At 69.8% G+C, this 56920-nt stretch carries 44 protein-coding genes and 1 pseudogene (1 of these 45 cut by a window edge); 23 read left to right on the plus strand and 22 right to left on the minus strand.

Going from position 1 to position 56920, the window contains the following annotated elements:
* Positions 1–340 precede the first annotated feature (340 nt).
* Positions 341–3070 carry a preprotein translocase subunit SecA gene (secA, locus tag GSE44_RS12780; RefSeq protein WP_159349222.1) on the minus strand — a complete coding sequence of 910 codons (2730 nt, stop codon included), beginning with the start codon at positions 3068–3070 and terminating at the stop codon, positions 341–343.
* Between the two features lie 296 nt (positions 3071–3366).
* On the opposite strand from secA, the gene GSE44_RS12785 reads away from it, so the two are divergent.
* From GSE44_RS12785 to GSE44_RS12795, 3 genes are all read left to right on the plus strand, one after another.
* Entirely contained in the window at positions 3367–4380 is a 1014-nt protein-coding gene (locus tag GSE44_RS12785; RefSeq protein ID WP_159349223.1) for a peptidylprolyl isomerase, read from the plus strand.
* Between the two features lie 11 nt (positions 4381–4391).
* Positions 4392–5627, plus strand: coding sequence for a bifunctional glutamate N-acetyltransferase/amino-acid acetyltransferase ArgJ (gene argJ / locus GSE44_RS12790; protein ID WP_159349224.1), 1236 nt, complete (start codon positions 4392–4394; stop codon positions 5625–5627).
* Positions 5628–5810: 183 nt separating this feature from the next.
* Positions 5811–7628: a sensor histidine kinase gene (locus tag GSE44_RS12795; protein WP_159349225.1), complete on the plus strand. Its 1818-nt coding sequence runs from the start codon at positions 5811–5813 to the stop codon at positions 7626–7628.
* Between the two features lie 142 nt (positions 7629–7770).
* On the opposite strand, the gene GSE44_RS12800 is transcribed toward GSE44_RS12795, so the two are convergent.
* Together GSE44_RS12800 and GSE44_RS12805 are read right to left on the minus strand one after the other, a co-directional pair.
* Positions 7771–8889: a pyridoxal phosphate-dependent aminotransferase gene (locus GSE44_RS12800; RefSeq protein ID WP_159349304.1), complete on the minus strand. Its 1119-nt coding sequence runs from the start codon at positions 8887–8889 to the stop codon at positions 7771–7773.
* 52 nt (positions 8890–8941) lie between these two features.
* Positions 8942–10246, minus strand: a complete 1305-nt coding sequence (locus GSE44_RS12805; protein WP_159349226.1) for a gamma-glutamyltransferase — start codon at positions 10244–10246, stop codon at positions 8942–8944.
* A gap of 52 nt (positions 10247–10298) precedes the next feature.
* On the opposite strand from GSE44_RS12805, the gene GSE44_RS12810 reads away from it, so the two are divergent.
* The 5 genes from GSE44_RS12810 (at position 10299) to GSE44_RS12830 (ending at position 15738) form a co-directional block, all read left to right on the plus strand.
* A complete protein-coding gene (locus GSE44_RS12810; protein WP_159349227.1) occupies positions 10299–11726 on the plus strand; it encodes a M48 family metalloprotease in 1428 nt (475 codons plus the stop codon).
* Entirely contained in the window at positions 11723–12469 is a 747-nt protein-coding gene (locus tag GSE44_RS12815) for a DsbA family protein (protein ID WP_159349228.1), read from the plus strand. The genes GSE44_RS12810 and GSE44_RS12815 overlap by 4 nt, the downstream gene beginning before the upstream one ends.
* A complete protein-coding gene (gene kynA / locus GSE44_RS12820; protein WP_235924776.1) occupies positions 12462–13319 on the plus strand; it encodes a tryptophan 2,3-dioxygenase in 858 nt (285 codons plus the stop codon). Before GSE44_RS12815 ends, kynA begins: the two co-directional genes overlap by 8 nt.
* 44 nt (positions 13320–13363) lie before the next feature.
* Positions 13364–14614: a D-amino acid dehydrogenase gene (locus GSE44_RS12825; protein ID WP_159349229.1), complete on the plus strand. Its 1251-nt coding sequence runs from the start codon at positions 13364–13366 to the stop codon at positions 14612–14614.
* Between the two features lie 68 nt (positions 14615–14682).
* The gene (locus GSE44_RS12830) at positions 14683–15738 is read left to right on the plus strand and encodes an amino acid ABC transporter substrate-binding protein (protein ID WP_159349230.1); all 1056 of its coding nucleotides are present in this window, start codon (positions 14683–14685) and stop codon (positions 15736–15738) included.
* Positions 15739–15799: 61 nt separating this feature from the next.
* Here the strand turns inward: GSE44_RS12830 and GSE44_RS12835 are convergent, their stop codons facing one another.
* On the minus strand, positions 15800–16936 hold the full coding sequence (locus tag GSE44_RS12835; RefSeq protein ID WP_159349231.1) for an aminotransferase class V-fold PLP-dependent enzyme: 1137 nt from the start codon (positions 16934–16936) through the stop codon (positions 15800–15802).
* 167 nt (positions 16937–17103) lie between these two features.
* Here GSE44_RS12835 and GSE44_RS12840 point away from each other — a divergent pair, with 167 nt between their 5' ends.
* Positions 17104–18069, plus strand: a complete 966-nt coding sequence (locus GSE44_RS12840) for a M14 family metallopeptidase (RefSeq protein WP_235924778.1) — start codon at positions 17104–17106, stop codon at positions 18067–18069.
* A gap of 20 nt (positions 18070–18089) precedes the next feature.
* Here GSE44_RS12840 and GSE44_RS12845 read toward each other — a convergent pair whose 3' ends face one another.
* The 3 genes from GSE44_RS12845 to GSE44_RS12855 form a co-directional block, all read right to left on the minus strand.
* Positions 18090–18860: a competence/damage-inducible protein A gene (locus GSE44_RS12845; RefSeq protein ID WP_159349233.1), complete on the minus strand. Its 771-nt coding sequence runs from the start codon at positions 18858–18860 to the stop codon at positions 18090–18092.
* Between the two features lie 93 nt (positions 18861–18953).
* Positions 18954–19970 carry a bifunctional GNAT family N-acetyltransferase/(deoxy)nucleoside triphosphate pyrophosphohydrolase gene (locus tag GSE44_RS12850; RefSeq protein ID WP_159349234.1) on the minus strand — a complete coding sequence of 339 codons (1017 nt, stop codon included), beginning with the start codon at positions 19968–19970 and terminating at the stop codon, positions 18954–18956.
* Positions 19971–19997: 27 nt separating this feature from the next.
* Positions 19998–23021: an Rne/Rng family ribonuclease gene (locus GSE44_RS12855; protein WP_159349235.1), complete on the minus strand. Its 3024-nt coding sequence runs from the start codon at positions 23019–23021 to the stop codon at positions 19998–20000.
* 687 nt (positions 23022–23708) lie between these two features.
* Here GSE44_RS12855 and GSE44_RS12860 point away from each other — a divergent pair.
* From GSE44_RS12860 to GSE44_RS12875, 4 genes are all read left to right on the plus strand, one after another.
* A complete protein-coding gene (locus tag GSE44_RS12860) occupies positions 23709–24839 on the plus strand; it encodes an N-acetylmuramoyl-L-alanine amidase family protein (RefSeq protein ID WP_159349236.1) in 1131 nt (376 codons plus the stop codon).
* A gap of 384 nt (positions 24840–25223) precedes the next feature.
* Positions 25224–27743, plus strand: coding sequence for a penicillin-binding protein 1A (locus GSE44_RS12865; protein ID WP_159349237.1), 2520 nt, complete (start codon positions 25224–25226; stop codon positions 27741–27743).
* Between the two features lie 102 nt (positions 27744–27845).
* Positions 27846–28976 (plus strand): peptide chain release factor 2, encoded by a 1131-nt coding sequence (gene prfB, locus GSE44_RS12870; RefSeq protein ID WP_159349238.1) that lies wholly within the window; start codon positions 27846–27848, stop codon positions 28974–28976.
* Entirely contained in the window at positions 28976–29569 is a 594-nt protein-coding gene (locus GSE44_RS12875) for a DUF1643 domain-containing protein (RefSeq protein WP_159349239.1), read from the plus strand. Before prfB ends, GSE44_RS12875 begins: the two co-directional genes overlap by 1 nt.
* 3 nt (positions 29570–29572) lie before the next feature.
* On the opposite strand, the gene GSE44_RS12880 is transcribed toward GSE44_RS12875, so the two are convergent.
* From GSE44_RS12880 to GSE44_RS12935, 12 genes are all read right to left on the minus strand, one after another.
* Positions 29573–31132 (minus strand): ABC transporter substrate-binding protein, encoded by a 1560-nt coding sequence (locus tag GSE44_RS12880; RefSeq protein ID WP_408015106.1) that lies wholly within the window; start codon positions 31130–31132, stop codon positions 29573–29575.
* 184 nt (positions 31133–31316) lie between these two features.
* Positions 31317–32378 (minus strand): ROK family protein, encoded by a 1062-nt coding sequence (locus tag GSE44_RS12885; RefSeq protein ID WP_159349241.1) that lies wholly within the window; start codon positions 32376–32378, stop codon positions 31317–31319.
* Between the two features lie 67 nt (positions 32379–32445).
* Complete coding sequence (locus GSE44_RS12890; RefSeq protein ID WP_159349242.1) at positions 32446–33570, minus strand: MFS transporter; 1125 nt, start codon at positions 33568–33570, stop codon at positions 32446–32448.
* Positions 33567–34103, minus strand: coding sequence for a GNAT family N-acetyltransferase (locus GSE44_RS12895; RefSeq protein WP_159349243.1), 537 nt, complete (start codon positions 34101–34103; stop codon positions 33567–33569). Before GSE44_RS12895 ends, GSE44_RS12890 begins: the two co-directional genes overlap by 4 nt.
* 78 nt (positions 34104–34181) lie before the next feature.
* Complete coding sequence (locus GSE44_RS12900) at positions 34182–35825, minus strand: AMP-binding protein (RefSeq protein ID WP_201306057.1); 1644 nt, start codon at positions 35823–35825, stop codon at positions 34182–34184.
* A complete protein-coding gene (locus tag GSE44_RS12905) occupies positions 35825–36640 on the minus strand; it encodes an enoyl-CoA hydratase (RefSeq protein WP_159349244.1) in 816 nt (271 codons plus the stop codon). The genes GSE44_RS12900 and GSE44_RS12905 overlap by 1 nt, the downstream gene beginning before the upstream one ends.
* A 123-nt stretch (positions 36641–36763) precedes the next feature.
* Positions 36764–38497 carry an MFS transporter gene (locus GSE44_RS12910; RefSeq protein WP_235924781.1) on the minus strand — a complete coding sequence of 578 codons (1734 nt, stop codon included), beginning with the start codon at positions 38495–38497 and terminating at the stop codon, positions 36764–36766.
* A 203-nt stretch (positions 38498–38700) separates the two neighbouring features.
* Entirely contained in the window at positions 38701–39363 is a 663-nt protein-coding gene (locus GSE44_RS12915) for a hypothetical protein (RefSeq protein WP_159349245.1), read from the minus strand.
* Entirely contained in the window at positions 39360–40760 is a 1401-nt protein-coding gene (locus GSE44_RS12920) for a TRAP transporter large permease (RefSeq protein ID WP_159349246.1), read from the minus strand. The genes GSE44_RS12915 and GSE44_RS12920 overlap by 4 nt, the downstream gene beginning before the upstream one ends.
* 34 nt (positions 40761–40794) lie before the next feature.
* The gene (locus GSE44_RS12925) at positions 40795–41466 is read right to left on the minus strand and encodes a TRAP transporter small permease subunit (RefSeq protein WP_159349247.1); all 672 of its coding nucleotides are present in this window, start codon (positions 41464–41466) and stop codon (positions 40795–40797) included.
* A gap of 54 nt (positions 41467–41520) precedes the next feature.
* Entirely contained in the window at positions 41521–42657 is a 1137-nt protein-coding gene (locus GSE44_RS12930; protein WP_159349248.1) for a TRAP transporter substrate-binding protein, read from the minus strand.
* 96 nt (positions 42658–42753) lie between these two features.
* Positions 42754–43557, minus strand: a complete 804-nt coding sequence (locus tag GSE44_RS12935; protein ID WP_328799076.1) for a ferredoxin--NADP reductase — start codon at positions 43555–43557, stop codon at positions 42754–42756.
* A 99-nt stretch (positions 43558–43656) separates the two neighbouring features.
* Here GSE44_RS12935 and GSE44_RS12940 point away from each other — a divergent pair, with 99 nt between their 5' ends.
* From GSE44_RS12940 to GSE44_RS12960, 5 genes are all read left to right on the plus strand, one after another.
* Positions 43657–44376: a GNAT family N-acetyltransferase gene (locus GSE44_RS12940; RefSeq protein WP_159349249.1), complete on the plus strand. Its 720-nt coding sequence runs from the start codon at positions 43657–43659 to the stop codon at positions 44374–44376.
* 83 nt (positions 44377–44459) lie between these two features.
* The gene (locus GSE44_RS12945) at positions 44460–45833 is read left to right on the plus strand and encodes an esterase-like activity of phytase family protein (RefSeq protein ID WP_159349250.1); all 1374 of its coding nucleotides are present in this window, start codon (positions 44460–44462) and stop codon (positions 45831–45833) included.
* A gap of 83 nt (positions 45834–45916) precedes the next feature.
* Positions 45917–47107 (plus strand): amidase, encoded by a 1191-nt coding sequence (locus tag GSE44_RS12950; protein ID WP_159349251.1) that lies wholly within the window; start codon positions 45917–45919, stop codon positions 47105–47107.
* 66 nt (positions 47108–47173) lie between these two features.
* A complete protein-coding gene (locus tag GSE44_RS12955; protein ID WP_159349252.1) occupies positions 47174–47692 on the plus strand; it encodes a GNAT family N-acetyltransferase in 519 nt (172 codons plus the stop codon).
* Between the two features lie 108 nt (positions 47693–47800).
* Positions 47801–48136: an NIPSNAP family protein gene (locus tag GSE44_RS12960; RefSeq protein ID WP_159349253.1), complete on the plus strand. Its 336-nt coding sequence runs from the start codon at positions 47801–47803 to the stop codon at positions 48134–48136.
* A 124-nt stretch (positions 48137–48260) separates the two neighbouring features.
* On the opposite strand, the gene GSE44_RS12965 is transcribed toward GSE44_RS12960, so the two are convergent.
* Together GSE44_RS12965 and GSE44_RS12970 are read right to left on the minus strand one after the other, a co-directional pair.
* Complete coding sequence (locus tag GSE44_RS12965) at positions 48261–49235, minus strand: Bug family tripartite tricarboxylate transporter substrate binding protein (protein WP_159349254.1); 975 nt, start codon at positions 49233–49235, stop codon at positions 48261–48263.
* Between the two features lie 89 nt (positions 49236–49324).
* Entirely contained in the window at positions 49325–49714 is a 390-nt protein-coding gene (locus GSE44_RS12970; RefSeq protein WP_159349255.1) for a hypothetical protein, read from the minus strand.
* A gap of 57 nt (positions 49715–49771) precedes the next feature.
* On the opposite strand from GSE44_RS12970, the gene GSE44_RS12975 reads away from it, so the two are divergent.
* From GSE44_RS12975 to GSE44_RS12995, 5 genes are all read left to right on the plus strand, one after another.
* Positions 49772–50704 carry an ArsR/SmtB family transcription factor gene (locus GSE44_RS12975; RefSeq protein ID WP_159349256.1) on the plus strand — a complete coding sequence of 311 codons (933 nt, stop codon included), beginning with the start codon at positions 49772–49774 and terminating at the stop codon, positions 50702–50704.
* Between the two features lie 14 nt (positions 50705–50718).
* Complete coding sequence (metH, locus tag GSE44_RS12980) at positions 50719–54219, plus strand: methionine synthase (RefSeq protein ID WP_159349257.1); 3501 nt, start codon at positions 50719–50721, stop codon at positions 54217–54219.
* A gap of 24 nt (positions 54220–54243) precedes the next feature.
* Positions 54244–55131, plus strand: a complete 888-nt coding sequence (locus tag GSE44_RS12985; RefSeq protein WP_159349258.1) for a cation diffusion facilitator family transporter — start codon at positions 54244–54246, stop codon at positions 55129–55131.
* A gap of 580 nt (positions 55132–55711) precedes the next feature.
* Positions 55712–56062, plus strand: coding sequence for an energy transducer TonB (locus GSE44_RS12990; RefSeq protein ID WP_159349259.1), 351 nt, complete (start codon positions 55712–55714; stop codon positions 56060–56062).
* An 8-nt stretch (positions 56063–56070) separates the two neighbouring features.
* A complete protein-coding gene (locus GSE44_RS12995; protein ID WP_159349260.1) occupies positions 56071–56616 on the plus strand; it encodes a cob(I)yrinic acid a,c-diamide adenosyltransferase in 546 nt (181 codons plus the stop codon).
* 213 nt (positions 56617–56829) lie between these two features.
* Here GSE44_RS12995 and GSE44_RS26775 read toward each other — a convergent pair.
* Positions 56830–56920, minus strand: a pseudogene (locus GSE44_RS26775) (anion permease); its annotated part runs 362 nt beyond the window's last position; the annotation flags it as partial.

Genomic DNA, 56920 nt, shown 5'->3' on the forward strand with positions numbered 1-56920 from the left:
GGAAAGCTACGACGACATCGTCGATGCATGCTGCCACGCCTGGTCCGCCCTGATGAGCACGCCAAAGCAGATCGCCTCTATCACGCGTCGCTCCTGGGCACAGGTCAAACTCTGAGGCGGTTGGTATAAGCTGCGATCCCGCGGGACCGAGGCTTGCCTGAATCTCGGCCTTGCTCTGGTTCATGGCAGTCCGAATGCGATGCCGGAAGGGAATGGCCGTTCTGGCCGGGCCGGAGTCAGGCGTCGGCAGGCCGGGCGATTCCTCCGGTAACTTGAACGCGGAAGGGCAGGCCGCTGCAAGACCGCAGCGGCCCGGCCCGCAGGCGGGAAGGGCGTGCCCTCACACCCGCCCGTGGCAGTGCTTGTACTTCTTGCCCGAGCCGCAGGGGCAGGGGGCGTTGCGCGGGGTCCGATCCCAGGTGGAGGGATCGTTCGGATCCACCCCTTCCGCCACGCGTGCCGTCGCCAGAGGGGCGGCCGAGCCGTAGTCGCTCACGGTGTCGTAGCCGAGCAGCGGGTCACCTGTCTCCGGCCCGGGATGCCGGGCATCGGTGAAGGAGACCGGCTCCGGGCTCGGCAGCGGCTGGTCCGGCGTCAGGCTCACCTGCATGAGCCAGCGCGTCGTCTCCTCGCGCATCTCGCCGAGCATGGCGTTGAACAGCGCGAAGGCTTCGGACTTGTACTCGTTCAGCGGGTCGCGCTGGCCATAGGCGCGCAACCCGATGCCCTGGCGCAGATGGTCGAGCGAGAGGAGATGGTCCTTCCACACCTTGTCGAAGACCATCAGCAGGATGGACTTCTCCACCTCCCGCATGCGCTCCACGCCGATATTGGCGACACGGGCGGCATAGGAGGTGTCGGCGGCCTCGTGCAGGCGCTCGCGGATCTGGGTCTCGTCGATGCCTTCCTCGCGGCTCCACTCCACGATCGGCAGGTCGAGGCCGAGAAGCTCGAGCACGCGGGACTGCAGCCCTTCCACATCCCATTGCTCGGGATAGGCGTTCTCGGGAATGGCGGCGGCGACCATGTCGTCAATCACCTCGCGCCGCATCTCCGCGACGGTCTCCTGAACGTCCTGCGCCTGCATGAAGGACTTGCGCTGGGCATAGACCTCCTTGCGCTGGTCGTTCATCACGTCGTCGTATTTCAGCAGGTTCTTGCGCGTGTCGAAGTTACGCGCCTCGACCTTCTTCTGCGCCTTCTCCAGGGCCTTGTTGATCCAGGGGTGGATGATCGCCTCCCCCTCCTTCAGGCCCAGCTTCTCCAGCATCCCGCCCATGCGGTCGCTGCCGAAGATGCGCATCAGGTCGTCTTCCAGGCTCAGGAAGAAGCGGGACGCGCCCGGATCGCCCTGGCGGCCCGAGCGGCCGCGCAGCTGGTTGTCGATGCGGCGGCTCTCATGCCGCTCCGTGCCGATGACGAAGAGGCCACCGGCCGCCTTCACCTTGGCCGCGCTCTCCTCCACCTCACGCCGGATCTCGGCCAGGCGTGCCTCGAATTCCGGCCCAGCAGGCTCGCCGGGGAAGGTGGCGCGGGCCAGCATCTCGGCATTGCCGCCGAGTTTGATGTCGGTGCCGCGGCCGGCCATGTTGGTCGCGATGGTCACCGCGCCCGGCCGGCCGGCCTGGGAGATGATGGCCGCTTCCTGCTCGTGGTAGCGGGCGTTCAGCACCTGGTGCGGCACGCCCTTCTTCTGCAGCAGGGAGGAGATCAGCTCCGACTTCTCGATGCTGGTGGTGCCCACCAGGCAGGGCTGGCCGCGTTCCCGCGCTTCCTGCACCAGATTTGCCACCGCCTCGTACTTCTCCGCAGCGGAGCGGTAGACCTCGTCATCGGAATCGATGCGCGTGACCGGGAGGTTGGTCGGGATCTCCACCACCTCGAGCTTGTAGATCTCGGCGAACTCGTCGGCCTCGGTCGCGGCCGTGCCGGTCATGCCGGACAGCTTCGGGTAGAGGCGGAAGTAGTTCTGGAAGGTAATCGAGGCCAGCGTCTGGTTCTCGGGCTGGACCGTCACGCCTTCCTTGGCCTCAAGCGCCTGGTGCAGTCCGTCCGAGTAGCGCCGGCCCTCCATCATGCGGCCGGTGAACTCGTCGATGATCACCACCTTGTCGTCGCGCACGATGTAGTCGACGTCACGCGTGAACAGGGTGTGGGCCCGCAGGGACTGGTTCACGTGATGGACCAGGGTGACGTTGTGGAAGTCGTAGAGATCGCCTTCCTCCAGCAGCCCCACCTCGGTGAGCACCGCCGAGACCGCTTCGTTCCCCGCCTCGGTCAGCGAGACGGTCTTGTTCTTCTCGTCCTTGTCATAGTTCGCCGCATCCTTCGCGATGTCGACGACCACGGCATTGACGCGGTTGTAGAGGTCGGAGGTGTCGTCGGTCGGGCCGGAGATGATGAGGGGCGTGCGCGCCTCGTCCACCAGGATGCTGTCCACCTCGTCCACGATCGCATAGGCGAAGGGGCGCTGGACCATCTCGTCCAGCCGGTACTTCATGTTGTCGCGCAGGTAGTCGAAGCCGAACTCGTTGTTCGTGCCGTAGGTGATGTCGCAGGCATAGGCCTCGCGGCGCTGGGTGTCGGTCTTGCCGTAGACGATGGTGTCCACCGTCAGGCCCAGCCAGTTGTAGAGGCGGCCCATCTCCTCGGCGTCGCGGCTGGCCAGGTAGTCGTTCACCGTCACCACATGCACGCCCTGGCCGGTCAGGCCGTTCAGGTACACGGGCAGGGTGGCGACCAGGGTCTTGCCCTCGCCGGTCTTCATCTCGGCGATGCGGCCGTCATGCAGCACCATGCCGCCGATCAGCTGCACGTCGAAGTGGCGCATGCCGAGGACGCGCTTGGAGGCCTCCCGGCACACCGCGAAGGCCTCGGGCAGCAGGCTGTCCAGCGTCTCGCCCTTGGCGAGGCGTTCGCGGAACTCCGGCGTCTTGGCCTTGAGTGCCTCGTCGGAGAGGGCGGCAACGCTGGGTTCCAGCGCGTTGATGGCCGGCACCCTCGCCCGGTACGCCTTCAGGGCGCGGTCGTTCGAGGTGCCGAGGATGGCGCGGGCGAGGCGGGCGAACATCGGGTCGGGTGGTCTCCGGGGCATCGCCGGGTGGGCATTGCCTGCGGCCGCCACCAAGGGACCGCGGCGCGGCCAGCAGGAAGGGGGCCGGACAGGGCCCAGCGTGCAGGGGGAGAGATAGGCAAGGGGGGGCGGCGGGTCAACGAAAGCCGGTGCTGCCCGCCGGCCCGCCCCCGCGATGGCCGCCATGCGGTCGGCTTTGTGATGGCCCTGGCAGTGCCAGGAGCGGTGCCCGCCTTGTGAGGGAGCCACCGCTCGGCCATCTTGCGACCCCTTCCGCCGAGGCTTCCCCCAAGATGCGCCGCCTTCTGCTCTCCACCGCTTCCGTTCCGGCCCTGCTGCTCTCGGCCGGCCTCGCCTTCGCTCAGGCTCCGGCGCGCCCCCCCGCCGCCCCGTCCCCTGCAAGCCCGGCCCCTGCAAGCCCGTCCCCTGCAAGCCCGGCGCCTGCGAGCCCAGCCCCGGCTGCCCCTGCCCAGGCCGCGAATCCCCAGCCGGCAGACCCGGTGGTGGCGCGGGTGGATGGCCAGGAGATTCGCCTGTCGGACGTGCGGGAGGCCGCCGGCCAGCTGCCCGACGAGTTGAAGAACGCCCCGCCGGCCATGCTCTACCCGCTGATCGTCGACCAGCTGGTGGCCCAGAAGGCCCTGGTCGCCAAGGCCCGCGCCGAGGGGCTGGAGCGTGACCCGGAGGTGCAGCGCCGCATCGCTCGCGCCACCGACCAGGAGCTGCAGCAGGCGCTGCTCCGCCGTGAGGTAGCCCCGGCCCTGACCGAGCAGGCCCTGCGCCAGCGCTATGAGAGTGGCGCCTCCACCCGTCAGGGCGAGGAGGAGATCCACGCCCGCCACATCCTGGTGCCCACCGAGACCGCGGCCCGCGAGGCGCTGGAGGAGGTCCGCAAGCCCGGCGCTGACTTCGCCGAGGTGGCCAAGCGCCGCTCCACCGGCCCCGGCGCCCAACAGGGCGGCGATCTCGGCTTCTTCAAGAAGTCCGACATGATCCCCGAATTCGCTGAGGCCGCCTTCGCCCTTCAGCCGGGCCAGATCATCGCGGAACCGGTGCAGACCCCCTTCGGCTGGCATGTCATCAAGGTGGAAGCCCGCCGCACCGCACCCCCCGCCAGCTTCGAGGACAGCCAGGAGGCGCTGCGCCAGGCCGCCTTCGAGGAGAGCGTGAATGCCGCCGTGGAGCGCATCCGCGGCGCGGCGACGGTGGAGCGCTTCAACATGGATGGTTCGCCGCAGCGCAGTCCCAGCCTGATGGACGGCGCCTCCCCGCCCGCGGCCGCGCCGGCCCCGGCGCAGCGGCGCTGAGGGAGGCAGCCATGGCCAAGGACATCCCCGTCTCCCCGCTCAAGGTCGAGCTTCCGCCGCTGCCGCCGCTGAAGGGCGTGCGCCTCGGGGTGGCGGCGGCCGGGCTGCGCTACCAGGGGCGGCCGGACGTGATGATGATGGAATTCGCCCCCGGTACGACCGTCGCGGGCGTCTTCACCAGCAACAAATGCCCGGGCGCCCCGGTGGACTGGTGCCGCGCCGCCCTGAAGGGCGAGGCGGCGCGGGCCCTGGTGGTGAACGCCGGCAATGCGAATGTCTTCACCGGCCGCGCCGGGGTGGAGACGGTGGAGGCCACTGCCGCCGCGGCCGCGGCCCTGGTGGGCTCCAAGCCCTCCGAGGTGTTCCTGGCCAGCACGGGCGTGATCGGCCAGGTGATGCCGCATGACAAGCTGACGGCGGCACTGCCGGCGCTGCATGCCAGCCTGAAGGAGAATGGCTGGGCCGATGCCGCGCGCGGCATCATGACCACCGACACCTTCCCCAAGGCCTGCGCCCGCACTGCCACCATCCACGGTACGAAGGTGATCATCGCCGGTATCGCGAAGGGCAGCGGCATGGTCGCGCCCGATATGGCGACCATGCTGTGCTTCGTGGCGACGGATGCCGCCATTCCTGCCGCCGCGCTGCAGTCCGCGCTGCGCAAGGGTGTGGAGGCCAGCTTCAACCGTACCACTGTCGACAGTGACACCTCCACCAGCGACACCGTCCTGCTCTTCGCCACCGGCCAGGCGCAGCATGATCGCGTCTCCCCCCTCTCGGCCTCGGCCCTGGGAGATTTCCAGACCCAGCTGAACGCGCTGCTGCTCGACCTCGCGCTGCAGGTGGTGCGGGACGGGGAGGGAGCGCAGAAGCTCATCAAGGTGGAGGTGAAGGGCGCCGTCTCCGACAGCTCGGCCAAGCGCATCGGCATGGCCATCGCCAACTCGCCGCTGGTGAAGACGGCCATCGCCGGCGAGGACGCCAACTGGGGCCGCATCGTCATGGCGGTGGGCAAGGCGGGCGAGCCGGCCGACCGGGACCGTCTCTCGGTTGCCGTGGGCGGCACCTGGATGGCGAAGGATGGCGGCGTGGTCGATGGCTATGACGAGGCGCCGGTCGTCGAGCACATGAAGGGCCGCGAGATCGACATCGCGGTTGATCTCGGCCTCGGCAAGGGTGAGTCCACGGTTTGGACCTGCGACCTGACCCATGGCTACATCGATATCAACGGCTCCTACAGGTCCTGACCAGCGGCCCTGCGCGGTGAGGGCTGGCTGATGCCCCCCCCCCCGGCCCGGCTTGGCCGGCGGGGCACACGCCATAGGGGCATGGACGGTAGATGGCTCTCGTGTGAGTAGGCATGGGCGGCCGCCACCCCTAGAATGGATCTTCCCATTTGCCGGAAGGTCAGGTCCCCAGGACGTGTCCTCGTGAGTGCTTCCCGTGGGAATCGCCCCGCCGTCGAACCAGGGCAGTCCGGCCTGCGCAGGCTGCTCCGGCATCACCTGGCGCGGGCAGGCCGCTCCCTGCGGGGGCTCACGAGCGACGAGCCCTCCATCCGCACCAGGCTGGTCGTGCTGGTGCTTTCGGTGGTCAGCCCAGCGGTCCTGGTCCTGGCCCTCACCACGCTCCAGGCATGGCACAGCGGGCGCGGTGCCACGGAGCGCGCCCTGCTCGCTCGCGCCCAGGCGGTGGCGGCCGCAGTCGCGAGGGAGATCGACCTCGCGCGCGTCACGCTGCAGGTGCTCGCGACCTCACCCTTCCTTGCCAGCGGCGATTTCGGGGGCTTCCACCGCCAGATCGCCACCCTTCCCCCTCCGGCGAGCGCCCGCATCCTGCTGACGGATGCCAGTGGACAGACCCTGGTCAACTCCCGCCTGCCCTATGGCACGGTACTGCCGCCCCGGGCCAATTTCGAAAGGGTCGCCCGGGTCTTCCAGACCGGCGAGGCGCAGGTATCGGACTTGTACACGGGGCGCGCCACGCGCGAACCGCTCGTGGCGATCGACGTGCCTGCCCGGGACGCGGCGGGGCGGATCACCCATGCCCTGTCGATGATCCTCGGGGCGCAGGTGGTCAGCGGGGTGCTTCAAAAGCAGAACCTTCCATCCAGCTGGACCGCAACGGTGCTGGACCGTCAGGGCGTGCTGGTCGGCTGGTCGCGCGCCGCCGAGCGCTTCGTCGGCCGGGAGGCCACGCCCGCATCGCTGGCGGCGATCGCCGCCGGCACGAATCCGTTCTCCAGTGTCACGCAGGAAGGAGCGGATGTTCGCGGCGCCGATGCCGCCATCTTCGAAACCGGCTGGACGGCGGTCGTCGTCGTGACCCAAGCCGAGCTGGATGCGCCATTGCGCACCTCGGTGCTGATGGTCGCGCTCGGAAGCAGCCTCCTGCTCCTGCTCGGCCTGATCTCGGCGACATGGCATGCTAACCGCATCGGCCACTCGGTCCTTGCTCTGGCCGAGGGTGCCGCCGCGCTCGGACACAGCGCCATGCCGCGGCCCGCGCCGCGGGGCGTGCGGGAGGCGACCCGCGCGAGCGTCGCCCTGCGCCGCGCCGCCCGGAGCCTTGCGCGGCGTGGGCACGAACGCGACATCGCCGAGCGCCGGCGCAGCCTGGTGGTGGCCGAGCTGAACCACCGTGTGAAGAACATGCTGGCGACGGTGCAGGCCATCGCCGCCCAAACGCTGCGTGCGACGGGTGGCGACCCCGCCCGCTTCATCGAGGCGCTCACCGCGAGGCTCAAGGCCCTGGCCAGGGCGCATGACCTGCTGACGAGCAATGCCTGGGAGGACATGGAGCTCAGCACGGTGGTGAAGGCCGCGCTTGCGCCCTGGCTTGCCCCCACGCAGGACGGGAAGCCGCCCGCCGTCTCGGTCCGCTGCACCTGCGGATTCGCGCTGAACCTCCGGCCGCTCCAGGCGCAGGCCCTCGTCCTGGCCTTGCACGAGCTCGCCACGAATGCGGCCAAGTACGGCGCGCTCTCACGGCCCGGCGGTCAGGTGGAGGTCTGGTGCGGCCCGGGGGAGGACGGAATGGCCGGTCTCCGCTGGATTGAGTCCGGCGGGCCGCGGATCGAGGCGTCGCCGGAACGGCGCGGCTTCGGAACGCGGCTGCTGGAACGGGGGCTGGCGCGCGACCTGGGGAGTGGCGCCAGCGTCGAACTGCGCTTCGAGCCCGGGGGGCTGCACGCCTTCGTGCGCTTCCCTCCGGGAGCCGCCGCGCGCAGGACGCTCGAGCAGGTCTGACAAATCGCCCTGGGCAGTCTGCACGCTGGCACGCAGGAAATCCCCGCGCCTCAGCGCCTGGGAAAGCAGTTCGTCAGGCTGGCATAGGGTCGCGGCCGTCGGAGGCGGTGTCGAATGACAGGATGAGGGGAGGCGCGGTCCCTCAGCCCCTCAGCCAGCGCCGCAGCCGCGCCGGGGCCTCCGCCATATCGGCCTCAGGCCCGCAATAGCTGAAGCGCACGAAACGGGCACCGCGATCCGGATCAAAATCGACGCCCGGCGTCGCGGCAATTCCGGCCTCCGCCAGCATGCGCGCGCAGAATTCCGGGCTGTCATTCGTCAGATACCCGACATCGGCCCAGATGTAGAAGGCGCCATCCGCTGCGGCGATGCGCTCGAAGCCCGCCTCGGGCAGCCCGGCCAGCAGCAGGTCGCGGGAGCGGCGATAGGTGGCGCGATTCGCCTCCAGCTCCTCGGTGCAGTCGAGCGCGGCCTCGGCGGCCACCTGCGCGACATGCGGCGCGGAGATGAACATGTTCTGCGCCAGCCGCTCCACCGGTCGGACCAGTTCCTCCGGCAGCACGAGCCAGCCGACGCGCCAGCCGGTCATCGAGAAATACTTGGAGAAGCTGTTCACCACGATGGCGCTCGGCGAATGCGCCGCCGCCGTCGCCTCTACCGTGCCGTAGGACAGCCCGTGATAGATCTCGTCCGAGATCAGCCGCACGCCGTTCCCGTGACACCAGCGCGCGATGGCGGCCAGCTCCTCCGGCGCCAGCATGGTGCCGGCGGGGTTGCAGGGGCTGGCGACGATCAGCCCGGCCGGGCGCGGGTCCAGCGCCTCGAGCATCGCGACGGTCGGCTGAAAGCGCGTTGAGGCATCGCAGGGAAGCAGCTGCGGCACCATGCCGAGCGCCGTCAGGATATTCGCATAGGGCGGGTAGTAGGGTGCGGCCATCGCCACCCTATCCCCGGCATCGAAGGCCGCCAGGAAGGCGAGGGGGAAGGCGCCGGAAGCGCCCACGGTCACCGCGATCCGCTCCGCCGGCACCACCGCGCCGTAATGCTCCGCGTAACGCTGCGCGATCCGCTCACGCAAGGATCGCAGTCCGAAGGCTTCAGTATAGCCCATGGGATGGCCGTCCCGCAAGGCGCGGATGGCTGCCTCGGCGGCGCCGCGCGGGGCGCCGGTGCCGGGCTGCCCCACCTCCATCCGCAGGATGCCCGGCTGGCCGGGCGGAATGGCCGCGGCGCGCGCATTGGCGGCCGCGATCACGTCCATCACGAGAAAGGCGGGGGCGTTCGCGCCCCGCCCCACCTTCAGCCCCGGCAAGTCAGTCGTTCCCGGTGGCCAGCCCGAAGCCGCGCGGATCCGCCACGGCCCGGCAGCCCGAGGCGGAGACGCCGCCCGGGCAGGAAACGGCCACGCCGCGCCCCGGTTCCGGCGCGCCGCTCTGCACCGCCTGCTCCAGCGGCGTGCGGCGCAGCAGGTTCCAGGCCGCCGGGCCACCCGCCGCCGTCGGGGCCGCGCCCTGGCCCGAGCCGGCGCCCGCATAGCGCATGGTCTTCACGCTGGTGTTCGCCACCAGGATCGCAGCGAGCGGGGGCGGCTGCACGCTGCCCAGACCTGGGGCCGCGGCGAGCAGGAAGCCCATGCCCGGCACCATGCGCCCGGTGCCGAAAAGGTTGTTCAGGGTGAAGGCGCAGGCCACCGCCCCACCGTCACGGTCCTGCACCGCCACCGTGGTGCTGGCGCCGAAGGTCCCGGGGAGCACCGGCACGGCCTGGCCGGAGGAGGCCGCACGGAAGGCGGCGAGCGTCGCCCCACCATCGACCGAGGCCGGGAACACCGAAAGCACGTCCGTGCCCAGGCGCTCCTGCACCGGCGGCACGGCCTGCGGCACGGCGGCGCGCATCTCGGCGACGGTCAGGAAACCGCCGGCGGCGGCGCTGCCTTCCTCCACCCGGCGGGCCAGGCCGCCCTGGTGGAAATCGCCCACGCCGGCGGTGCGGATCTGGCCGAGGGTGGTGGCCAGCTCCTGCTGCACCAGCCGGGTGCCCTCGACGGGCGGGTTGCCGTTGGGCGCGAAGACGGCGCGGGAGACGGGATCGGCCAGGAGGGGGCCGGAGACCGCCGCCAGATCAGCGGCGAAGGCACGGGAGACCTCGGTGCCGAAGCGGGCGATCTGCTCGGCCGGGGCCATGGCGGATTCGAAGGGCAGGCGGCCCTGGCGGGCGTGCAGGGCAAAGAGGCCACGGGCCATCATCGGAACCGCCGCCGGGCGGTCCGCCCCGCGCGGCACCGCTTCCCGGGCGCCCGGCTGGAAGAGGAAGGCCTCCACCTCGTTGCGGCGCGGATCATAGCCGAGGCAGGCGCCGCCGCCGCCGAGCCCGGCGCGGGAGGGAAGGGTGACTGACAGGGTGAAGCCCGCCGCCACCGCCGCATCCGCCGCCGAGCCGCCGGCCGAAAGGATGTCCCGCGCCACCTGGGCCGCGCGCGGCTCCTCAGCGGCCACATTGCCCAGGAAGCCGCGGACATAACCGGTCTGCCCCGGCTGGACCGAACTGCCGCCGCCCAGGAGGTTGCCCACCCGGTCCACGGTGGAGCAGCCGGCGAGCATCGCCATCGAAATCGCCATCATGGCCATCCCGGCTGGTCTCCGGGGGGCTTGCCGGAATAGGGTGCCGCCCATGCGGAAGCCGCTCGCGCTCGCCATCTGGTCCCGAACCATCCCTGCCGCCGTGCTCGTCATCGCCGCGTTCCTGGCACCGGCTACGGCACAGGCGCAAGAGGGCCGGGGCCCGATCGCCATCATCCGGGACGCGGAAACGGAAACCCTGGTCCGTTCGATGCTCGATCCGCTGCTCGCCACGGCGGGGGTGGACCGACGGCTGGTGGAGCTGACCCTGGTGAACAACCGGGCCATCAACGCCTTCGTCGCCCAGGGCAACCGGCTCTACATCCATACCGGCTTGATCCAGAAGGCGGATTCGGCCTCCGAGCTGGCCGGCGTCCTGGCCCATGAGGTCGGCCATATCGCCGGCGGCCACTTGGCGCGACTGCCGGAGGAGATGCGGCTGGCCATGCTCCGCTCCGTCGCGGCTATGCTGCTGGGGGCCGGGGCCGGGGTGGCGGCGCGCTCCTCCGATGCCGCCATGGGCATCATGATGGGCGGGCAGAGCAGCGCCATGGGCCAGTTCTACGCCTTCTCCCGCACCCAGGAGCAGGCGGCGGACGAGGCGGGGATGGTGTTCCTGCAGCGCCTCGGCTGGTCGGGGGAGGGGCTGGAGCGGCTGCTGCGCCGCCTGCTGGACCAGGAGCTTCTGGCCGTGGGCCGGCAGGATCCGTATTTCCGCACCCATCCGCTGTCGCGGGACCGGCTCGACTTCGTGCGGGAGCAGCGGGCGCGCGGCCGCGCCATGGGGGGCGACCTGCCGGCCTCCCTGGAGACGCGCTTCGCCATGGTGCGGGCCAAGCTGAACGGCTTCATCGACGCGCCGGCCGCCAGCTGGCGCCGCTACCTGAACGATGAAAGCGCCCCCGCCCGCTATGCCCGGGCCGTCGCCCAGTACCGCTCCGGCCGAACCGATGCAGCGCTGGATATCCTGGAGCCGGTGATCCGCGAGCAGCCGGCCAATCCCTACCTGCTGGAATTCAAGGGCCAGATCCTCTTCGACGGTAGCCGCCCGCGCGAGGCGATCGCGCCGCTGGCCGCCGCCGTCCGCCTCGCGCCGAACGAGCCGCTGATCCGCCTCGCCTATGGCCGCGCGCTGCTGGATGGTGGGGACACCCCCGAATCCCTGCGCCTGGCCGTCTCCGAGCTGCAGGCGGCGGCGCGGCAGGATCGGGACAACGGCTTCATCTGGGCGCAGCTGGCCGCCGCCCATGCCCGGCGGAACGACCTGCCCAATGCCGAGCTGGCCCTGGCCGAGCAGGCGATGGCCGAGGGCGACACCGCCGAGGCCCGCTTCCGCGCCGCCCGTGCCGAGCGCGGCCTGCCTCCTGGCCCGGCCCGGCAACGGGCCTCGGACCTGCGGAATGCCGTGCACCGTGATAACCTGACCCGCGACGAGCGCCAGGCCGAAGACGAGCTTCGGCGAAGGAACAGAAATCGATGAAGCGAATTCTCCTAGCCGGGATGGCCCTGGTGCTGGGCTGCGGCATGGCGCTGGCCCAGGGGACCGCCCCATCGGGCTTCACGCCGGAGCAGCGCCAGGAGATCATCTCCATCCTGCGGGAGGCGATGAAGGCCGACCCCTCCATCCTGCGGGATGCCATCACGGCCATGCAGGAGGGCCAGCGCACGGAGCAGGAGAAGGCCCGCCGAGAGGCGCTGGCCGCGAACCATGACGCGCTGTTCAACGACGCGCGCGACCCCATCAAGGGCAACCCGCGCGGTAACGTGACCATCGTCGAATTCTTCGATGCCCGCTGCAGCTATTGCAAGGCGCTCCACCCGACCATGCAGACCTTGCTGCAGCAGGACGGCAATATCCGCGTGGTGATGAAGGACCTGCCGATCCTCGGCCCGAACAGCGTGGCGGCCAGCCGCGCGCTGTTGGCTGCGCAGAAGCAGGGCAAGTACGAGCCGCTCTATGATGCCCTGATGCGGCTGCGCACGGAGCCGACCGAGCAGGTGTTGCAGGCGGAGGCGCAGCGTGTCGGCATGGACTGGGCCCGGCTGCGGCGCGACATGGCCGATCCGGCGCTGGAGGCGCGGCTGCAGGCGAATATCAACCTTGCCCAGCGCCTCCAGATCGAGGGAACCCCCGCCCTGGTGATCGGCGACACATTGGTGCCCGGCGCCGTGGAACTGCCCCAGCTACAGCAGCTGATCGCCGAGGCGCGCCGCCGTGGCTGACGAACCCAGCCAGGGCCCGGCCCACGCGGAGGAGGAGGGGCGCGGCATTGCCACCGACTTCTCTCGCCAGATGTCCTATGGCGGCTATCTCGGCCTGGACACGCTGCTCTCAGCGCAGAACCCGCGCTCGGACAAGCATGACGAGCTGCTCTTCATCATCATCCATCAGGTGCAGGAACTATGGATGAAGCTGATGATCCGGGAAGTGGAGGTGGCGACGGGCTGCGTCCGTGCGGATCAGCTGCAGCCCGCCTTCAAGGGCCTCGCCCGCGTCTCCCGCATCCAGCGCCAGTTGGTGGAGGCCTGGGACGTGCTCTCCACCATGACACCGGCCGATTATCTTTCCTTCCGCGACGTGCTCGGCCAGTCCTCCGGCTTCCAGTCCTGGCAGTACCGGCTGATGGAAATTCTGCTGGGCGCGCGGGACGAGTTCATGCTGAAGCCGCATGCCCATGACGCGGCCCTGACGGCGCGGCTGCGCACAGCCTTCGATTCCCCCTCCCTCTACCAGGAGGCGCTGCGCCTCCTGGCGCGGCACGGCATTCCCGTGCCGGAGGCCGTGCTCAACCGCGATCCCGCCATGCCGCATGTTGAGGACGAGGGCGTGGTCGATGCCTGGGCGCAGGTCTATCGCCGGAGCAACGACTATTTCGACCTCTACGAGCTGGCCGAGGAGCTCGTGGACCTCGAGGACGCCTTCCAGCAATGGCGCTTCCGCCACGTCACCACCGTGGAGCGCATCATCGGCATGCGGAAGGGCACGGGGGGCTCGGCCGGCGTTGCCTATCTGCGCCGCGCGCTGGAGCGACGCTTCTTCCCGGAACTCTGGACGGTACGCGGCCGCTTGTAGCGGCGCGGTAGGCAAGCCGCGATTCGGCGGGCGATGATACGGGCATGAAGGTCCTCGTCCTCGGCGCCGGCGTGACCGGCCTGGCCGCCGCCTATCTCCTCGCCCGCGACGGCCATGCGGTAACGGTGCTGGAGCGCCGCTCCGGCGTCGCGCTGGAGAGCAGCCACGCCAATGGCGGGCAGCTTTCCTATTCCTATGTCGCGCCGCTGGCAGGGCCAGGCGTGATCAACAAGCTGCCGGGCTGGCTGCTGGACCGGGACAGCCCGGTGCGCTTCCGCCCACGGCTGGATCCGGCACAATGGGCCTGGGGGGCGCGCTTCCTTGCGGCCTGCAACGCGAAGACGGCGGACCAGACCACGCGCCGCCTCCTGCTGCTCTCCTTCCTCTCGCGCGACCTCACGCGTGCGGTGATCGCAGAGCAGAATATCGACTGCGCCTTTACCCGTTCCGGCAAGCTCGTCGCCCATTCCGATCCAGCCGGTTTCGACGCGGCGCGCCGCCTGGTGGATTACCAACGGAGCCTGGGAAGCGAGCAGGAAGCGCTGTCGCGCGAGGAATGCCTCGCGGCTGAACCCTCTCTCGCCGGCATCGCGCATCGCCTCGTCGGCGGCATCCTCACGCGCGGCGAGGATGCGGCGGAATGCCGCCTGTTTTGCGCCGGGCTGGAAGCCGCGATGTGCGGCGGCAATCTCGGCGTGGATCTCCGCTTCGGCGCCGAGGTGCGGCAGATCCTCGCTGTCGGCGGCCGGGTTATCGGTGTGCTGACCGACCAGGGTGTGGTGGAGGCGGATGCGACCGTCCTGGCCATGGGCGCGGGCAGCGCGCGGCTGCTGTCACCGCTCGGTCTGCGCCCGCCGGTCTATCCGCTGAAGGGCTATAGCCTGACGCTGCCGATTGCGGCCGATTCCGCGGCGCCGCGGATCAGCGTGACGGATTTCGCAAAGAAGGTCGTCTATGCCCGGCTCGGCCAGAACCTGCGCGTCGCGGGCATGGCGGACCTGGTCGGCTACGACACGCGCTTCGATCTCTCGCGGCTGGATCTTCTGGTGCGCCAGGCGCGCGAGGCCTTCCCGGAGGCCGCCGACTGGCGGACCCTGCGCCCCTGGGCCGGGCTACGCCCCGCCACTCCCACCGCCATGCCGATCCTCGGCCCCGCGCCCGGCCTGCCGAACCTGCATCTGAACATCGGACAGGGCGCGCTGGGCTTCACCCTGGCGATGGGTTCTGCCCGTGTCGTGGCCGATCTGCTTGCGGGGCGGGCACCGCCTATTCCGATGGACGGTTTTGCTGCCTAAGCGGGCCTTTCCGCCCCAGGAACGCCCCGGCAGGATATGCGCCACCTGAACCAGGGACAGACCAGACGATGCGATTCGCCCCGATCCTCGGCGCATTGGGCGCCGCGCTGCTTGCCTTCGGCTCGCCCGCCGGCGCCCAGACCCCGGCACCGGCGCCTGCCCCCGCCGTCTCCCGCGGCGCCACCCCGATCTTCGATGCGGTGAAGCAGCGCGACCATATCCGCTGCGGCGTCTCGCAAGGCACGCCGGGCTTCTCGGCGCCGGATAGCCAGGGCCGCTGGTCGGGCTTCGACGTGGAGTTCTGCCGCGCCGTCGCCGCCGCCGTCCTTGGTGACGCGAACAAGGTCCGCTACCAGCCCTATTCGGCGCAGCAGCGCTTCACGGCGCTGCAATCCGGCGAGATCGACATCCTCTCGCGCAACACCACCTGGACTTTCCAGCGCGACATCCAGCTCGGCCTCGAATTCACCGGCATCGCCTATTACGACGGCGCTGGCTTCCTCGCCCGCAAGCAGCCGGGCCTGGAGAATGCCAAGGGGCTGGATGGCGCCAGCGTCTGCGTGCAGACTGGCACCACTAACGAGCTGATCGTCGCGGACTTCGCCCGCTCCAACAACATCACCCTCAACCCGCTGGTGATGCAGAACCTGGAGGAGATCTTCCAGGCCCTGTTCTCCGGCCGCTGCGACGCCTTCTGCTGGGACCGCGCGGCCCTGGCCGGCACCCGGCTGCGCGCGCCGAATCCCGACGAATTCGTGCTGCTGCCCGAGGTACTGAGCAAGGAGCCCTATTCCCCGGTGGTGGCGCAGGGCGACATGCGCTGGATGGAAATCGTCCGCTGGGTGCTCTTCGCGATGATCGAGGCGGAGGAACAGGGCATCACCAGCGCCAATGTGCAGGAGCGCCTGAACAGCACGGATCCGAACACCCGCCGCCTGCTGGGCGTGACCGGTGATTTTGGCGCCATGCTCGGGCTGAACAACCGCTGGGCCTATGAGGCGATCCGTCAGGTCGGGAATTATGGCGAGATGTTCGAGCGCACGCTCACGCCGATGGGGATCGACCGCGGCGTGAACCGGCTTTGGAGCAAGGGCGGGCTGATCTACGCGCCGGCCATGCGGTGAGGTGAAAAGGGAAGGCCGGGGAGAAGGAATTCTCCCCGGACCCCTCATCTTTTTCTTCGAGTCAGCGGAGGCGGTGGAGAAGTTCGTCCACTTCTTCCGAAGTTTGGTACGGGCCGAAGCCGAAGCGCAGACGGCGGCCACGGCGGTCGGTGATGATGCGCCGTTCCGCCAGTCGCGCCTGCCATGCCTGGGCATCGTCGAGGTCGAAGGCCAGGAAGTTGCCGCGGCGAGCTTCGCTGAGCGGGACGGCAAGACACTCAGGATCGAGCCCCGTGCCGGAAAGCCCGGCACAGAAGCGTTCCTGCAGGGCGTGGGCATGCGCGTGGATCGCCTCCGCTGTCACGCCCAACCCGTCCAGCCAGCGCATCGCGGCCTCCAGCCGGTACAGGCCGGAGGGATCGAAGGTCGCGCCCAGGAAGCGGCCGCCATCAGGCGCGTAGCCCACCTTGCCATCGCTGGCGGCGAGGGCGCCGAAGGCGGCGTACCAACCGGTGTCGCGCGGGCGCGGCAGCCAGCCGGGCGGGCAATGCAGGAAGCAGCAGCCTTCCCCCGCCATGGCGTATTTGTAGCCGCCGGCGGTGTAGAAGGCGCGATGCGCGATGCGTGACAGATCCACCGGCCGCGCCATGAAGGCGTGATAGCCGTCGATCACCAGCACCGCCTCGCCGGCCGCTTCCGCCAGTGCCTCCAGCCCCTCCAGCGCGAAGCCGGAGTGGAAGAACACCTGGCTTACCCAGATCAGGTCGAAGCCGCCGCGCGCCGCCTCCACCAGCCGTGCCAGGCATTCGGCGCCGGGCTCCGAGGCGATGCGCGTCACGGCGAGCAGGCCCTCCTCCTCCAGCCGCGCGGCCTGGCGGGCGAAGGAGTGGAATTCGCCATCCGTGGTCAGCACCCGCGCCGGGCGTCCCGCTGGCATGGTGCTGAGGATGCGCCGCACGAAGTCGTGCGTATTCGGCGCGAAGGCGAGGGTGGACGAGTCGGGTAAGCCGAGATGCCGCGCCACATGCGCCCGGCAGGCGTCCAGCACCGGGCCGAGCACGCTCTCCCATTTGTCATCCTGCAGCCGTGCCGCCTCGTCCCAGGCCCGGATCTGCGCATCGCGCGTCACATCGGGCCAGGGATGGTGGCTATGCGCGGCGAAATGCAGCCGTCCTGGCTCCGCCGAGAGGAAGCGCGAGAAATGCGCGCGCAGGTCCATGCAGTTTCCTCCGGCCGGCCTCCGGATTGCCCGTCCGGGGCCACCGTATAGAGTGGCGGAATGAGTCCGGGAATGGCGAGAATCCGTCAGCCCGCGGGCCTGCACCGCCCTGCCCCGGCATGGTCCGGGCCGGCGCCGCGCCGCGCCGCGCCGTGATCAGGGAGAGCATGAGCTTCCCCGTCCGCGTCCCCGTGCCCGATCTGCGCGAGGCAGCGCGCGGCAACACCGGGATCGATGGCGTCTGGCGCTTCGATTCGGGCCGGCCAGGGCCGCATGCCGCCATCGTCTCGCTGATCCATGGCAATGAATTCGCGGGAGCGGCGGTGCTGGCCCGCTGGCTGCGCGCGGGGCTGCGGCCGGCGCGCGGCGTGCTCACCCTTGTCTTCGCCAATCTCGACGCCTTCTCGCGCTTCGACCCATCTGATCCGACCCTCTCGCGCTATGTGGACGAGGACCTGAACCGCCTCTGGAGCCCCGCGATCCTGGATGGCCCGCGCGACAGCCTGGAACTGCGCCGTGCACGCGCGCTGCGCCCGGTGGTGGAGGCGGCGGATGTTCTCCTGGACCTGCACTCCATGCTCTGGCCCTCCGATCCGCTGATCCTGACGGCGCCTTCCCCCGCGGCGCTGGAACTGGTGCGCGCGATCGGGGCGCCACTCACCATCGTTGCGGACAGCGCTCATCCGGAAGGCCCGCGGTTGATCGACCATGCTCCTTTCAAGGTGCCGGGCACGCATCGGGTCGCGATGCTGGCCGAGGCCGGGCCACATTGGGAACCCGAGACCGAGGCGGTGGCGGAAGCCTGCGCGACCGGGCTGCTGCGTGTGCTGGGGATAATCACGACACCTGCGCCGCCGCGTGACCCACCCGTTGTTCTGCCCAACGCCGTCTGGACGGTGACGCGGGGCATCGCCGCCGCCTCCCGGCAATTCGCCTTCACCCAGCCCTTTCGCGGCGGCACGGTGATCCCGCGCGCGGGCACCCTGATCGCGCGGGACGGGGTGGCGGAAATTCGCACACCGCATGACGATTGCATGCTGGTGATGCCCTGCCCGCAGGTGATGCGCGGGCATGTGGCGGTGCGGCTGGCGCGGCGGATGGAAGGGGCGGGCGGCTGGAGCAGTCCGCAGTAGGGCCGGAAGCGTGATTCTCGCTAGGCCGCCGCTGGCTCGCCTTCCACCGGTACCTTCCCATCCGCCCGGATCAGCGCCGCGATCTCGGCCGCGGCGGCATCGAGCGCCGCCTCGTCCGTGCCCTTGGCCACCAGCGCCACGCCGTTCCCGCCTTCGCGGTAATAAGGGTAGGAGCCGATATCGAGCATCGGGAAACGCGCCTGGATGGCGGAGAGGCCCTCGGCGATCTGCCCTTCCAGCAGCCCGTTGGCGTGAAGCGCGCGGGACTTCACGGGAGTGCCGCCCTGCAATGTCGGCGCCACCACCTCGAACATGCTGCGCATGATGCGCGGCACGCCCGCCATGACATGCACGTTCTCCATGATGAAGCCCGGCGCCGAGGTTTCTGCGCAGAGGATGGGCGTGGCGCCGCGCGGCAGGGTGGCCATGCGGAGCCGTGCCGGGTTCATCTCCACCGGCGGATTCCGGCGCGCGTAGTCGGCGGCCATGATGGCGCGGGAGGGCTCATGCACCTCCCAGGGTACGCCGAAGGCGCGGGCGACGCATTCGCTGGTGATGTCGTCATGCGTCGGCCCGATGCCGCCGGTGGTGAAGACATAGGTGAACTTCGCCCGAACCTCGTTCACCGCATCGATGATCGTCTCCGGCACGTCCGGGATGACGCGGGCCTCGCGCAGCGGGATGCCCAACTCGCCCAGCCGGGTCGCAATGAACTTCAGGTTCGCATCCTGGGTTCGACCCGAAAGCACCTCATTGCCGATGATGAGCAGGGCGGCCGTCGGTTGTGTCATCTGGCGTTTCTCTTGAGCGGTGCATGAAGGGTCGCCGGTTCCGCCGCCACGTCAAGCCCGCGAACCGGGAGGCGAGGCCTCCCGGCAAGTCCATCAGAGAAAGTCGCGGAGCAACGCGACCAGGGGCTTGTCCGCCGGCGGCATGGCGTAGCCGCCCAGCTTCTCGGGCCGCACCCAGGCCAGCGCCTGGCCTTCCCGCCCCTCCACCGTGCCGTTCCAGCGGCGGCAGAGGTAGAGCGGCATCAGCAGATGCCGGCCTTCCAGCGGATGGGAGGCGAAGGCGAAGGGCGCCAGGCAGGTGGCGGAGACATCGATCCCCAGCTCCTCCCGCAGCTCCCGGATCAGCGCGACCTCCGGGGTCTCGCCGGGGGCCAGCTTGCCGCCGGGGAATTCCCAGAGACCTGCCATGGGCTTGCCCTCGGGCCGGCGGGCCAGCAGCACGCGGTTGTCGGAATCGATCAGCGCGCAGGCCGCGACCAGCAGCAGGTTTGGCCCCGGCGCCGCGACGGGCGATGTGGCGGCGGGCGCCTCGGGAACCTCCGCCTCGATGGGGCCGGACAGCTCGGCACGCCCGGCGCGGAAGCGGCGCACCGGCAGGCGGGCGTTGCGGGCGGTGAAGTCCTGCTCGGCCCAACCATCCTCAAGGAAGCCGATCCGCGCCAGCACGGCGGCGGAGCGCTTGTTCTCCTCCAGCACCGAGGCATGGATCACGTCGAGGTCGAGATTGGCCAGCGCCCAGCGCGCCAGCCGCCCGGCAGCCTCGGGCCCGATCCCCTGGCCCCAGTGACGGCGGCCCACCCAATAGCCCAGCTCCGCATGGCGCGGCGTATCGGGCGCAGTGGTGAGGCCGACGCAGCCGACCAGCGCGTCATCCCGAGTGATCGCGAGGTGCCAGGCGGTGCCGGCCTCGATCTGCGCACGGGTGGAGGCGATCCACTCATCCGCCAACTCGCGCGGATAGGGGAAGGGGACGCGCGCCAGCATGCGCGCCACCTCCCAGTCATTCACCAGCCGGTGTAGCTGGACCGCATCCGCCCCCTGCAGGGCGCGGAGGGTCAGCCCCCCCGCGCGCAGCGGCGTGAAGATCGCATCCGTCACGTCAAGATCCACGGCGGCCTCCGGACAGGAGGCGCCGGGTCAACGGCGCCACCAGCCCTTCTTGGCCGGGGCCGCGGGCGCGTCCTCGGTCCCCAGCAGGACAGGCTGCACCACCGCACCCACCACCGGCTCCGCCTTCGCGGGATCGGAGGCCGGCTCGGGGGCGGCTTCGGCGATTGGGGCAGATGCAACCGGTGCTGGCTCGGGTTCCGTCGAAGCAGGCTGCGGCGCCGGCGAGGCCTCCGGCTCGGCGGGGGCGGCCACTTCTTCGGCCGGAGCCTCGGCGGACGTCACGCCCAGCGGCTGGGTCTCCGCCATCTGGGTCTCCGCCGTCTGGGTCTCCGCCGGCTGGACCTCGGCAGGCTGGACCTCGGCAGGCGCCGAGGCGATGGGGATCTCGCGCACGGTGCGCGGGGCAGTGACCTGCGCCTCCTCGACCGCGTCCATCGCATCCAGCAGATCGTCATACTGGCCGGCGAAAGGATCGGCCGGGGTGGGGCCGGCATAGCGCGACGCGGCGGCCGGAGCCTCCCCGCCCTCGGCGCGCGGGGCCTCGTCCTCACGGCGGCGACGGCCACCGCGGCGGCCACGGCGGCGGCTGCCGGCGGCCTCGCCCTCGGCACGCTCCGCCGGGCTCTCGCCTTCGGCGGCAGTGGCGGGGGCTTCGGCGTCAGCCTCGGCTTCGGACTCCTCCGTAACTTCCTCGCCCTGGGCTGCGTCGGCTGCCTCCGGCGAAGCGCCTTCCTCGCGCCGGCCGCCACGGCGGCGGCGGCGGCGGCGGCGGCCTCGCTCCTCACCGTTCCCTTCCGGGCTGCCCTCGGCATTGGCGGAAACCTCCTCCTCCGCCTCTCCGGCGATGGTGGACTCCTCTTCCTCGTCGCTGCCGGATTCCTCGTCGCCGCCGGACAGGAACACCGGCTCTGGCGCGTAATCCATCCGCAGCGCCGGGGCGCCGAGGCTGGGGGCGGGCTGGGTCTGCGGGCGGATGCGGTCGATGCGGTTCTGCGCCGCGCTCAGCGTCGCGTCGGGCTCGAAGATCACGCACATGTCGTGGCGCGCCTCGACGGCGGCCAAGCGCTCGCGCTTGCGGTTGAGGATGTGCATTGCGACGGCGGGGGAGCAGTGCACGACGATCTCGGCGGCGCGGCGCTTGGCGCCCTCCTCCTCGATGGCCCGCAGCACATGCAGCGCCGAGCTCTCCTCGGAACGGACGATGCCCAGGCCCTGGCAGTGTGCGCAGGTGACGAAGGAATGCTCGGTCAGCGACGGGCGCAGCCGCTGGCGGGACATCTCCATCAGGCCGAAATGGCTGATGCGGCCGACCTGGATGCGCGCGCGGTCATGGCGCAGCGCTTCCTTGAGGCGCCGCTCGACCATCGCGTCGTTGCGACTGCTCTCCATGTCGATGAAGTCAATGACGATCAGCCCGGCCAGGTCGCGCAGGCGAAGCTGGCGCGCGATCTCGTCGGCGGCTTCGAGGTTGGTGCGGAGCGCCGTGTCCTCAATGTGCCGGTCGCGCGTGGCGCGGCCTGAGTTCACGTCGATGGAGACCAGCGCCTCGGTCTGGTTGATGACGATGTAGCCGCCGGAGCGGAGTTGCACGGTCGGCGACATCATCGCGTCGAGCTGCTGCTCCACGCCCGCACGGGCGAAGAGTGGCATGGACGGGTCGCGATAGAGCTTAATCTTCCGCTCGTTCTGCGGCATCAGCATCCGCGTGAAGTCGCGGGCCTGACGGAAGGCCTCCTCGCCCTCGATCTGGATCTCCTCGATATCGCGGGCAAAGTTGTCGCGGATCGAGCGCTTGAGGAGGTCCGCCTCCTCGTAGACCAGCGCCGGGGCGGTGGACTTCAGCGTGCGGGTGCGGATGTCGTCCCACAGGCGCAGCAGGTACTCGCAGTCGCGCCGGATCTCGGGCTTCGGGCGCTGGGCGCCGGCGGTCCGGACGATGATGCTCATGCCACGCGGCAGGCCCACCTCGTCGATCACCTCGCGCAGGCGCTTGCGGTCACCGGCCGAGGTGATCTTGCGGGAGACGCCGCCGCCCTTGGGCGAGTTCGGCATCAGCACGGAGAAGCGGCCGGGCAGCGAGATATAGGTGGTCAGGGCGGCGCCCTTGTTGCCGCGCTCCTCCTTGACGACCTGGACCAGGATGATCTGGCGGCGGCGCATCACCTCCTGGATCTTGTAGTGGCGGAGGAACTTGGAGGGGATGCGGCGCTCGCGGCGCTCCTCATCGGCGCCCTCGTCCCCGTTGCGGTCCTCGCCGCCAATCGTCTCGGGCGGGGCGACGGGCTCGGAGACGGTCTCCACATCGCCATTCTCGCGGTCGTTCCGGGAGCGAGGGCCGGCAACAGGGTCGCCATCGCTCACGCGGTCCACATGCATGGACATGGGCTGGGCCCGGGTCTGCGCCGGGGTCGGGGGCGCGCCATCCTCGCCGCCACCGGTCTCGCCGGGGGAAACATCGGGGGCGGCAACATCGGGGGCCGGGGCTTCAGGGGCCGGGGCTTCAGGGGCCGGGGCTTCAGGGGCCGGCGCATCGAAAGCGGGGGTAGGCGGCGTCTCGCCGGCCGGGAACGCGGCGGGCGCGCCGGATTCGTCCAGGCTCTCGCCCGGAGCCGTGCCGGGCACATCTTCCGTGGCTTCGCCGCGGGCGGGCTCATCGCCGACCGAGGCGCGGGCCTCCTCGCGGCCGATCAGGTCCGCGTCGTCCTCCGGCGCCAGGCGCTCGGCGGCGGTCTCGATCTCGTCCTCGGGGTCCTCCTCGTCATCTTCCTGGGCCTGCATCTCCAGCAGGCGCTGACGGTCGGCGACGGGGATCTGGTAGTAGTCGGGGTGGATCTCGCCGAAGGCGAGGAAGCCGTGGCGGTTGCCGCCATATTCGACGAAGGCGGCCTGCAGGCTGGGTTCCACCCGGACGATCTTGGCCAGGTAGATGTTGCCCTTCAGCGGGCGCCGGTTCTGGGTCTCGAGGTCGAAATCCTCAAGACGGTTGCCGTCCAGCACCACCACCCGCGTCTCTTCGGGGTGGGATGCATCGATCAGCATGCGCTTGGTCATGGAAAGCGGGACTCCGCGCCGCGCGGGGCACTGGGCGGCCGGCGGCGGTGAGGGTTGGTGGGCCGGGAGCGCGGCGCGGGGCGGGGCAATGCATCGCCGTCATCCGTACCTTTCTCCCGTGAAGGGCATCTGGATGCCCTGGGGCTGAGCCCCGATGGTTTCGGCGTGCCGTGCGCAGACCCCTAGGCGCAGCGCCCGATAGGCGCGCGCGGCAGGCCGGCGACTGGCGCGTTACGGTCCGTTCCGGTCCCCGGGGGTACGATTCCCTGGAGACGGTCCTGGCCCTGTCGCGCCGCGTGGCGCGCGCCGGGGAAGGCTGCTACCCCTGCCGTCCCTTGGGTATCGGGCCGGCGCGCCCGGCCGGATATCGGCGTGGCGGCGGCCCCTTCCGGGACGATGCGGGTCGGGTGTCCAATCTGGCTGGACCGGCGGCCGATCTGATTCGGCCGCGCCCGGGAACCCTCCACCGGCGGCGTGCCGCCGGGGCGATGCACCATACGCAGGGGGTGGCCCAGGGGCAAGGCATTGGAGTGGCGTGCTGTGTGCCCGAGGCCACACCCGCCACCGAAGCGATCCGGATAGCCCGGAAACAGGCCTGTTTCCCTCCGTCACGCTTCAACCGCTTTCGGGATGCTATGATGTGGGACAAGGGGATGCCTGACGACCTTGAGGGGGGACGTGAGGGGAATGCGATCGACTTCAACGCCGAGCCTGCCGCGCCGGGCCTTCCTGGCCGCGGCCATGGCCATGCTGGCGGCGCCGCAGCCAGCCGCCGCCGAAGCCCGCCTGAGTGCTGTGGGGAATGGTGTGCGGCTGGTGCTGCCGGGCGCAGCCGGGCGCCAGTGGCGCCTGAATGCCGTGGCGCGTCCGGCCCGGCTGGTGCTGCGCCTGCCGCGTCATGATTGGGAAGGGCCGACGCTGCTGCGCGGCACCGGCCCGGTCGTGAGCTTGCGCTGGGACACGCGCGTCAGCCAGCTGGTGATCGACCTCGCCGGTCCGGTGGCCGAGCCCTCCGTGGCGCGGGAGGGGGGCGCGCTCGTGCTTTCCATCCGGCCCGGCCCTGCCGCCGCCTTCGCTCGGATGGCCGGCCCGAACCGCCCTATCGCCCAGGGCCAGGCCGCGCCGCGCCCGGTGGTGGTGCTGGACCCCGGCCATGGCGGGAAGGATCCTGGCGCCATCGGCGCCACCGGCACGCAGGAGAAGCGGATCGTCCTGGCCGCTGCCCAGCAGATGAAGCGGCGCCTGGAGGCAGGCGGGCGCTGCCGGGTGGTGATGACCCGCACCCGCGATGTCTTCGTCGCGCTGGAGCGGCGGGTGGATTTCGCACGCCGCAACAAGGGCGCGCTTTTCGTCTCGATCCATGCGGATTCGGCGCCCGGCGCGCGAGGGGCCAGCGTCTACACCCTGTCGGAGACGGCGTCCGACGCTCTTTCGGCGGCCCTGGCCCGGCGGGAGAACGCGGCGGATGCCAGGGGCGGGCTCAACCTGCCGCCCGTTTCCCCCGATGTGCAGCGCATCCTTCTCAGCCTCGTGCGGCAGGAGACCCGGCAGGGTTCCGTCAGGCTGGCGAACATGACGGTCGGCGCCCTGCGGCCCCGCGTTCCGCTCTTGCCCAATACGCACCGCCAGGCGGCCTTCGCCGTGCTCAAGGCGCCCGATATCCCCTCGATGTTGGTGGAGATCGGCTTTCTCTCCAGCCGGCAGGACGAGGCGCAGCTGAAGCGGCCGGAGCACCGGGCCGTGGTCGCGGCCGCCTTGGCCGGGGCGGTGGAGGATTACCTGGAACGGCCGGGCCTGGGAGTGACCTCCATCGGATGATGGCGCCCGGGCCACAGCACGGAACGGGTGTGTTGCGCCGCGAAACGCCTGCGAAACCAGGGATCCTGGGGCGGGGTTACGGTCCCGCCCCCGGCGCGGAAGTGGAGTGCCGGTCCGGCGCGGGCCATCCGCCGCGCTTCCGTGCTATGGAACCGCTGCCCAGAAGAAATTAGGCACGAAAAATTAGGTCGGCATCGTCGGCTGCAGGGCTGTCATCCAGCCCCGGCCTACGCCAGTTGCCAAGGACGTCGAGCTGGTCCGGCCCCCCGGGGACGGCTCTTCATGAGGAACAGGATGGCTTCGAAAGATCTCCGCGCCGAACGGCCCCTGGTTGGCGAACGTCGCCCCCGTGACGGGTCCGCCCCCGCGGGGTCCGCGGAGGCGATGGACATTCCGCTCACCCCGCCACGCGGGCCGGGCAAGCCGCGCCCGCGGCGCGCCATCTGGCTGCGGCGGACCATCGGCTTCGTCTTCGGCGTCGGCATGGTCGGCGTGGTGGTCGGCGGCATCGCGGGCTACGGCCTGTGGCGCACGGCCACGGCAGACCTGCCGGACCATGCCTGGCTGGCCGACTACCAGCCGCCCCAGATGTCGCGCATCTATGCCGCCGACAGTCGGCTGATGGCCGAGATGGCGCTGGAGCGCCGCGTCTTCGTGCCGATCGCCGCCATCCCCAAGCGCCTGCAGCAGGCCTTCGTCTCGGCCGAGGACCAGAATTTCTGGACCCATGGCGGCGTCGATCCCTTCGCCATCGCCCGTGCCGCCTTCACGAATCTGGAGGCCATGGGCACCGGCCGCCGCTCCATCGGCGCCTCCACCATCACCCAGCAGGTCGCGAAGAACATGCTGGTGGGCAATGACCGCACGATGATGCGCAAGGTGCGGGAGGCGATCCTGGCGCAGCGGCTTGAATCCGCCATGAGCAAGGAGCGCATCCTCGAGATCTACCTGAACGAGATCTTTCTCGGCGCCCAGGCCTATGGCGTCGCCGCCGCGGCCATGAACTACTTCAACAAGGGCCTGGACGAGCTGACCATCGGGGAGACCGCCTTCCTGGGCGCCCTGCCCAAGGCTCCGAACAACTACAACCCCGCCCGCTACCCCGAGGCCGCCAAGGCCCGCCGCGACTGGGTGTTGGACCGCATGGCCGAGGACCGCGCCATCACGCGAGAGGAGGCGGACGCCGCCAAGCAGGAGCCGATCCAGTATCGCGGCCGGGCGCGGCCGGACATGGTCGCCAATGGCCAGTACTTCACCGAGGAGGTGCGGCGCGAGCTGAATGCCCGCTTCGGCCCGGAGCAGACCACCATGGGTGGCCTCGTGGTCCGCACCTCGATGGACCCGGCCCTGCAGATGGCGACCGAAAAGGCGCTGCGCGAGCATCTGATGGCCTATGACCGCCGGCGCGGCGGCTGGCGCGGGCCTGTGACGACGGTCTCGGCCGCCGCCGCCGAATGGATGCCGGCACTGGAAGGCGTGCAGCGCGTGCCGGGCATGCTGCCGGAATGGCGCCTGGCCGTGGTGCTTGAGGTGAACAACCGTGAAGCCCGCCTCGGCTGGGCAGAGCGCCCCGGCCCACGTGACCCGGCACAGCCGCGCGAGGGCCGCCTGGCCTTCGAGGACGTGTCCGGCTGGGCCCGCCCGGTACGGGATGGACGCATGGGCGCCCCGCCCCGCCGCATGCAGGACGTGGTGAACCCTGGCGACGTGGTGATGGTGGAGACCCTGTCGGCGGCCCCAGCCTCCCAGGGCCGTGCCCCCGCCCGTGCCGAGCGGCTGGCGCTGCGCCAGATCCCGACGGTCGAGGGCGCGGTCGTCGCGCTCGATCCCTCCACGGGCCGCGTGCTGGCCATGTCGGGGGGCTTCAACTTCGAGAAGTCCTGGTTCAACCGCGCTACCCAGGCGATGCGGCAGCCCGGCTCCTCCTTCAAGCCCTTCGTCTATGTCACGGCGCTGGAGCAGGGCATTCCGCCCAACCAGCAGCTGCTGGACGCGCCTTTCGAGCTGATGACGCCGCAGGGCCTCTGGCGCCCGGGCAATTACAGCCGCAACTCGAATGGCTGGGTGACAATGCGCACGGCCCTCGAGAAGTCACTGAACCAGGTGACGGTGCGGCTGGCGCAGGAGGTCGGCATCGACAAGGTGGCCGAGACTGCCCGCCGCTTCGGCGTGATCCCGAACATGCCGCGCGTGCTCTCCATGTCGCTCGGCGCCGGCGAGACGACGGTGATGAAGATGGCCGCCGGCTACGCCGCCTTCGTCAATGGCGGCAAGGGCGTGGAGCCGACGCTGATCGACAGCGTGCAGGACCGCTTCGGCCATGTGGTCTGGCGCTCGGAGGCACGGCCTTGCCAGGGCTGCGACGCCGATCTCTCTTCCGGGCCGCCGCAGCTGGTGGATGCGCGGCAGCAGGTGGTGGACCCGATCGCGGCCTATCAGATGGTCTCGCTGCTCCAGGGCGTGACGACGCGCGGCACGGGCGTAAGCGCGGCCAAGGGGCTGAACCGCCCCGTGGCCGGCAAGACAGGCACAACGAACGACTATTTCGACAACTGGTTCGTTGGCTTCACACCGGACATCGTGGTCGCCGTTTGGGTCGGCTTCGACGAGCCGCATAGCCTGGGCGAAGGCGAGACCGGCGGCGGCAATGCGGCCCCGATCTTCAACGAGGTGGTGGCCGCGGCGCTGAAGGACAGCCCGCCGGTGCCCTTCCGCGCCCCGCCTGGCGTCGCGCTGGTTCGTGTCTCGCTCGGCAACGGCCAGTCCATCCTCGAGCCCTTCCGGCCCGGCACCGAGAATGCGGCCCGCCCGCCCATGGGTGGCAATGAGGCGTCCGGCGGGGGCAGAGGCTCGGCCGGCGCTACGGCCTCGGCCGTGGACAGCAGCCTGGGTGGGCTCTACTAAACCGCCCTCCCTCCGCACCGGGCTGTCCCCGGGGCGGAGGACCCGTTCACTTACAAGGAGATCGGATCGGCGCTTCCGCGATCCGACTGGACCCGCCGAACCATGCGTGCCGATGCCGAGAGCCTGAAGGCCCAGATCGCCGACAGCGTCGCCCTGTTGCGCCGCCACCTGAATTGGGATGCCGCCGTGGTGCGGCTCCATGAGCTGAACGCCCGCGCCGAGGACCCGTCCCTCTGGAACGACGCGGCGGCCGCGCAGAAGATGATGCGCGAACGCACCCGTCTGGCTGACCAGATCGAGGGCGTCCGGCGCATGGAGCAGGACGTGCAGGACGCGCTGGAGTTGGTGGAGCTGGCCGAGGCGGAGGGCGATGCAGCGACCGCCGATGCCGCCGTCGCCGATCTCCATCGCTTGGCCGCCGAGGCGAAGCGCCGCGAGATCGAGAGCCTGCTGTCCGGCGAGGCCGACAGCAATGACGCCTATGTCGAGGTGAATGCCGGCGCCGGTGGCACGGATGCCCAGGACTGGGCGGAGATGATGCTCCGCATGTACACGCGCTGGGCCGAGGCGCATGGCTACAAGGTCACGCTCACCGAGCAGAGCGACGGCGACGAGGCAGGCATCAAGTCCGCCACCATCCAGGTTTCCGGCCCCAGCGCCTATGGCTGGCTGAAGACCGAGATGGGCGTGCACCGGCTGGTCCGCATCTCGCCCTTCGGCGGCAATGACAAGCGGCAGACGAGCTTCGCCTCCGTCTATGTTTATCCGGTGATCGACGACAAGATTGAGGTGGAGATCAACCCGGCCGACCTGCGCACCGACACCTTCCGCGCCTCCGGCGCCGGTGGGCAGCACGTGAACAAGACCGAATCCGGCGTGCGCTTCACCCATATCCCGACGGGCATCGTTGCCGCCTCCACCCAGGACCGCAGCCAGCACAAGAACCGCGTCATCGCGATGAACATGCTGCGCGCCCGCTTGTACGAGCTGGAGCTGCAGAAGCGCGAGGCGCTCAGCGCCGCCACCGAGGCCGGCAAGACCGACATCGGCTGGGGTCACCAGATCCGGTCCTATGTGCTGCAACCCTACCAGATGGTGAAGGATCTCCGCACCGGGGTGGAGAAGGGCAATCCGGCCGCCGTGCTGGATGGCGACCTGGACGACTTCATGGCCGCCGCCCTCGCCAGCCGCGTCGGCGCAACGCGCTCCGAGGCCAGCGCGAACGCCCGTTGATGGGCGACCTGATCCCCGCGGCCCCCCGCCCGCAGGACCTGCACGACCCCGGCGGCAAGGTGCGGCTGAAGGTCGGCGGCGAGGTGGTCAGCCGCGCGGAGTTCTCGGCGGATGGCCGCTACCGCACCGTGCTGGAGCGCCGCTGGGACGGACTTCCCTTCGGCAGCCCGGGCGTCTGCGCCTGGATCATGATGAATCCCAGCACGGCCGATGAGACGGTGGATGACCCCACCGTCCGCCGAGCCCGAGACTTCACCCGCCGCTGGGGCTTCGGCGCCATGGTAGTGCTGAACGCCTTCGCCCTGCGCGCGACCAAGCCCACCATGCTGCTGGAATGCGAGGACCCGGTGGGACCGGGCAATGACGCCGCCATCGCCGACTGGGCGGCGCGGGCGGATCGCGTGGTTGTCGCCTGGGGCCTGCCGCCGAAGAAGCTGCGCGGCCGTGCGTCGGAATTGGCCGCGATCCTGGCCCGCGCGGGCGCGAAGCCCCTGGCGCTGAAGGTCACGGCGGATGGCCAGCCCGGCCATCCGCTCTATATCGCGGGCGATACCGAGCCGAAGCCCTGGGAGGCTCCGGCCGGCGCCCGCTAGGGGTCAGGCCCGCCGAACGTTCCAGAACAGCGTCGGCCCGCCCTTGAGCACGCCGGTGATGCTGCGACGATAGGCCTGCTGCGGGCGCTGCAGGCCGAGCGGGATGAAGGGCGCCTCCTCCCACACCGTGCGCTGCAGCTCCTCCGCGATTCGCTTCTCGGTCTCGATATCCTTCGCGTCGAACCACTCGTCGCGCAGGGCCTCGCGCCGGGGGCTGGTGGGCCAGCCGGACCAAGCATTGGCGCCGTTGCCGCGAAGCGGCTGGTGGCTGCCGGGAACGGAGGTGTCCAGCCCCTCCCAGGTGGTGCAGAAGGCGCTGAAGCCGCCCTGCTCCACCGGGCCGCGATTGGTGCGGCGCTGGATCTGCGTGCCCCAGTCCATCGAGATGAGATCGACGTTGAAGCCGACCCGGCGCATCAGGTCCGCGGCGACCTCCGTCATGCCCTGCAGGTTCGGAAGATCGGTAGCCGAGAGCAGCACCACCCGCTCGTTCTTGTAGCCGGCCTCCCGGAGCAGGCGCTTCGCCTTCTCGACATCGCGCGGCCCGGTCAGGATCTCCAGCCCCGCGTCATTCGCCAGCGGCGTGCCCGGGGTGAAGGCGCCCGCAGGGATGCGGTAGAGTTCGGGATCGGTGCCCACCGCCGCCTGCACGAAGGCTTCCTGGTCCACTGCCGGGAAAAGGGCCCGGCGGATGGCGGGATTGTCGAAGGGCGCGTGCAGATGGTTGAAGCGCAGCACGCCGAAGCTGCCGGCGGTGTTGATCGCCTCCACCACGATCTGCCGGTTGCGCCGCAGGATGGGCAGCAGGTCCGGCAGCGGCGTCTCCCACCAGTCGGCCTCGTTGTTCTGCAGGGCCGCCGCCGCCGTGGCGGCATCCGGCATGACGCGCCATTCGACCCGGTCGAAATGCACCTGCTTGCCGCCGGCGAGCAGGTCCGGGGCCTCCTGCCGTGGCTGGTAGGCGGCATTGCGCTCGAAGACGGCCAGGCTGCCGGCCACCCACTCGTCCCGGAGGAAGCGGAAGGGGCCGCTGCCCGTGAAATCGGTGACCTGGGTGAAGGGGTCCGTCTGCGCCACGCGCTCCGGCATAATCGCGCAGATATTGGCGCCCGCCTTGCCCAACGCCCAGGTCAGGCCGTTCCAGGGCCGCTTGAGGCGGATGCTGAAACGTTCATCCGAGGCGGCAGTCATCTCCTCCAGCAGGGCGTCGAGGCGCTGCCCGAGGACGTCGCGCTTCGACCAGCGGCGGATGGAGGCGATGCAGTCGCGGGCGCGAACCGGCTCGCCATCGTGGAAGCGCAGGCCCGGGCGCAGGGTGATCGTATGGGTCAGCCCGTCGGCGGACACCTCATGCGCCCCGGCCATCTGCGGCTTGGTCTGGAAGTCGCTGCTCATGCCGAACAGCGTGTCGTAGATCATCAGCCCCGCATTCCGGGACAGCACCGAGGTGCCCCAGATCGGGTCCATGCTTGCGAGGTTGCCCTGCGGCACGAAGCGCAGGGTGCGTGCCGCCGCGCCTTGCGCGAGGGCCGGCGCAGGCATCCGGCCCAGGCCGGCCATCATCGCGGTGGCGGTGGCCGTCCTCAGTAGCGTTCTGCGATCGGTCAAGGTCATCTCCATTCCGGCGCCCATCATGCGCTGGTGTTGCCAGGCGCAGATTGCATCCTGCAGAACGGCGCGTCACCCGGTCAGGCGCGGGAGACGAGATCTTCATGCCCTGCTGTTGAGGCAATTCTCGGCGGGGGTGTCAGTCCTGCCGACGGTTGGTGAAGCGGGCATTCCCCAGTCCGGTCCCGATGGTCAGCACGCCCCAGCGCTCCACGTCCTGCATGTTGGGGATCTCGCTCAGCCCCTGCAGCACGGCGTCGTTGTGCATCAGCACGGTGGTGGGATGGCCGCCGATCTCGGGGATGGCCTCGGCGATGGCGCGGGGTAGGTTGAAGCGGCTGCTCTCCCAGTTTCCTGGCAGGTTCTGGCCGCCGCGGTCGATCGAGCCGTCAGCCTCGATGATTCCGGGACAGCCGATGCCGATGAAGGGCGCCAGGGCCCGCTTCTTCGATTCCGCCAGGGCGACCATGCCGCGCAGCATGGTGGCGATCCGCTCTACAGCCTCCTCGCGGCTGGGCTCGTCGTCATGGTGGCGCCAGACCTCGAGCCCGACCACCTTCGCCTCCGACAGGTCGCGCGCCTTCTTCAGGTTCAGCTCCACCAGCCCGGCACGGATGTTGGTGCCGCCAATGTCCACGGCCAGCAGGCTGTCATGGCCCGAGAAGATCCAGCTCGGCGCCAGATGGGCGGCGCCGATCAGCGCGGCCTCATCCGGCTCATGGGTGATGGGAACCAGTTCCACCCCCTGGCCATCCGCCTTCAGCAGCAGGGAGGCGCGGCCGATCGCCAGATGCCCGATCCGGCTTCCGCTCATCCCGCCACCGACGACGATGCGCTGCGTGTCCTTCCAGCCCTTCAGCTTCAGGAAGCGGCGGGTGACCCGCGCCAGCTCCTGGGCGAATTCCTCCACCACGCCATGGACGAGGGCGGCGACCTCCGGATTTTCGTGTTGCATCAGCTTCTCGAGCCGGCGCTTGGAGACATCCTCGCTCGGGCAGTCGCCCAATGGGTCCTCGTCGCCCAGCTTGCGCAGCCGCTCGCGCCACTCGTCCAGGATCGCACGGAAGGCGCGCTTGCTGGCCCGGTCTCCGATAAAGCCCTCCTTGTCCCGCAACTCGGCATTATAGGCATCGAGCACGACGCTGGTGAGCTGCGGCGCGCCGTGGCTGGCGACGGGTGGCGCGGGGGCGTGGTCAGGCATGGTGTGATCTGGATCCCCTGGTGTCGGGGCATGAACGTCGCCATCGCCCCCAGGGTTGGAAAAGCTGTCAGCGCGGCCGGCGGATACCGAGGCTTGCCGCCGCCAGCAGAGCCGCGGCCCCCCCATAGATCAGCATTGCCGGGGCGACCGGCAGCAGGACGCCCGCCAGCAGCGGGCCGGCGCCGGCGCCGATATCGCGCCAGGTGGCCTGCCGTGCCAGGGCGGGCACGCGGGCGGAGCCGGGGTTCTCGGCCGCGACCAAGGGGCCGGGCAGGGGCTGGATCACGGCGCGCAGCAGCACCGTCGCCAGCGCTCCGGCCCAGAGCAGCACGCCGCCCGCGCCAAGCAGGAGCAGCCCCGCGGCGGTGGCAAGGGACAGCCCGACCAGCGCCCGCCGCGCCCCGACCCGCCCGGCCAGCCAACCGCCAGCCGGGGAGAGGAAGATCTCCGCCGCGTAGCGCAGCGCCAGCGCGGCCCCGGCAGCCAGGGTCGCGCCTTCCGGCAGGGCGGCGGCGGCCAGCACCGAGAGGCCGATGACGAAGAGCCCATCCATGGTGAGGCCGAAGACGAAGGCCCAGATGTCGAAGCTGCCCGGCAGGGCGAAGCGCGGCCCGCCCTTGGCATGGCCCTCGGGCTGATCGGGCAGGCGGGAGGCGAAGAGGATTGCAGGGAGGGAGACGAGGCCGAGCACGACGAAGACGGCGCGCGGCCCTGCCCATTCGGCCAGCACTGCGCCACCCAGGAGCCCGAACATCGGCCCCGCTGCCACAATGGAGCGCGACCATCCGCTGCGCCGCGCCGCACCCTCCGAAAGCGCCGTGGGGAGGGCCTGAACCGCGATGTTCATCGCCGCGAAGGCCAAGCCCCAGAGAAGCCGCGCCAGCAGCAGGGCCCAGAGGCCCGACAGCACCGCATAGCCGAAGGTGGCCAGTGCCGCCGCGGCGGCCGCCAGCATGCAGGCCGTGCGCGGGCCGCGTTCCCCGTAGAGCCGCGCCACCCAGCCATAGCCCGCGATCCGTATCAGCCGGTTGGCCGCCAGCAGGATGCCCGCCTCGGGCAGGGTCACGCCGAAGGTGCCGGCATAGAGCGGCAGCAGCAGGTAGAGCACCGTGTCGCCCGGCAGGGTGCAGGCAAGGGTGAAGGCGGAGTTCCGTGTCGCGCGGTCTGCTTCAGCGGCCTCCAGGACGGTCACGGGCGGGTGGGGGGCGTCGTGTCGCCAGGGCCCAGCGCACGGGTCATCAGCACCGTGTCCAGCCACTGCTCGTGCTTGTAGCCGATGGAGGGGATGACCCCGGCATGGCGGAAGCCGAGGGCCTCGTGCAGGCGGATCGAAGGGGCATTCGCCGAATCGCCGATCACCGCGACCATCAGGCGGAAGTCGGCCGCCTCGCAGCGGGCGATCAGTGCCTCCAGCAGAACGCGGCCAATGCCGCCGCGGAGGCCGCCGGGCGCGACATAGACCGAGTTCTCCACCGTATGCCGATAGGCCGGCCGGGGGCGGTAGGCGGAGGCATAGGCATAGCCGAGCACGGTGCCGGCCTCGTCGGTCGCGACGAGGTGCGGATAGCCGCCGGCCAGGACCGCCTCCCGCCGGGCCGCCATCTCGGTCTCGTCCGGTGACGAAAGTTCGAAGGAGGCGCGGCCGTTCTCCACCCAATGGGCGTAGATGCGGGTTATGGCGGGGACGTCTTCGGGGCGGCTGTCGCGGATGATGGGCGCTGTCATGAAAGCGTCATGCGACCGGCCGTGCCGCGCCGCAAGACGATCAGGTCGGCGACTTGTCTGGCCGCTACCCTTTGGCCGCTATCCCGCCATTCCTTCCCGCACCGCCTGGCGCAGCGGCACCTTCTGCAGCTTGCCGGTGGAGGTCTTGGGCACCTCCTGGAAGACCACGCGCTTGGGCACCTTGAAGGAGGCGAGGTGCGCCCGGCTATGGGCGATCAGCTCGGCCTCGCTGGCCTCGGCGCCGGGCTTCAGCTCGACGAAGGCCCAGGGCACCTCGCCCCATCGCTCGTCAGGCGCCGCGACCACGGCGGCGATGGCGACCGCCGGGTGCTTGTAGAGTGCGTCCTCCACCTCGATGGAGGAGATGTTTTCCCCGCCGGAAATGATGATGTCCTTGGCGCGGTCCTTCAGCTGCACATAGCCGTCCGGGTGCTTCACGCCGAGGTCGCCGGTGCGAAACCAGCCGCGGGCGAAGGCCTTCTCCGTCGCGGCGGGATCCTTCAGATAACCCTTCATCACCGTGTTGCCGCGCATCACCACCTCGCCCATCGTCGCGCCGTCGGCGGGCACGGGGGTGTCGTTCGCATCCAGCACGTCGAATTCCTCAAGGGTGACGTAGCGCACCCCCTGGCGTGCCATCAGGGCAGCCCGTTCCGGCGCGGGCCGCGCATTGTCCTCCGGGTGCCACTCGTTCACGACCGAGGGGCCGTAGCATTCCGTCAGCCCATAGATGTGGCGCACCGTGACGCCGGCCGCATCGGCGGCGGCGAGCACAGCCTCCGGCGGCGCGGCGCCGGCAGTGCCGAAGACCAGCCCCGTGCCCGCGACGCGCGCGGGATCGTTCACCAGCATCTGCAGCACGATCGGCGCGCCGCACATATGCGTCACGCCATGCGCCGTGATCAGGTCCCACATCGCCGGCCCGCGCACGGCGCGGAGGCAGACATGGGTGCCGGAGACAGCGGCCACTGCCCAGGGGAAGCACCAGCCGTTGCAATGGAACATCGGCAGCGTCCACAGGTAGACGGGCGCCGGGCCGATGCCGCAGGCCAGGACATCCCCAATGGCCCCGAGATAGGCGCCGCGGTGGTGGTAGACCACGCCCTTCGGCCGGCCGGTGGTGCCGGAGGTGTAGTTCAGCGCGATGGCATCCCATTCATCCGCCGGCGGCTGCCAAGGGAAGGCGGGATCGCCGGCGGCGAGGAAGGAGTCGTAGTCGATGCCGCCCATGGTGTGGGGGAAGGGCGCCTCTGGGTCGTCCACTTCGATCACCAGCGGCTTCGCCGCCTTGCCCTGCAGCGCACGTTCCAGCAGGGGCACGAATTCGCGGTCCACGATGATCGCGCGCGCCTCGCCATGATCCAGGATATAGGCGATCGTGTCGGCATCCAGGCGGATGTTGATCGTGTTCAGCACCGCGCCGGCCATCGGCACGCCGTTGTGGCACTCGATCATGGCGGGGATGTTGGGCAGCAGCGCCGCCACCGTGTCACCGCGCCCGATGCCGCGCGCAGCGAGGGCGGAGGCGAGCCGCACACAGCGGTCGCGGTGCTGGCGCCAGGTGAAGCGCTGCGCGCCATGGATCACCGCGATGCGCTCAGGGAAGACCGCCGCCGCACGCTCTACGAAGAGCAGCGGCGTCAGGGCGCGGTGGTTCGCGGGGTCGCGGGGCAGGGCGTCATAGGCCTGCTTCGCCGTGATGGGCGTCGGGTTGAGGTCCATCAGCGATGCCTCCACTCGGGCCTGCGCTTCGCGACGAAGGCGCCGATCCCCTCCGCCGCGTCCTCCGCCAGCAGGTTCTCGACCATGGCGGCGGTCGCCACCTCATAGGCCTCGGCAAGAGGCAGGCCGGCCTGGCGGTGGAAGCTGCGCTTGCCGAGCTGCACGGCCAGCGCCGAGCGCCCCGCGATGCGCACCGCCAGCGCCGCCGCCTCAGCCCGCAGGGAGGCGGCCGGGACGACGCGGTTCACCAATCCGATGCGCCGTGCCTCCGCAGCATCGATCGGCTCACCCGTCAGCAGCATCTCCATGGCTGCCTTGCGCGGCACGGCGCGCGAGAGCGACACGGCGGGGGTGGAGCAGAACAGGCCGATATCCACGCCTGGGGTCGCGAAGCGTGCCTCTTCGGACGCTACCACCAGGTCGCAGGCTGCGGCGAGCTGACAGCCGGCGGCGGTGGCCATTCCCTGCACGGCGGCGATCACCGGCTGGGGCAGGGCGGGGATGGCCTGCATCACCGCCGCGCAGCGCGCCATGGCATCGGCGAAGAAGGCGCGGCCGCCATCCGGATCGGCGAAATGGGCGGTGATCTCTTTCAGGTCATGGCCGGCACAGAATACCGGTCCTTCCGCCTGGATCACCACGCAGCGGATGGCGGGGTCCTCCGCAACGCCGAGCAGCGCTGCCCGGAGCGCATCGAGCAGCGCGACGGAAAGCCCGTTCCGCGCGGATGGGCGATTGAGGGTGAGGAAGGCGGTGGCGTCCCGGTCCTCGAGGACCAGGATGGGTGCGACGGCTCCCGCGGTGCCATCCGGCATGTCTTCCTCCCGCTTTTCCTTGTGTGCAGCTTGGGGTTTGCCATGGGCCCCATGCAAGGGGCGCCGAAATGGAAAGGGCGCCGGGATCCCTCCCGGCGCCCTTCCCTGGTGACGTGCCGCCCGTCAGGCGCGGGCGTCGCGTCCCGATTCCTCGGTGGCGAAGATGTCACGGTTCTTCGTCTCGGGGATGAAGATCGCGCCGATCACCACCGTCGCCAGTGCGATGACGATCGGATACCAGAGGCCGTAGTAGATGTCGCCCGTCTGGGCCACCATCGCGAGCGAGGTGGCCGGCAGCAGCCCGCCGAACCAGCCATTCCCGATGTGGTAGGGCAGCGACATCGCGGTGTAGCGAATGCGCGTGGGAAACAACTCCACCAGCGCCGCCGCGATCGGACCGTAGACCATGGTGACGTAGATCACGAGCAGGGTGAGGATGCCGATGATTACGGCGGTCTGCTCGCGGAAAATGTCGAAGGGACCGGACATCTTCACCACGGTCGGGTTGGAGGCCAGCGGATAGCCCGCCGCCGTCAGCGCCGCAGTCAGTTCCCGGTTGAAGCGGGCCGTCTCAGACGTCCGCTGGGCCGGTTCCATGGTCCGGAGGTTCGGTGCCTGGATGGTGGTGCTGCCCACGCGCACCGCTGCGGTGCCGGAGGGGCCCTCCTCGGTGTTGTAGATGGCGCCGGCACGGGCCAGCGCAGACTTGGCGACGTCGCAGGCCGTGATGAATTGCGCGGTGCCGACCGGATTGAACTGGAAGGAGCAGAGCGACGGATCGGTCACCACTTGCACCGGGATGGTCTGGTGCGCCTGGTGCAGCGCCGGGTTAGCCTCCGCCGTCAGCAGTTTGAACAGCGGGAAGTAGGTCAGCGCGGCCAGCAGGCAGCCGCCCAGGATGATCGGTTTGCGGCCGATCTTGTCCGACAGCCAGCCGAAGAAGACGAAGAAGCCGGAGCCGAGTAGCAGGGCCCAGGCGATCAGCAGATTCGTCGTCGGACCGTCCACCTTCAGGATCGAGCCGAGGAAGAACAGCGCGTAGAACTGCCCCGTATACCAGACCACTGCCTGGCCCATGGTCAGGCCTAGCAGGGCCAGGATCGCCCATTTCGCGTTGCGCCACTTGCCGAAAGCCTCCGACAGCGGAGCCTTCGAGCCGGTACCCTCTTCCTTCATTTTCTTGAAGGCGGGGCTTTCGTTCAGCGTGGAGCGGATCCAGACGGAGATGCCGAGCAGCACGATCGAGATCAGGAAGGGAATGCGCCAGCCCCAGGCGGCGAAATCGGCCTCGCCGAGCATGGTGCGGGTGCCGAGGATCACGAGCAGCGACAGGAACAGGCCCGCCGTCGCGGTGATCTGGATGAAGGAGGTGTAGAAGCCGCGGCGCCCGTTCGGGGCGTGCTCCGCCACATAGGTCGCGGCACCGCCATACTCGCCGCCCAGCGCCAGCCCCTGGAGGCAGCGCAGCACGATCAGCAGGATCGGCGCGAGGATGCCGATGCTTTCCGAGCCCGGCAGCAGGCCAACGAGGAAGGTGGAGGCGCCCATGATGACGATGGTGACGAGGAAGGTGTATTTCCGCCCCACCAGGTCGCCGATGCGGCCGAAGAAGATGGCGCCGAAGGGGCGCACCAGGAAGCCGGCCGCGAAGGTCAGCAGCGCGAAGATGTTGCGCGTGCCCTCGGGATACTGGCTGAAGAAGTGCGTGCCGATCAGCGCCGCGAGGCTGCCGTAGAGATAGAAGTCATACCATTCGAACACGGTGCCCAGCGAGGAGCCGAGGATGACCTTCCTCTCCTCCTTGGACATCGGGCGGTTCCTGTCGGCCGCCACGGCGGTTGAATAGGCGGTGCTCATCCCTTGCTTGGTCCTGCATCCCCCCGGGGCGCGACCTGCCCGGCTTTCCGTTGGCCTCGCGCGCCGGAACCGCCGCGTGGGAACAGGTCGTCGCGCAGACCCGTCGACGCGACGCTAGAACAGGGCTGAGAGGTGTCGCCAGCGATAACCCTTGAGGAATCGCAATCTTTCGACACACGGTGGCGTGAGAGCCACGGTCCCGATCAGGCGAGCTGCGCGGTGACCATTCCCAACGAGCCGAAGCCCAGCGCGACGCGCCCCTCCGCATCCACAGCGAGCGGCTTGGACAGGCCCGCCGCGACCAGCAGCGCCCCCGCGGGCAAGCCGCCCATGCGCCGCGCGGCGGCCGCGGCCGGGGCGAGCGCGTCGTGTAGGGTGATGCTGGCAGGGCCAATCGCGATCGGCTCCGCCGTCGGATCGCCGGGTGCGCCGGCGACGACGAAGCCAAGCCCGCCGAGATCCGCCGAACGCTGCGCGACACCTGCCGGGGCATCCGTGAAGCGGCGATCGGCAATATCCAGGGCGGGATGCAGCGCGGACAGGGCGGGCGGCTCCTCGCCATCTGGATCGAGTGGTTCGCGCAGCACGCCGACCAGCGCGGCCGTGACGACCGGATGGCGCAGCGGGGCGGCGGTGGCGCCCTCCGGCAGCAACCGCCCCTCGATCATCGGTCCGGCGACATCGCCCGCAATGCGCAGCCCGCAAGGCGCGATGCCGAGGGCGTCCAGCACGAGGAAGGCCACGCGCTCGCCCTCCGCCCGGTCCCGCGGCGCAAGCTCCGGCGGCAGGGTGGCGAGCGGGTGGCCGGTGGCGATCGCCTCCGCGATCCAGCCGGCGGTGCGGTCCGCTCGTGTCCGGCGGGTCATTCGCGAATCACCTCCTCCTCGGTGAAGCCGCCGCTGGGCGGCGCTTCGATGGCAGCGGCCGGATCGCCCGCGATATTGCCGCCATAGAGCGTGTCCGGCAGCCAGGTGACCATTTCCGGCACGAAGTACATCAGCACCATCGTCATCACGACGATGTAGATGAATGGCATGACGCCGGCGAAGATATCCTCCAGCCGCACATGCTTCGGCGCCACGCCCTTCAGGTAGAAGGTGGCCATCGCCACGGGCGGGGAAAGGAAGGAGGTCTGCAGGTTCATGGCGATCATCACCCCGAAGAAGAGGGGGCTGACGCCGAAGTCATCCAGCAGCGGCAGGAAGATCGGCACGAAGATCACGATGATCTCCGTCCATTCCAGTGGCCAGCCGAGGACGAAGATGATCGCCTGCGCCAGGATCATGAAGGTGAAGCTGTTCAGCGGCAGCGACTTCACGAACTCCTCGACTACCGACTGCCCGCCGAGATAGCCGAAGACCGAGGAGAATATGTAGGAGCCGACGAAGAGCCAGCACACCATCGCTGAGGTGCGGGCGGTGAGATAGACGCTCTCCCGTAGCTTCGCCAAGGTGAAGGCGCGGTAGACGATGGCGAGGATGACGGAGCCGAGGCTGCCCATCGCCGCCGCCTCGCTGGGCGTCGCCAGCCCAAACAGGATGGCGCCGAGCACCGAGGCAATCAATAGCGCCAGCGGCACGAAGGAGGTGACGAGCGCCCAGATCACCCGGCCAAGGGGAATGTTGCGTTCCTCGGGTGGAAGAGGCGGCGCCACCTGCGGCTTCAGCATTGCCAGGATGATGACATAGAGGACGTAGCAGCCCGCCAGCGTCACACCCGGGATAAAGGCAGCGGCATAGAGCTGCACCACCGATACGCCCGCGGTCGCGCCATAGAGGATCAGCATGATCGAGGGTGGAATCAGGATGCCGAGGCACCCGCCCGCGCAGGTGACGCCCGCCGCCAGCCGCACGTCGTATCCAGCCTTCAGCATGGCCGGAAAAGCCAACAGCCCCATCAGCGTCACCACCGCGCCGACGATGCCGGTGGCGGTGGCGAAGAGCGCGCAGGTGGCAAGGGTGGCGACAGCGAGGCTGCCGGGAATGTTGCCCGATGCCATCTGCAAAGATCGGAACAACCGGTCGAGGATGTTCGCCCGCTCGATCACATAGCCCATGAAGACGAAGAGCGGGACGGAGATGAGCACGTCATTCGCCATCACCGCATAGGTGCGTTGCACCAGCAGGTCGAAGACCCGGTCTCCCATCCCGAGATAGCCGAAAAACAACCCCATCGCCATCAGCGTGAAGGCAATGGGAAAGCCCAGCAGGATGAAGAACAGGAACAGCCCGAGCATCGTCAGGCCGAGAGCGGGATCACTCATCTGCGGGCGTTGTCTCGCGCTGGTTCGGGTTGTGTCACCGGCCGTCCTGCTGATCGCCGGCGCGTTCGCGCGAGACCGCCTCGGGAGGCGGGGCGGTGATCCCGGCGCCGCGCGCCAGGTCGGCGGCCAGCGCCTCAGCGCCGCGCACCTCGGCCTGGGCCAGGATGATCTGGTCCAACTCCTCCACATCCGACAGGCGCTGCGGCCATTCCCCGGATTGGATGCAGCGGATGCAGCGCACCAGCTCCACCAGCCCCTGCAGCAGCAATAGGACGCCGACCACCGGGATGAGGAGCTTGAAGGGCCAGATCACGGGGCCGGTCGGAGAGAACATGGACCGCTCGTTCTGGCGGTAGCTTTCCTCGAAGAAGTGCCAGCCATAGATCATGAAGGCGAAGATCGCCGGAAAGAAGAACAGAACGTAGAGCAGGGCATCGAGCCGGGCCTGCCAGCGCGGCGGCATCATGCGGTAGAGGAAATCGCCACGCACATGACCGTTGCGCGACAGCGCATAGGCGCCCGCCATCATGAACAGCGTGCCGTAGAGCATATAGCTGACGTCGTAGCCCCAGGTCGTCGGCGCGCGGAAGGCGTAGCGGGCGACGACCTCATAGGTGACGACAGCGGTGAGCGCCACGATACACCAGGCGAAGACCTGGCCGATCAGGGTGGAAAGACGGTCGATCCCCAGCAGGACTCGCTGCATGACGCTCCTTGGTTCCGAGGGAAGGCCGGCGGGGCCGTGCCCCGCTGGAGGTCGTCAGCGGCCCGCGAAGAAGTGGTTGTAGGAGACCACCTGGCTGGCCTCGTAGCGCAGGAAGAAATTGCCCACGCGGCGGCACCATTCCCGCTGGCTGTCGCAGATCTTCTTAAAGAAGGGTCCGTTGTGCGGGTTCGAGTTGTCGCCCTCCAGCCGCTCGATCACCTTGTTCCAGGCGGCGAGCTGCGCATCCAGCACCGGCCGCGGCAGGGGCCGCGCCTGCACGCCCTGGCGCTGGGTCATCTCCAGCAGGTCCTTGGAGTAGCGGTCCTGCAGCTTCCAGGACATGTCGGCCGAGGCAGCCTCCGCCCCGTAGCGAAGGATCGCCTGCAACTCCGGTGGCAGCCCTTCGTATTTCTGCTTGTTGAACAGGATCTCGAAGCTTTCCACGCGCTGGTGGTAGCTTTGGATCATGTAGGTCTTGGCAACGTCGGGGAAGCCGAGGATGCGGTCGGAGGAGGGGTTGTTGAACTCCGCCCCGTCGATCACCCCGCGCTCCAGCGCCGGCACGATCTCCCCGCCCGGCAGTGACACGACGGCGGCGCCCATCTCGGCCAGCAAGTCGGCGGCCAGGCCCACGGTGCGGTATTTCAGGCCGCGGATCTGCTCCGCCCGCTCGATCGGCTGCTTGAACCAGCCGAAGGGCTGGGTAGGCATGGGACCGGAGAGGAAGCCGACCGCATTCACCTTGAGGATGTCGTTCAGCAGCTCCTTGTACATGGCTTCGCCGCCGCCATGGTAGAACCAGCCGAGAAGCTGGTTGGCATCGCCGAACCAAGGTGGCGTCGTGCCGAACAGGGAGAAGGCCTTGTTCTTGCCGAACCAATAGGCCGCGACCCCGTGCCCGCCATCGAGTGTGCCCGCATGCACCGCATCCAGCACCTGGAAGGCCCCGACCACGGCCCCGGCCGCCAGCAACTCCACCCGCAGCCGCCCGCCGGCCATGCGGTTCACCCGTTCCACATAGTCCTGGGCGAATTCATGGAAGATGTCGCGCTGGGGCCAGGTGGACTGGAAGCGCAGCGTGGTGGTCTGGGCACGGCTGACGCTCGGCGTGGCGAGGATGGCGGCCCCGGTAGCACCGACTGCGGCGGCACGTAGAAGGCCCCGGCGGCCTGCCTTTGCTTTCTCGGACATGAAGCTTCCCTTGTGGCGCGGCATCTGACGGCCGTGTTCGCAAGCAAGCCTGCCCGAGATTCTAACGGGGCTGCAATATCTTTGTAGACAGGAAGGCTATTTGTCGACGAAGGCCTTCTCGACGACGTAGTGCCCCGGCTCGTGCTGGCTGCCCTCCTTCATGCCGAGCGCCACGAGCCGCGCGCGCGTGTCTTCCAGCATCTCCGGAGAGCCGCAGAGCATCACGCGGTCATGCTCGGGGGATAGGGAGGGGAGGCCGAGATCGGCGTAGATGCGGCCGGTGTCCATCAGCTCCGTGATGCGGCCGCGGGTCTGGAATTCCTCGCGGGTGACGCTCGGATAATAGATGAGCTTGTCGCGCACCATCTCGCCGAGGAACTCGTTCTGGCCGAGCTCATTCGTGATGTAGTCGCGATAGGCCAGCTCCTCCACCTCGCGCACCGTATGGGTGACGATGATCTTCTCGAAGCGGTCGTAGGCCTCAGGCTCGCGGATGAGCGACATGAAGGGGGCGAGGCCGGTACCGGTAGAGAGGAACCACAGGTTCTTGCCTGGCAGCAGATTGTCCAGCAGCAGCGTGCCCACCGGCTTCCGCCCGATCAGGACCGTGTCGCCATCCTTTACGTTCTGGAGGCGGGAGGTGAGGGGGCCGTTCTGCACCTTGATGGAGAGGAACTCCAGCGTGTCCTCCCAGGGCGGGGAGGCCACGGAATAAGCCCGCATCAGCGGCTTGCCGTTCACCATCAGCCCGATCATCGCGAACTGCCCGGCAGCGAAGCGGAAGCCCGGGTCGCGCGTGCAGCGGAAGGAGAAGAGCCGGTCGGTCCAGTGGCGGACCTCCAGCACCGTCTCGGTCAGGAAGGCGGACATCGCAGGGCGGGTGGGATCGGCGGTCGGCATGGCGGGACGGTATGGGGTGGGGGCGCCGGTTGTGCAATGCGGAGGCGTTGCATTCCGGCCGTGCTTGAGATGTGGCCCCGGCCCCGGCAGCATCCGGTCATGCCCGATTCCCTACCCAGCCCTCCGCTCGGACCTGAGGTCGACCCCACCCCGCGCCCTCTGCCCGCCCGGGTCTTGCATCGCGGCGGAAGTGTGGAGCTGGAGCCGCTGCACACGCGCCATGCCGCGGAGCTCTGGGAGGCTTCCCAGGCACCGGGGGCGGAGCCGGACTGGGCCTATCTGGGCTATGGTCCCTTCGGGGATGAGGCGGCCATGCGCCGCCATGTTGCGGCCTTCGCGGCCCAGCACGATCCCATCGCCTGGGCCATCCGGCCGCACCGCACCGGCACCGCCGATGGCTGGCTGACCCTGATGGAGATCTTTCCCGCCGATTCAGCGATCGAGATCGGCCATATCTGGTTCTCCCCCCGCCTGCAGCGGACCCGGGCGGCGACGGAGGCCATGTTCCTGCTGATGCGTCACGCCATGGATGAGCTCGGCTACCGCCGGCTGGTCTGGAAGTGCCATGCGATGAACCAGCCCTCCCGCAATGCCGCGGCCCGGCTGGGCTTCCGCTACGAGGGCACCTTGCGTGCCATCAAGGTGATAAAGGGCCGGCTACGGGACACGGCCCAGTTCTCCATCCTGGCCGAGGAATGGCCGGCGCGCCGCGACGCCATCTCCACCTGGCTGGATGCGGCCAACTGGGATGCCGAGGGGCGGCCCCGGGCCCCTCTGGCCCGTGTGGCGGCCCCGCCGCTGCCCTGGCTGGCGGGCTGACGCGGCTTCGTCATCGGTCCGTCAAGCGGCAGCAACATCCGGCGCGTATCCCCCCGGCCACCAAGGTCGGGGGTTCTTGAACCATGCGTGCTCTTCTTTTGGCTTCCGCCGCCCTGCTGGCCCTCGCCGGTGCCGCCCATGCCGACCAGCGCTTCGAGGCGGTGCTCGAGGGGCACGCCATCCTTCCCGCCAACACGCTTGTGCAGCCACCCGCCGATGCGCCGGCTGATGCCCGCATCGCGGGCAAGTTCGCCGGCCACGGAAACCTGCGGGCCGATACGGTGGGCCGTTTTCCCGGCACCACGGGCACGGGGGCGAATGCGCGCCCGACCGGCCTGTCCTTCCCTTTCCAGGGCCAGGCGCTGCAGGGCTTCTCCGGGATCAAGCCGCTGGCGGGGGATCCTGGCGCCTACTGGGTGCTGACGGACAACGGCTTCGGCAGCAAGCGCAACAGCCCTGACGCACTGCTGATGCTTCACCGGATCCGTCCGGATTTCCGCACCGGCCAAGTGGCGGTGGAACGCACCATCTTCCTTTCCGACCCCGGGCGCCAGGTGCCCTTCCGCATTGCCCATGAGGGGACGGAGCCGCGCTACCTGACCGGCAGCGACTTCGACATCGAGAGCATCCAGCCTGTCGGCGACGGCTTCTGGCTCGGCGACGAGTTCGGCCCCTTCCTGATCCATGTGGATGCCGAGGGCCGGGTCCGCCGGATCGTGGAGACCAAGCTGGACGGGCAGGTGATCCGCTCCCCCGATCATCCGGACCTGCAAGTGGCCGCCACCCCCACCGCCGGCACGGCCTTCCGCGCCCGTCGCTCCGGCGGCTATGAGGGCATGGCGCTGACGCCGGACGGGCAGAGCCTCTGGGGCCTGCTGGAGCAGCCGCTCTATGCCGAGGGCAGCGACAAGGCGGAGGGTCAGTTCCTCCGGCTGATCGAGTTCTCCACCGCCAAGGGCGAGTGGACCGGCCAGTCCCTGCGCTACCGGCTGGAGCCGGGGGCGACTGCCATCGGCGACTTCAACTTCATCGATGAGCGCCGCGCCCTGGTGATCGAGCGCGACAACGACGAGGGCCATCCCAGCCGCGCATGTGCCACGGGCCAGCGCCCGCCGGCCTGCTTCCATGCCCCGGCACGGCACAAGCGGGTCTATCTGGTCGATCTTGGCGCGCCGGATGCGGAGGGCTTCGTCCGCAAGATCGGGCATATCGACCTGATGGCGATCCGCGATCCCGAGGGGGTGGCGCGGCAGCGCGGCGATCTGGGCCCGGACGCCCCGGCGGATCGCTTTTCCTTTCCGTTCTTCACCATCGAGAATGTCGCCATGGTCGATGCCGACCACATCATCGTCGGCAACGACAACAATCTTCCCTTCAGCGGCGGGCGCCATCTGAGCCGGGCGGATGACAACGAGTTGATCCTGCTTCGCGTGCCGGAACTGCTGCGCGCCCGGTAAGCAGCCCGCGGCCGGGGACGTGTGGACATGGCCCCCGGGCCTGCCGCAGCATCCGGCCGCGAATCGGCAGGGGGGTGCTGGGTATGACGAATGCGCAACAGACGAGCGGATTCCTGCCCAATGCCCTGCCTGCGCCCCGGCATGCTGCGGGCGGGGTCCTCGCCGGCCTCTCCTTTGCCGCCAAGGACCTTTACGACATCGCCGGCCAACCCACGGCCTATGGCAACCCGGATTGGGAGCGCACCCACCCCGTGCCCGTATCGAGCGCCGTGGCGGTGCTCGCGCTGCTCGAGGCCGGGGCGCGCTTCGCGGGCAAGACCAAGACGGTGGAGCTCGCCTATGGGCTGACCGGCGAGAATGTCTGGTACGGCACGCCGCTGAACCCGGCGGCGCCGGACCGCTTCCCGGGTGGCTCCTCCTGCGGCAGCGCTTCGGTGGTGGCGAGCGGGGAGGTGGATATCGCCCTCGGCTCCGATACGGGCGGCTCGGTGCGGATTCCGGCCTCCTACTGCGGTATCTATGGCATCCGCCCTTCCTGGGGCTCGGTCTCGCTGGTGGGCGCGCGGCCGCTGGCGCCGTCCTACGACACGGCGGGTTGGTTTGCCGCCCGCGCCTCCCATCTGCGGCGCGCGGGGGAGGTGCTGCTGCCAGCGGGCGGCGATGGGCCGCTCGGGCCGCTGCTTCGCGTGAACGAGGCCTGGATGAACGCGCAGCCAGCCATCGCCGCCGCGCTGACACCGGCTCTCGAGGCGGCTGAGGCGGTGATGGGCCCCGCCATTCCGATCAGTCCGGTGCCCGAGACGCTGGCGGTGCTCTATGAGCATTTCCGCTGCGTCCAGGCTGAGGAGGCCTGGGCCACGCTGGGCGCCTGGGTGGCGGCGACAGGCCCGAAATTCGGCCCCGGCGTCGGCGAGCGCTTCGCGGCGGCGCGGGACCTGCCCGCCGGCAAGGCGGAAGCGGGCCGCGCCTTCCGCCAGGTCTTCCGCAAGCGCCTGCTCGGGCTGCTGGGCGGCGGCGCGGTCATGGCCTACCCGACCTCTCCGCTCCTGGCGCCGAAGCTGGATTCCTCCCCGGCCGAGCAGCAATGGGTGCGCGAGACGACGATCGGCGTCACCGCGATCGCCGGGCTGGGTGGGCTCTGCGAGGTGTCGATCCCGGCCGCAAAGGTGGATGGCGCGCCGGTCGGCCTCTCCCTGGTCGCGGCGCCGGGCCGGGACCGGGCGCTGCTGGCCCTGGCGGAGCGCGTGGCGGAACAGCTGGGGCTTGCGATCTGACGACGTGTGCTGAATTTCGCCTAGCGGGTGATTTCCCGGTCCAGCTTTCTGCTTTAGGCATCCCCTATGCCCATCCGCGACGCCACGCCCGATGACGCCTCCGCCATCGCGGAGATTTACGCCCACCATGTCCTGCACGGCACTGGCACCTTCGAGGAGGAGCCGCCTCCCGCCGATGAGCTGGCCGGGCGAATCGCCCGCATCCAGAGCGCCGGCCATGCCTGGCTTGTGGTGGAGGAGGCTGGGCGGATCCTTGGCTACGGCTATTACAACAACTTCCACCCCCGCTCGGCCTACCGGCAGACGGTGGAGGATTCGATCTATGTGCGCGACGACGTGCGCGGGCAGGGCGTGGGCAAGGCGCTGGTGGCCGAGCTGCTGACCCGTGCCGAGGCCGAGGGCTTCCGCCAGATGGTCGCGGTGATCGGCGATTCGGAGAATGTCGGCTCGATCGGCCTGCACCTGTCCCTCGGCTTCAAGCAGGTGGGCATGCTGAAGGCCGTTGGCCTCAAGTTCGGGCGCTGGGTGGACGTGGTCTACATGCAGAAGGCACTGGGCGAGGGGGATCGTTCCGTCCCGGCCTGATGCCCGCCGGGCGGGACGTTACGTTGACCATCCCGCCCGGATATGGGCTGCTTCCGCCGCCTGACCGGGGACGACACGACCCCGGAAGGCGAGGGAGATCGAAACGGAATGCTGCTGGATCATCGTACCTATATCTGCCGGCCTGGCACGCTGAAGCGGCATCTCGCGCTCTATGAGGAGCATGGCTGGGCGGTGCAGACGCGCCACCTCGGCATGCCCTTCGCCTATCTCACGACCGAGACCGGGGACGTGAACAGCTACATCCATATCTGGATGTACGAGGATGCGGCGGATCGCGCGCGGCGCCGCGCGGCACTGCAGGCCGATCCGGCCTGGGCTGCCTATCTGGAGATGAGCGCGGAAGCCGGTTACCTGCTCAAGCAGGAGAACAAGCACATGATCCCAGTGCCTTTCGCCCCCAAGCCGGCGCGCGCCGGCGCGTAAGCGCGGGGCTCCAGGCTTTTGATCGGGAACGAGCCCGGGGCAATCGGGCCGCTCCTCGCCGGCAGACAGGTTACGGCCGGGCTTGCCGCCCCCTGGCTCCATGGGGGCGGCGAGGTGGCCTGCTTTAGCCGAGCGTAACGCCCGCGCCGCGAACGACGGCGCCCCAGCGCGCCTTATCCTCGGCAATGAAGGCAGCGAAGGCCTCCGGGGCGTTCGCGATGGCATCGGCGCCCTGGTCGCGCAGCCGGGCTGTCACCTCCGCATCCGTCAGCGCGCGGCGCACGGCCTCGTTCAACGCGAACACGACGGGCGCGGGCGTGCCGGCCGGCGCCAAGAGGCCGAACCAGGAGGTGACCTCCACGCCGGGCACGGAGGCGGACAGGGTCGGCATGTCCGGCAGCATCGGCGTCCGCTCCGGCCCGGCCGTGCCGAGCGCCACCAGTCCACCGCTGCGGATATGGGGCAGCACCGTCGGGGCATGGTCGATCATCATCGAGACGCGCCCGGCCAGCAGGTCCGCGATCGCCGGTGCGCTGCCGCGATAGGGCACATGCGTCAGGCTGATCCCGGCCTTCGAGGCGAATAGCTCAGTGGCCAGATGGGTGATCGCGCCCTGCCCGGACGACGCAAAGGTGAGTTCACCCGGCCTGGACTTCGCGTGGCGGAGCAGGGCGGGCACGTCCCGCGCGGGGATGGAGGGATGCACCACCAGCACCATCGGCACCGTCGCCACCATCGAAATCGGGGCGAAGTCCTTCACGGTATCGTAGGCCAGGTTGGGGTAGAGGTGCGGCGTAATGGCCTGGGTGGCGCTGGTGCCGAGAAGCAGGACATGCCCGTCCGGGCCAGCCTTGGCGACGGCCTCGGTCCCGATGGTGCCACCGGCGCCCGTCCGGTTCTCGACCACCACCGGCTGCGTCCAATCAGCCTGGAACCGGTTCGCCAGGGCCCGGGCGAGGATATCCGTGGCGCCCCCGGCGGCGAAGGGAACAATGATGCGTACCGGGCGGGCGGGCCATGCTTGTGCCCGCGCCGGACGTCCCGTGACCCAGGCGGCCGCGGAGCCAAGGGCGGCCGCCATGAGGGGGCGTCGCTGCATTCGTTCCTCCATTCGGCAGGTTGTGCCCTGCTTCGAAACGATTGCAGCACGCGCCTCGGCGGCGAGGCAACCCGGGTGGGCGGCTTTCCTCAGTGCCCGGATGCGGCGACCTCCGGCCGATAGCGGCTGGCCACCACCGCGTCGCCACGTAGCGTGTCTTCCAGCGCCTGGCGGGCACTCCCGGACGGAAGAAGCGCCACCACCCGGTCGAACCATTGGGCCTGGCCCCTGACCCGGGTGAGGAAGAGGGCATCCAGCGCCTGGGCGAGCGGCGTGCGGCCGGCGCAGCAGCTACAGGCGAGCGGGTGTGGTGACGCCTCACCTTCGAACCTGGCCATGGCGACGGCACCCGGCGGAAGGGAAGGCGGCGGCACTTCGGCCAGCAGGGCAGCGCCCGGCCGTGCCGCCAGGCTGGCGTCCAGCGCCGCCTGATCCGCGACGACCGAGACGGGAATGCGGCCATCTGCGAAGACGGGCATAGCAGGGATGCTCCTTTCCGATAGACATAAAGATATCGTTATGTCATTTGCAAGGCCATGGAAGAGACCCTGGCGCAGCTTCGCGCCGCCGCCGAGCCGACGAGGTTGCGCCTGCTCGCGCTTTGCGCGCGGGGGGCGCTCTGCGTCACCGATCTCTGCGCCGCCCTCGGCCAGTCCCAGCCGCGCCTGTCCCGCCATCTGAAGCTGCTGGTGGAGGCAGGATTGCTGGAGCGGATGCCGGAGGGGTCCAACGTCTATTTCTCCCTGGCCACCCGGGCGGATTTGGCGCGTGCCATCCTGGCGAGGCTGCCGGAGGATGATCCCCTGCTCGCTGCCGACCGCCGCCTCGCGGCGCGGCTGGGGGCGGAGCGGGTGCGCGCGGCTTCCGAGGCCTTCCGCAGCGCCGGAGCGGATTGGGACGAGGTGCATGCCCTCGGCCTCCCTGCCGCTGCGATCGAGGCGGCGTTGCTGGACGCCCTGCCGCCGCGGATCGGTCGGCTGCTGGATATCGGCGCGGGCACTGGCCAGTTGCTGGAGCTGCTGGCGGACCGCTGCGACGCGGCGCTGGGCGTGGATGCCAGCCGCGACATGCTGGCCCTGGCTCGCGGCCGGCTGGCCGAGCGCGGCTTGGCTTCGCGCTGCGTGGTCCGCCAGGCCGACATGTACCGCCTGCCCTTCCCGGATGCCGGCTTCGATGCCGTGACGCTCCAGATGGTGCTGCATTACGCCGAGGATCCCGCCGCCGCCCTGGCGGAGGCCGCGCGTGTCCTCTCGCCCGACGGGATGCTTCTGGTGGTGGATCTGGCCGCCCACGACCGCGCCGAGCTGATGGAGCGCCATGCCCATCGCTGGCCCGGCTTCGATGACGCCCAGATGGCAGGTTGGCTCGGCGAGGCCGGCTGCTCGCTGTCCTCGCCCGTTGAGATCCCGGGGCCCCTGAATGTCCGCCTGTGGTCCGCGCATCGCGCGACCGTCGTGCAGCCTGCCTGAGAAGAGTGAAGATCATGTCCCGACCGCATCTGCTCGACGCGCTGCGTGACCGTGTGCTGCTCTGCGACGGCGCCATGGGCAGCCGCGTGCAGGCCCTGACCCTGGATGTCGAGAAGGACTACTGGGGCCAGGAGAACTGCACCGAGGTGCTGAACCTCTCCCGCCCCGACCTCGTACGCGAGATCCATCGCGGCTATTTCGAGGCCGGCGCCGACATGGTGCTGACCAACAGCTTCGGCGGCAGCCCCGTGACTTTGGGCGAGTTCGACCTGCAGGACCGCGCGCGCGAGATCAATCGCCGCGCCGTGGAACTGGCGCGCGAGGCAGCCGAGGGTTTCGCCGATGGCCGCCCACGCTGGGTGATCGGCGATATCGGCCCCGGAACGCGCCTGCCGAGCCTCGGCCATATCCCCTATGACGCGCTCGAGGAGGCGCTGACCGAACAGTGCCGCGGCCTGATCGAAGGCGGCGCCGACGCGATCCTGACCGAGACGAACCAGGACACGCTCTTCATCAAGGCCGCCGTGAACGGCGCCAAGCGCGCCATCGCGGAAGCCAGGTCCGACATCCCCATCTTTGTGCAGGTGACGGTGGAGACCACTGGCACGCTGCTGGTCGGCCCCGACATCGCCGCCGCCGCGACGGTGATCGATGCGCTGGACGTACCGCTGATTGGGCTGAATTGCGCGACCGGTCCGCAGGAGATGGCGGAGCATGTCCGCTGGCTGTCGCAGAACTGGCGCGGTCTGATTTCCTGCCAGCCGAATGCCGGGCTGCCGGAGTTGGTGGACGGCCACACGCATTACCCGCTCGGCGCCGCCGAGATGGCAAGCTGGATGGAACGCTTTGTCACCGAGGATGGGCTGAACCTCATCGGCGGCTGCTGCGGAACCTCCATCCCGCATATCCAGGGCCTGGATGCGATGCTGCGGAAGCTGGGCGGCGCCAGCCACCGCCCCGCGCCTGTCGCGCGCAAGCCGGTCTGGGTGCCCTCCGTCGCCAGCCTCTACGGCACCGTCGCGCTGCGGCAGGAGAATGCCTATTTCTCCATCGGCGAGCGCTGCAACGCCAATGGCTCCAAGCTGTGGCGCCAGCGGCAGGAAGCGCATGACTGGGACGGCTGCGTCGCCATCGGCCGCGAGCAGGTGGCCGAAGGGTCCAACTCGCTCGACGTCTGCACCGCCTTCGTCGGCCGCGACGAGACCGCCGAGATGAACGAGGTGATCACGCGCTTCACCAGCAGCGTGAACGCTCCGCTGGTGATCGACTCCACCGAGACGCCGGTGATCGAGGCCGCGCTGAAGCTGCATGGCGGCAAGCCCATCATCAACTCGATCAATTTCGAGGATGGCGAGGGCCATGCGACGGACCGACTGGTCCTCGCCAAGAAGTTCGGCGCCGCCGTCATCGCCCTAACGATCGACGAGGTGGGCATGGCGAAGACTGCCGAGGACAAGCTGCGCATCGCGCGCCGCCTCGTGGACTTCGCCTGCAACAAGCACGGCTTGCCGCAGAGCGATCTGATGATCGACCCGCTGACCTTCACCATCGCGACGGGCAACGAGGACGACCGCAAGCTCGGCCAGTGGACGCTGGAGGGCATCCGCATGATCCGGGAGGAGTTCCCGGACATCCAGATCATCCTCGGCCTGTCCAACATCTCCTTCGGCCTCAACCCGGCCGCGCGCCATGTCCTGAACAGCGTGTTCCTCGACCATGCCGTGAAGGCAGGGATGACGGGCGCGATCGTCCATGTCTCCAAGATCAAGCCGCTGCACCTCATCCCCGCCGAGGAGGTGAAGGTGGCCGAGGACCTGATCTTCGACCGCCGCGCGGAAGGCTACGACCCGCTCCAGGCGTTGCTGGAACTCTTCGCCGGCCGCAAGGCCGCAGACACTGCCAAGCGGGCCAAGGCCGAGACGGTGGAGGGCCGGCTGAAGGACCGCATCGTCGATGGCGACCGCAAGGGACTGGATGACGAGCTGGCTGATGCGCTGGGCAAGGGCATCGAGCCGCTGACCATCATCAACGACATCCTACTGGATGGAATGAAGGTGGTGGGCGAGCTGTTCGGCGCCGGCAAGATGCAACTTCCCTTCGTGCTGCAGAGCGCAGAGACCATGAAGGCTGCGGTGGCGTATCTCGAGCCGCACATGGTCAAGGTGGAAGGCCAGGAGAAAGGCACCATCGTGCTCGGCACGGTGAAAGGCGATGTGCATGACATCGGCAAGAACCTCGTCGACATCATCCTGACGAACAACGGCTACAAGGTGGTGAACCTCGGCATCAAGGTGCCGCTGCAGGACATCGTCACCGCCGCGAAGGAGCACAAGGCGCATGCCATCGGCATGTCAGGCCTGCTGGTGAAGTCCACCGTGGTGATGCGCGAGAACCTGGAGGAGATGTCGCGCCAAGGCGTCGATCTCCCGGTGATGCTCGGCGGCGCGGCGCTGACGCGCAACTATGTCGAGGATGACTGCGTCCGCGCCTATGCCTCGGGCCGTGTCGCCTATGCGCGCGATGCCTTCGACGGCCTGCACCTGATGGACAAGGTGATGGGCAATGGCTTTGACGACTATCTCGCCGCCCTCCAGGCCCGCCGTGTCGGCAAGGGCAAGAATGAGCGCCGCACCCTCGGCACCGCCGATGCCCGTGGCTTCGCGCCCGTGGAAGTCGGCTATGCCCAGGAGCGCCGCCGACGCCTGACGGGGGATGAGCCCGTGCCCAACCCGCCCTTCTGGGGCGCCCGCGTGGTCGAGGCGCCGTCCAAGGCGATCGTGCCCTTCATCAATGAACGCAGCCTGTACCAATTCCAATGGGGCTTCCGGAAGCAGGGCCGCTCCCTGGAGGACTTCATCGGCTGGGCGAAGCAGGAGCTGCGCCCGGTGCTGCGCCGGATGCTCACGATCTCCGAGGAAAAGGAGATCCTTAAGCCCCAGGCCATCTACGGCTACTGGAAATGCGCGGGCCAGGGGAACGACCTCATCCTGTTCGAGGAGGATGGGGTGACGGAGGCCACGCGCTTCACCCTGCCGCGCCAGCCCAAGGCCGATGGCGATTGCATCGCTGACTTCGTGCGCGACGTGGATGACGGGCCGGAGAAGCGCGACGTGATCGGCCTGCAGGTCGTCACCGTCGGCCAGAAGGCCAGCGACATGGCGCGGGAGTGGTTTGAGGAGAACCGCTACCAGGATTACCTCTATCTCCACGGCCTTTCGGTGGAGATGGCGGAGGGCATGGCGGAATATGTGCACAAGCGTATCCGCGCCGAATGGGGCTTCGCGCATGAGGATGCGCGGGACATGGAGAAGATGCTTTCCCAGGGCTATCGCGGGGGGCGCTATTCCTTCGGCTATCCGGCCTGCCCGAAGCTCGAGGACCAGGAGCCGCTGTTGCGCCTGCTGAAAGCCGACCGGATCGGCGTCACAATTTCGGACGAATGGCAATTGCATCCTGAGCAATCCACCTCCGCGATCGTGCTGCACCACCCGGGGGCGAAGTACTTCTCCGTCTAGGGCGAGGGGTCTATGTCGGGCCAGATGAGCCCGACCGAACGCACTGCCTGGACCAGCCTTGGCGTCGGCCTGTCCGTGTTGACCCTCAAGGGGGCGGCATGGGGGCTGACGGGCAGCACGGCGTTGTTCGCCGACATGCTGGAGACGGTGGTGAATGTCGCCGCCGCCTCCGCCGCCCTGGCCGCCGTCCGCTACTCGGCCATGCCGGCGGATGAGAACCATCCCTATGGCCATGCCAAGGTCGAGTATTTCTCGGCGGTGCTGGAAGGCACGCTGATCCTCGTCGCGGCCTCCATGATCCTGCAGGAGGCCTGGCAGGCCTGGGCGCAGCCGCATGCGCCCGACCAGCCTGCGCTGGGCCTCGCCCTTTCGGCCGTCGCGACCGTCATCAACAGCGTCTGGGCCACCGTCCTGCGGCGGAGGGGGAAACGCCTCGGATCGCCGGCGCTGGTGGCGGACGCGCACTACCTTATGTCGGATGTCGTCACCTCGGCCGGGGTGATCATCGGCGTGGGGCTGGTCACGGTCACCGGGCTGCTCTGGCTGGACCCGCTGCTGGCGGGCGCCACTGCGGTCATGATCCTCTTCTCCGGGTGGCGCCTCCTGCGCGTGAGCGTGGGCGGGCTGATGGACGAGGCGGTGGCGCCGGACGACCTCGCGCAGATCCGCGGCCTCGTCTCCTCCGAGGGCTCCGGGGCGCTGGAGGCGCATGACCTGCGGACCCGCCGCGCCGGCCGCATAACCTTCGTCGAGTTCCACCTCGTCGTGCCCGGCGCCATGCCGGTGCGGGAGGCGCATGACATCTGCGACCGGATCGAAGCGGCGCTGAAGGAGGCTCTCGGCAGCGCCGTCATCACCATCCATGTGGAGCCGGAGGGCAAGGCGAAGCACAGCGGGGTAGTGGTCCTGTGATTCGCCGCCCCTGAACGCCGTGGCCTGGCAGTTCGCCCCCATCGCCTATCCGGCCTGGCGCGCCAAGCCACGCCGCGCGCGGGGCGGAAGCTGGTCCTGGTGGACGGCGGCTGCACTCCATGGCGCCGCGCTGACGGCCCTGTTTCTCTGGCTGGGCCGGGAGAGATTGCCGGAGCCGACCATTCTAGAGGGAATGCCGCTGGTCTGGCAGGGGCCGGTCGGGGCAGGGGAGGGGGCGCCGGAACTATCGCCCGACCTGCCTTCGCCAAGCCCGGCGGAGGAGGCACCGAGCCCGCCGGTCGCCGAGACCTCTCCGCCCATGCCGCCCGTGCCTCCGCCATCGGCCGAGACACCTCCACCGGAGCCTCACGTCACTCCCGGGGAAACCCCGGCGGATCTTCCTTCCCCGCCACCCGTACCGGCGGACGAGCCGCCCCCTGCGCCTCAGCCTTTGCGCTCCACTCCGCCGGCATCCGCTCCGCCCCGCCTTGCGGAACCCCTGCCTCTTCCACCGCCGGCAGCACCACCCGTCCCGTCCCGCCCAGCGCCAAGTGTAGCGACGGCCGCTCCGGCAATGCGCATGGCCGAGGTGCCGATCCCCGCGGGCGCCGTGCGCCTGGACGCTGGCAGCACCGGCGCAGCCGGCGAGAGCCGCGCCGTCGGCGCGCCACGGCCCGGCTGCCAGGATGCCATTGGCTACCCGGCCTCCGAGCGGCAGCGCGGTATCACCGGGGCGGTGGTGCTTAGACTGCGCGTGTCGGATGACGGCCGGGTGGTGGAGGCGCGCATCACCGAGCCCAGCGGCTCCTTCGCCCTGGACGAGGCGGCGCAGCGCGGCGTCCGCCGCTGCCGCTTCGAGCCGGCCCTGCGGGATGGCGTGCCGGTCTGGGGCACGCTTCAGCGCTATCGCGTGGTCTTCAGGCTGGAATAGAATGTTCCATGGTCAAGCTCGACATCATCACCACACGCGGCGGCGACACCGGACAGACCTCGCTCGGGGACGGCACGCGCGTGTCCAAGGATTCCATCCGGATCGAGGCGCTGGGCGCAGTGGATGAGGCGAATGCCGCCATCGGCCTGCTGCGTCTGCATACGGCGCAGGAGGAGGACGCGATGCTGGCGCGCATCCAGAACGACCTGTTCGACCTCGGCGCCGATCTCTGCGTACCGGGCGGGAAGGGCGGGCTGCGAATCTCTGCGGCGCAATGCCTGCGGCTGGAGCAGGAGCTGGCCAGCATGAACGCGGACCTGCCGCCGCTGCGTTCCTTCATCCTGCCCGGTGGCACGCCGGCAGCTGCCCATGCCCACCAGGCGCGGACCCTTGCCCGCCGGGCGGAGCGTGTCGTGGTGGCGCTGGCGGCGGCTGAGCCGGTGAATGCCGATGCGGTCCGCTACCTCAACCGCCTGTCCGACCATCTCTTCGTCCTGGCCCGCAGCCTGAACATGGGTCAGGACCTGCTCTGGACGCCGGGCGAGAATCGCTGAGCCGTGCCGGGGGGCGCCCGGGTCACCCGAGGATAGCGGCGCCCAGCCAATAGCAGCCGCCGCCCACCGCCGCCGCGGCCGGCAGGGTAACCACCCAGGCCCAGACGATCCGCCGCGCCACGCCCCAGCGCACCGCCGAGGCCCGGCGCGCCGCGCCGACCCCACGATCGAGCCGGTGGCCGTGTGGGTGGTGGAGACGGGAATGCCGAGCCAGGTGGCCCCGAACAGCGCCATCGCGCCCCCCGTCTCGGCGCAGAAGCCCTGCATGGGGCGGAGATCGGTGATGCGGGAGCCCATGGTGCGC

The sequence above is a fragment of the Muricoccus harenae genome (assembly GCF_009848505.1).
Classification (GTDB): Bacteria; Pseudomonadota; Alphaproteobacteria; order Acetobacterales; family Acetobacteraceae; genus Roseomonas; species Roseomonas harenae.

Excerpts from the sequence above, each read along its gene's own strand:
- secA (WP_159349222.1), bottom strand. The coding sequence starts at position 3,070 with ATGTTCGCCCGCCTCGCCCGCGCCATCCTCGGCACCTCGAACGACCGC.
- GSE44_RS12785 (WP_159349223.1), top strand. The coding sequence starts at position 3,367 with ATGCGCCGCCTTCTGCTCTCCACCGCTTCCGTTCCGGCCCTGCTGCTC.
- argJ (WP_159349224.1), top strand. The coding sequence starts at position 4,392 with ATGGCCAAGGACATCCCCGTCTCCCCGCTCAAGGTCGAGCTTCCGCCG.
- GSE44_RS12800 (WP_159349304.1), bottom strand. The coding sequence starts at position 8,889 with ATGGACGTGATCGCGGCCGCCAATGCGCGCGCCGCGGCCATTCCGCCC.
- GSE44_RS12805 (WP_159349226.1), bottom strand. The coding sequence starts at position 10,246 with ATGGCGATTTCGATGGCGATGCTCGCCGGCTGCTCCACCGTGGACCGG.
- GSE44_RS12810 (WP_159349227.1), top strand. The coding sequence starts at position 10,299 with ATGCGGAAGCCGCTCGCGCTCGCCATCTGGTCCCGAACCATCCCTGCC.
- GSE44_RS12815 (WP_159349228.1), top strand. The coding sequence starts at position 11,723 with ATGAAGCGAATTCTCCTAGCCGGGATGGCCCTGGTGCTGGGCTGCGGC.
- GSE44_RS12825 (WP_159349229.1), top strand. The coding sequence starts at position 13,364 with ATGAAGGTCCTCGTCCTCGGCGCCGGCGTGACCGGCCTGGCCGCCGCC.
- GSE44_RS12830 (WP_159349230.1), top strand. The coding sequence starts at position 14,683 with ATGCGATTCGCCCCGATCCTCGGCGCATTGGGCGCCGCGCTGCTTGCC.
- GSE44_RS12835 (WP_159349231.1), bottom strand. The coding sequence starts at position 16,936 with ATGGACCTGCGCGCGCATTTCTCGCGCTTCCTCTCGGCGGAGCCAGGA.
- GSE44_RS12840 (WP_235924778.1), top strand. The coding sequence starts at position 17,104 with ATGAGCTTCCCCGTCCGCGTCCCCGTGCCCGATCTGCGCGAGGCAGCG.
- GSE44_RS12845 (WP_159349233.1), bottom strand. The coding sequence starts at position 18,860 with ATGACACAACCGACGGCCGCCCTGCTCATCATCGGCAATGAGGTGCTT.
- GSE44_RS12855 (WP_159349235.1), bottom strand. The coding sequence starts at position 23,021 with ATGACCAAGCGCATGCTGATCGATGCATCCCACCCCGAAGAGACGCGG.
- GSE44_RS12860 (WP_159349236.1), top strand. The coding sequence starts at position 23,709 with ATGCGATCGACTTCAACGCCGAGCCTGCCGCGCCGGGCCTTCCTGGCC.
- GSE44_RS12865 (WP_159349237.1), top strand. The coding sequence starts at position 25,224 with ATGGACATTCCGCTCACCCCGCCACGCGGGCCGGGCAAGCCGCGCCCG.
- prfB (WP_159349238.1), top strand. The coding sequence starts at position 27,846 with ATGCGTGCCGATGCCGAGAGCCTGAAGGCCCAGATCGCCGACAGCGTC.
- GSE44_RS12875 (WP_159349239.1), top strand. The coding sequence starts at position 28,976 with ATGGGCGACCTGATCCCCGCGGCCCCCCGCCCGCAGGACCTGCACGAC.
- GSE44_RS12880 (WP_408015106.1), bottom strand. The coding sequence starts at position 31,132 with ATGATGGCCGGCCTGGGCCGGATGCCTGCGCCGGCCCTCGCGCAAGGC.
- GSE44_RS12885 (WP_159349241.1), bottom strand. The coding sequence starts at position 32,378 with ATGCCTGACCACGCCCCCGCGCCACCCGTCGCCAGCCACGGCGCGCCG.
- GSE44_RS12895 (WP_159349243.1), bottom strand. The coding sequence starts at position 34,103 with ATGACAGCGCCCATCATCCGCGACAGCCGCCCCGAAGACGTCCCCGCC.
- GSE44_RS12900 (WP_201306057.1), bottom strand. The coding sequence starts at position 35,825 with ATGGACCTCAACCCGACGCCCATCACGGCGAAGCAGGCCTATGACGCC.
- GSE44_RS12905 (WP_159349244.1), bottom strand. The coding sequence starts at position 36,640 with ATGCCGGATGGCACCGCGGGAGCCGTCGCACCCATCCTGGTCCTCGAG.
- GSE44_RS12910 (WP_235924781.1), bottom strand. The coding sequence starts at position 38,497 with ATGAGCACCGCCTATTCAACCGCCGTGGCGGCCGACAGGAACCGCCCG.
- GSE44_RS12915 (WP_159349245.1), bottom strand. The coding sequence starts at position 39,363 with ATGACCCGCCGGACACGAGCGGACCGCACCGCCGGCTGGATCGCGGAG.
- GSE44_RS12920 (WP_159349246.1), bottom strand. The coding sequence starts at position 40,760 with ATGAGTGATCCCGCTCTCGGCCTGACGATGCTCGGGCTGTTCCTGTTC.
- GSE44_RS12925 (WP_159349247.1), bottom strand. The coding sequence starts at position 41,466 with ATGCAGCGAGTCCTGCTGGGGATCGACCGTCTTTCCACCCTGATCGGC.
- GSE44_RS12930 (WP_159349248.1), bottom strand. The coding sequence starts at position 42,657 with ATGTCCGAGAAAGCAAAGGCAGGCCGCCGGGGCCTTCTACGTGCCGCC.
- GSE44_RS12935 (WP_328799076.1), bottom strand. The coding sequence starts at position 43,557 with ATGCCGACCGCCGATCCCACCCGCCCTGCGATGTCCGCCTTCCTGACC.
- GSE44_RS12940 (WP_159349249.1), top strand. The coding sequence starts at position 43,657 with ATGCCCGATTCCCTACCCAGCCCTCCGCTCGGACCTGAGGTCGACCCC.
- GSE44_RS12945 (WP_159349250.1), top strand. The coding sequence starts at position 44,460 with ATGCGTGCTCTTCTTTTGGCTTCCGCCGCCCTGCTGGCCCTCGCCGGT.
- GSE44_RS12950 (WP_159349251.1), top strand. The coding sequence starts at position 45,917 with ATGACGAATGCGCAACAGACGAGCGGATTCCTGCCCAATGCCCTGCCT.
- GSE44_RS12955 (WP_159349252.1), top strand. The coding sequence starts at position 47,174 with ATGCCCATCCGCGACGCCACGCCCGATGACGCCTCCGCCATCGCGGAG.
- GSE44_RS12960 (WP_159349253.1), top strand. The coding sequence starts at position 47,801 with ATGCTGCTGGATCATCGTACCTATATCTGCCGGCCTGGCACGCTGAAG.
- GSE44_RS12965 (WP_159349254.1), bottom strand. The coding sequence starts at position 49,235 with ATGCAGCGACGCCCCCTCATGGCGGCCGCCCTTGGCTCCGCGGCCGCC.
- GSE44_RS12970 (WP_159349255.1), bottom strand. The coding sequence starts at position 49,714 with ATGCCCGTCTTCGCAGATGGCCGCATTCCCGTCTCGGTCGTCGCGGAT.
- GSE44_RS12975 (WP_159349256.1), top strand. The coding sequence starts at position 49,772 with ATGGAAGAGACCCTGGCGCAGCTTCGCGCCGCCGCCGAGCCGACGAGG.
- metH (WP_159349257.1), top strand. The coding sequence starts at position 50,719 with ATGTCCCGACCGCATCTGCTCGACGCGCTGCGTGACCGTGTGCTGCTC.
- GSE44_RS12985 (WP_159349258.1), top strand. The coding sequence starts at position 54,244 with ATGAGCCCGACCGAACGCACTGCCTGGACCAGCCTTGGCGTCGGCCTG.
- GSE44_RS12990 (WP_159349259.1), top strand. The coding sequence starts at position 55,712 with ATGGCCGAGGTGCCGATCCCCGCGGGCGCCGTGCGCCTGGACGCTGGC.
- GSE44_RS12995 (WP_159349260.1), top strand. The coding sequence starts at position 56,071 with ATGGTCAAGCTCGACATCATCACCACACGCGGCGGCGACACCGGACAG.